Here is a 57,671-nt window from a genome sequence, read left to right as displayed (position 1 = left end):
TTTGAAGTGTGAAATAAACGCCTTTTACGTTGATATCCATAATCGAATCATAATGTCCTTCAGATGCAGATTCTAATGGAGCAAAAGAAGCAATTCCGGCATTCAAAAAGACAATATCAATTTTACCAAATTTTGCTGAAACTTCTGATACCAAATTATCAATTGATTTCAAATCCGATTGATCGGCAACAATTCCTGTTACGTTTAATTCTTCTTCGGCTCTCGTTAATGTCTCTTGGTCTCTTCCGGTAACAATTACGCTGGCTCCACGTTCAGCTAATTCTGCTGCTGTTGCATACCCAATTCCGCTATTTCCGCCCGTTACAATGGCTACTTTTCTTTCTAAATTTCTCATTTTCTTATTTTTATAGTATTGATTAATTGATTATTACAGGGCAAAGATATAATAACGGAACAATCGTTCCGTTATTGATTTAGTTAATACTTTGTTAAAAAAACAACCTCGACAATTGCGCTGCTCCCTTAGTAAAAAAATCTATGGGGTCATAAACGAAAGAAATAATAAAAGGAGTAAACATCTTTAATTTATACTTAAATTTACAGCCTAAAAACAAATTAAAATGGATAGTCTTTTAAACAGCGAAAGTCCTTTCAAAACCATAATCTCCTTTCACAGGCTAATTGAATCTTTTGAAGAAATTGCTTTATCGAATGTTGATTATCGCTCTAACTACGCCAAAGCTATTTTGAAAGAAATAGAAACGATACCCGAGTTCAGAACCGGAATTGAAGATTTCAGCATCATTAAAAAAAATGAAGCTTTAATCAAAAATATATCAGCTGATTTATTCCCAACTGCTTTAACCAATAACGAGATAAAAGCGATTACAATCCCTTTTCAAAATATCTCCTTCAACTATACAGAGCGTTTCAAGAAAATTTTACGAAATGCAGGCGATGAATTTTATATGGAAATTCGTGATTTTGACAGTCATCAATTCTATATCAATAATTGTTGTTTAATTTTAAGCAGTTATTACAAACAAAAGATCGATTTTAACAAACCCTTCTTTTATGATATACCGGATGAAGACGGTGTAGAAAAACATTATCGTATTTTGTACAATGCCGATTTTATGGAAATCACGCCAACAGAAAACGCATTACCGCTTACACAAGACGATATTGATCTGTTAATCGACAATTACAATGACATAACACTTTGGAAATCTAAGTTCCCACCCGGAAGTTGGACTTTGAAGGGGTTTGGAATTGTTTCTTTGTTTGATGCTACTACAGAAAGCGCGATCTCCAATTTAAAAAGCAATTTATTAAAACCCGATACACAGTCCGTTGCTACCAACGAAGTGATTGCTGCCATTTTTAGGTCTATTTTCAAAATTCCTGATCTTGAAGTGGGTTTTATCATTTACAATCCCGAAGACGAAAAATTTATCAAGCCGGTTAAATACGACCATCAAATGCAAAGTTTTTTACTTTCGTCTGATCAGGAAGTAGATTGCAAAAATGCTTTTTTTGGATGTTCTTTTGAAAATCTATTAGATAATAAAGAACCTTTTGTTATCTCTAATGTTACAAAATTTATCGAAGCATCGGAAAATAAAAAACTGGGCGAGCATTTGTTAAAACAAGGCATTCACAGTTGCGTTTTTGCACCGGTTGTAAAAGACGGGCATTTATTGGGAGTTGTAGAATTAGTATCTAAAAAACCAAGAGAACTCAACAGCATAAACGCTACCAAACTCGAATTGGTGTTACCGTATTTAACCGATACAATTGACCGCTACAATACCGATATGCAACATCAGGTTGAAGCGATAATTCAACGGGAGTATACGACGATTCATCCAAGTGTATATTGGAAGTTTAAAAAAGAATCACAAAACTATTTTCAAAATACCAATCCAACCAAAGATTATATTTTTAAGGAAATTGTCTTTAAAAATGTTTTTCCTTTATACGGACAAATCGATATTAAAGGTTCATCGGAACACCGAAACGAAACCGTAAAACGAGATTTAAAAAATCAGCTGACTACGATTTTAGAAATTTTCGAAAACCAAAAGCCAAACACGAATCTGATGCTTTTGGAACAGCGTAAATTTGAACTGGAATCGCTTCGTGACGAATTGGACCAGCCTTTAAAAGCAGATACAGAACAACACATTCAGCGTTATATTGAGGAAGAAATTCATCCGATTCTGAAAAACACAAAAAATACGGCTAAAAGCGAAAAACTGGAAGAATTGTATTTTGCGACTCTGGATCAAAAAACCGGAATGTTTTATCAGGAAAGAAAGAAATTTGATAATGCGATGTCGATTATCAATAAAAAACTGGCTTCGGTTCTGGACAGAAAACAAGTAGAAGCACAACAAATATATCCGCACTATTACGAACGTTTTAAAACGGATGGTGTGGAGCACAATTTGTATATTGGAGCCTCGATTGCACCAACAAAACCGTTTGATATCATGTATCTGCACAACCTACGCTTATGGCAACTGCAGACTTTATGTGAAATGGAATTGGAGCATCATCAGCTGAAAGAGTCTCTACCTTATGAATTGGATGTAACTTCTTTGATCCTGGTATTCAGCGCAGCGATTTCTATCCGCTTCAGAATGGATGAAAAGCGTTTTGATGTTGACGGGACTTATAATGCGAGATATGAAGTCGTTAAAAAACGTATTGATAAAGCCAACATCAAAGGAACAAAGGATCGTATTACAGAGAAAGAAAAAATTACGATTGTGTATTCTCAAAACAGCGAAGAAACAGAATATCTAAAGTATATTAAGTACTTACAGCATAAAAAAATACTTGAACCTGCCATCGAACAATTTGAAGTTGAAGATTTACAAGGGGTTTCAGGCTTGAGAGCCATTCGTGTAAAAGTGATTAACAACATTACGAATACAAACGCAAAAAAAATCACTTATCAAGATTTATTAGATGAGCTCAACTAATTTTTAGTTGAGCTTTTTTTTAAAGATTTTTAAACGCTACTACAAACGCAATAACCGTTATAATAATTCCGAACATAAAAAAGTTATACGCAATTCGGAGTAAATTATACTTACGCTGTAAAACCAATCCCAAATAATACAAATCTTTGATCATGGTTGAATACAAATAATCACGGTCTTTCATCATTTCATTCATAGCCCAATCATAATCTTCAAGAGGCATTTTGTAGAAATTTCCAAAAAACATCAGATTTACTTTTTTTGCTTCTACATCATCTCGTGTAAAAAATCCTGAAGTTACTTTTGGTCGTGTTGACAGAATCGCAAAAATGATCGTAATCACACTTGACATCAGCATGACAAAAGTCGGGATTACTAAATGTACATTTTTTGGGCTGTCTAATTTTGGAATAATCGTAGAGAGTGCGATCGAAATAATAATCGCATTTACAGACAATAAAATATTGGCCTTACTATCTGCAATACCGCTTAAACGGGTATGATTTCCAAGGGTAACGCGAAACAATGTATCGATTCCGCGATCCGGTTTTTCGATCTTTTCTTTCTTTTTTTCTTCGTCCTCAAGCTCTTTTACCTTTTTCAGTTCCTGCTTATTGATTCTTTTTTGAACCATGACGATATTTTTCTCTTTTAATGGCTGCCACTTTTTAATAGCATAATCGGTATAAAATCGATGTTTGTTCATTAAAAAATTCAAATTTTCCCTCGCCCAATCCAGGTCAGAAAAAGAAAGATTCATGCTGTTTTTTAATTCAAAACGCAATAATTCGCAAGTCGACTCATATTCTAAACTGGTAATATGAACATAATCGGCATCTTTAATGATCTTTTCTAATTCGGTTTGTGGCACATACTCTTTTACGGTAGCCAAAATCAATTTAGAAACTTCATTTATAAATTCATCAGACTGCCCTTTCTCCTTTAGAAACGTTGTGGCAATCTTTACGCTTTCACTTTCGTGGTTTACGACACCGTTTACATAACCGGTATCATGAAACCATGCCGCTACTAAAAGTAAATCTTTCTCTGCCCCATCCACATTTTCCTTTGCACAAAGCTTATTAACAGCACTTATTACATTAAAAGTATGGTTAATATTATGGTAAGAATATAAATTAGAAAGTTTATCTTTGAGTAATTTACTAACGAAATCTTCGGACTGTTCTATTAGATTCATAAAGAATATTTTAATACTACGAAATTATGAAAATGTTTTCGGATAATCCTTTCATTACTATAATTAAAAATTATTCCACTACTTTAACTTTGCTGCTTATACTAGGCTCATGTGCAACACATAAACCTCAATACGGGAAAAATGTGAGTGCCAATAAAGACGAAAACGCAACCGATACCATAAAAATTGCGCACACTTTTTATTTAGTGGGCGATGCCGGCAATGCAGATCAGGTACAAGCACAACAAACGTTGGAATTATTGCATGAAAAATTAAAAAAATCAAGCAAAAAAGCCACTTTACTTTTCTTAGGGGATAATATCTATCCAAAAGGTTTTCCCAGTAACGACAATGCTGCTGAGAAGGCTTTAGCGGAAACAAAACTTACCAACCAATTAAAACTAACAGAAGGATTTAAAGGAAAAACCATTGTAATTCCCGGAAATCATGATTGGTATAATGGCATTAAAGGGCTAGAACGTCAGGCTGCTTTTGTAACCGATTATCTTAAGGATAAAAAAGCATTCCTACCCCGAAAAAGCTGTGCAATCGAAGATGTTAAAATCGACAGTATCACCACGCTGATAGCTATTGATAGTGAATGGTTTCTGGAAGATTGGGACAACCACCCCACTATTAATGACAATTGCGAAATCAAAACCAGAGAAGCCTTTTTTGATGAACTGGAAAGCCTTCTAAATAAAAATCAAGAAAAGACTGTAATCATTGCCCTTCATCATCCTTTGATGAGTAATGGATCGCATGGTGGACAATTTTCATTAGAAAAACAATTATTCCCTTTAGAGCAAAAAATTCCGCTTCCGATTATAGGTTCTTTTATCAATTTGTTACGTCAAACCTCCGGGGTAAGTCCACAGGATATTCAAAACAAAGAATATACAATTTATATCAAACGGATTAAAACTCTTTTACAAAAGCAAAAAAATGTGATCGTAGTTTCAGGACACGATCATAATCTGCAGTATGTCAATAAAGAAAACATCAAACAGATCATAAGCGGTGCCGGCTCCAAATCTGAAGCTGCCAGAGCGATTAACGCGAATGATTTTTCGTATGGTGGAAATGGGTACGCCACGCTGACTTTGTTTAAAAGCGGCGATGCTAAAGTGACGTATTTTGGAAATGAAAACAATAAAGAAAAAAAGCTTTTTGAACATGAAATTATAAAAGCAAAAGAATTTAACTGGGCTGCTGAGACTCCGAATAATTTCCCGACCACCTTTACTACTTCAATTTATACTAAGGAAATGACCCGAAAAAGTTTCGTTCATTCGTTTCTATTCGGAAAACATTACAGAAAATATTACAGCCTGCCAATTGAAGCTAAAACGGCCACATTGGATACGCTTATGGGTGGTTTGAAACCGATTCGCGAAGGTGGCGGTCACCAATCTATTTCGTTAAGAATGTCTGATGCTAAAGGTCGCGAATATGTAATGCGTGCCATGAAAAAAAGCGCTACACAGTTTTTACAAGCTGTAGCTTTTAAGGATCAGTATATTGTAAATGATTTTCAGGATACGTATGCCGAAGATTTCTTGTTGGATTTTTATACCACTTCTCATCCTTACACGCCCTTTGCGGTTGGTGAAATGGCAGATAAGTTGAGTTTACCACATACTAATCCGGTTTTATATTATATTCCAAAACAAAGCACTTTAAAAGAATACAACTCCAATTTCGGAGATGCTTTGTATATGGTGGAAGAACGACCTGCTGACAACCATTTAGACGTTAAAAGTTACGGAAATCCAAGCGATATTATCAGCACGACCGATATGATGCTGAATCTTCACAAGGATGAAAAATACAGTGTTGATGAAAACGAATATATAAAAGCCCGTTTGTTTGATATGCTTATTGGCGATTGGGACAGACATAGCGATCAATGGCGTTGGGGCGAATATAAAAAAGACGGCAAGGTAATTTACAAACCGATTCCGCGCGATCGCGATCAGGCCTTTTCAAAATACGACGGAGCTTTGCTTTCGTTGTTAATGAACATTCCGGCACTTCGTCATATGCGCACTTTTAAGGATAAAATCGACAACGTTAAATGGTTCAACAGAGAACCTTACCCACTTGATCTGGCTTTTCTAAAAACTTCGGACGAAAAAGACTGGCTGGCGCAGGCAAAATTTATTCAGGAAAACTTAACCGACAGCGATATCGATCATGCTTTTAAACAACTGCCAAAAGAAGTTCAGGATCAAACCATTGAAGAGATTAAGGCAAAACTAAAGATCCGAAAAAAGGAACTTGATCAATATGCTTCTACCTATTTTAAAGTTTTGAGCCATACGGTCATGATTGCCGGAACAGACAAAAAAGACAAATTTATCATCAATCACAATGCCGCAAAAAGCATCGAGATTCAGGTGTACAGAGTTAAAAAAGAAGGAGATGATTTAATTTACACCAAAAACATCACCGACGACAAAACCAAAAATTTATGGGTGTATGGTTTAGATGACAACGATACTTTTCAAGTAATTGGAAAACACAAATCAAATATAAAGATTCGTTTAATTGGAGGTCAGAACAATGATATTTACAACATTGAAAACGGAAAACGAGTGATTGTATATGATTTTAAATCAAAACAAAACACTTATAATTTAGATTCTAAAACACAAACACAATTGACTGACGATTATGATGTCAATTTATACAATTACGAAAAACCCAAATACAATGTAGTTTCGGGGCTTCCGAACATTGGTTATAATCCCGATGATGGTGTGAAATTGGGTTTCAATTTAAATTATACGGTTAACAATTTCAAACAGAATCCGTACACGCAAAAACATGTTCTAAACGGTTTTTATTATTTTGCAACGGGAGGTTTGGAATTTACTTATGATGCACATTTCCCCGGTTTATTAGGTAAATGGGTTATTGATGTGGAGTCAAAATACACCACACCTAATTTTGCCATCAACTATTTTGGTTACGGAAATGAAACCCAAAATAAGGATCAGGAATTTGACATGGATTACAACAGAGTCCGCATTCAGCAATTTAAAGTCGCTGGAGCCATCAGACACGTTGGTCGTTACGGAAGTGAGTTTACTTTCAAACCCTTCCTGGAACAAATGAAAGTGGAAGAAACCAGAGACCGATTCATAAACGTACCTAACAGTATCAATCCTGATATTTTTGACAGTAAACTTTTTGGAGGTGTAAAAGTGAAATACAGTTTTAAAAATTCCGACTTTAAAGCAAAACCAACTTTAGGAATGGCTTTTTCTATTGAAGCGAGTTGGACCGCCAATTTAGACGATGCAAAACAAAACTTCCCATCGTTAGAAAGTATTTTAGGTTTTACACATAAAATTGACAAAAACGGCAAACTGATTTTAGCCACTTACCTTAAAGGAAAAGCGATTTTAAATGACAATTACGAGTTTTACCAAGGAGCCACTCTGGGAGGTGATAAAGATCTGCGCGGTTATAGAAACGAGCGTTTCTTAGGAAATTCTTACTTCTCTCAAAGCAGTGATTTAAGACTTTCTATTGGTAAAATTCAACGCACCATTGTACCATTAACCTACGGAATTTTGGCCGGTTTTGATTACGGAAGAATTTGGCTTGACGGAGAAAACTCCAGAAAATGGCACCAGGATTACGGCGGTGGACTTTGGATCAATGCAGTAAATACGGTCACAGCAAGAATCTCTTATTTTAAATCCCCTGACGAGGTGGGTCGAGTGATTTTTGGGGCAGCCTATAGTTTTTAGCTTTCTGAGGTGCTAAGGCCCTAAGCTGCTAAGTAACTAAGTTTTTTCTTTGTGAAATGTGAAATACGAAATGGGTGCATCTCAATGATATCGACCCTTTTTAGAATAATGCCGTAAAAAATCAAAAATAAATACATTTTGTTTCACAACTCACATTTCACATTATCTAATTTTTGGACCGGCATATAGCTTTTAGCTAGGTTCAAAAGAACAGAGGGACAAAGTTCTTCATAATTAAAAAAGTGAGCTATGATCTGGCAATTACCATTTCACAGCTCACTTTTAGCTTTTAAAACAGGCATGTCACCATCCCCATTTCACATTATCTCATTTTCTAATTATCACATTTTCTAATTATCTAATTATCCCCCCCAAACTACTTCAACTTAAACTCATAAACCTTACCTCCTACTTTGTTTGTTTTTTCATCGGCGATTAGTAAGGTTGTATTGTCTTTGAAAACGATGGCTTCTTTTTGTGAAAAATCATTCAGTTCTATTTCAGTCTGAGAACCTTTGTGGAATAAATCCCCTTTGAATCCTTTGAATAAAACAAGTTTATCATGACTTAACAGCACCACTTTTTTTCCGTCAGGGCTTATTGTTGCACTTGTTAAAACACAATGATTGTAATTGGCACAGGTTTTAAATTCACCAATTTTAGTGGCTTTTTGAGTTCCTGCTGCATTTGGGATTTTATAGATAAAAACGGTACCGTCAAAGCCTTTGCTTCTGTTTTTGGTGAAAAGATAAAAGTTGTTCTGATATTCGAAGAAACTTTCAACATCAAAAAACAGTTCCTTTTTCTTTGGAGGAAACTCGGTTTGTTCCGGATACGAAAAAGAAATTTTATATTCTGAAACGGCATTTTCTTTATTCAATTCGTTTTTAGCCACTTTATAAATACACAAGTCTTTGCGTTTATTATCGTTATTTCCAAAATCTCCTATGTAAATATTTCCGGCCTGATCTTTTGTAATATCTTCCCAATCTACATTTGTGGCGTTGGTAACGGTAATGGTTTTATTTATTTTGCCCTCCGCATTTAATGCGTAGATTTTGTTGGCATTCCCGCTATCTTCCAAAGTATAAATCAAATTAGATTTAGGAAAATAAGTAATCCCGGAAACTTCCTTAAGCTTTTTCGGAAGCGAAAAAAGCGTTTTTAAATCATTGCCTGATTGTTGCTGACAAGCTAATAAAACAATTGAAACAGCAAGTAGAAAAAATTTTCTCATAAAATAATATTTTAAAGTTTTTGCCACAGATTAAAAGATTACAATGATTAAAAAAATCCTTTAAATCTGTGCAATCTGTGGCAAAATAATTTTAAACTAAATTCGTATTTTTAAAATTACGCGTAATAAACTCAAAAGCGGCAAACATAATATGCCCCATCGATCTGGCATTTTTAAATTTCATATCATTAGTATAACGATACAATTCCATTTTTAGTTGATTCAGATGTTCTTCTGTCGAAATCGTGTCGTGACACATAATATTCAACAACTTTTTCATTCGGTTCTCGGCAGAATGAATACGTTTTGCCAAAATAGCCCTTTCCTCATCTTTATACTGAAGGATCGAACGTTCTTCTAACTTTTCTTTAATCAATTTAATCATCGGATAGTTTTCCTTAAAAAACTGAGGACGATAGACCTTAAAATTTCCTTCGTAACACTGCTGATCAAAATCTATCGGACGGATTTTATAAACCACCTGATCAAAATCATGAATCGGTACAATCACATAATTATACGCCCTCATGTCTCCCAAAAGCCGAATCATGCAACGCTCATTAAACTTTACAAATTCTTTTGCGATCTGAGATTTTTCCATCTCGCTACAATTGTGCAACAACGTATCCATAAAAACATCACCGGGAATCCCAATAATATGCTCTTCGATTAGAGTATCTTTATAAACTAAAAAGTTAATTTTATCCGGCGAAAGAATATCTTCCAGTTCCAATCCGTAAATCCGCGAAGCATCTGCTTTTTTAATATAAAAATGAACGTAATTGTCATTGAGAATATTTCGGACTTTTATCCGGAATGGTTTCGAATTTCCGAAGGTACAGTAGTCAATCGCATCAATATTCAAAAACTGTATGATCTCGCTATTACCATCAGAATGTAAAAGAGAATAAATTTTCTTTAAATTTAAATCGATTTCATTTCGTTCAAATTCGTTGTAGTACACCCGAATCCATAAAGTGTCTGTTTCATTTTTATCATAGACATTTACCGAACCGGAAAACCGCAATAAATCATCATAGAACACAGATACTTTCGAGATTCGTTCGTATCGTTCCAAGTAACTTAAAAGAGAGGGTAATAAAGGGTAAGATGGTTTTTTTAAGACCATTAAAGGCTCGCTCATTTTGAATATCTTTAATACAAATTTACAGTAAATTATAATTTTAAACACATAAATAAAATTTGACGTAACAATAAACAACTTGAATCGTCATACTAAAAACTAAAACCGAAATAAATTTGGAAACCATTCTTACTATCGAAAATCTTCACAAAAGATACGGCCGCATTCAAGCCTTAAAAAATGTATCTTTTGAAATACAAAAAGGCCGTGTTTATGGCATACTAGGTCCCAATGGAAGTGGAAAATCAACCACTTTGGGTATTGTCCTGAATGTTGTAAACCGAACATCAGGGAGCTACAGTTGGTTTAACGGACAAATCCAGACCCACGATGCCTTAAAAAAGGTAGGTGCCATTATAGAAAGACCGAACTTTTACCCCTACATGACGGCAGAAGAAAACCTGAAATTGGTTTGCAAAATAAAAAGCATTGATTATTCTAAAATTAATGAAAAGCTGGATTTAGTAGGTCTAACGGAAAGAAAAAACAGCAAATTCAGCACTTTTTCTTTAGGGATGAAACAACGTCTGGCTATTGCTTCGGCGCTGTTAAACGATCCTGAAATTTTAATTTTAGACGAACCAACAAATGGTTTAGACCCACAGGGAATTCACCAGATTCGTGATATTATCCGAAAAATTGCTTCACAGGGAACTACTATTTTACTGGCCTCCCATCTGCTGGACGAAGTCGAAAAAGTATGTTCGCATGTAATTGTACTGCGAAAAGGAGAAATCCTATACTCCGGTTCTGTTGACGGAATGTCTGCTAACGAAGGCTTTTTTGAAGTTCAGGCCAATGATAATGAAGCCTTGAAAAACGTGCTGCAAGAACATCCGACCGTAGACCATGTGGTCGAAGAAGAAGGAAAGGTTTTGGTATACCTAAAATCCGATTTGTCTGCCTCTGAACTGAATTTGTATTTATTCTCTAAAGACATTGCACTAAGTCATTTAGTAAAACGCAAAAACAGCTTAGAAGCCCAGTTTTTAGAATTAACCAAAAATACCACTCCAAAAAACAACTAAACCATGAACAGACTTATCTCTATAGAATTGCAAAAAATCTGGAAAAACAAAGCCAGTCGTGTCTTAACGTTAACCTATTTCATTTTACTTTCATTCATTGCCTTAATTGCTTCGATCAAATTTGATATTGGTGTTTTTAAATTCCATCTGGCTGAAATGGGAATTTTCAATTTCCCTTTTATCTGGCATTTTAACACTTATATTGCCGCATGGCTCAAGTTTTTCCTTGCCATTGTTATTGTTTCTATGATGGCTAATGAATATAGTTACGGGACTTTAAAACAAAATCTGATTGACGGTTTAAGCAAAAAAGAATTTATATTGTCTAAATTTTTAACCGTTGTTGTTTTTGCTTTGTGCTCTACCATTTTTGTCTTTGTGATGAGCTTAATCTTAGGATTGTGCTTTTCTTCTTATACCGAATTTGGAATTATTTTTACAGATTTGGATTATCTCTTAGCTTTTTTTGTAAAACTAACGGGCTTCTTTTCGTTCTGTTTGTTTTTAGGAATTTTGGTAAAACGATCTGCATTTGCTTTGGGTTTTCTTTTGGTTTGGAGTATAATCGAAGGAGTCGTTAAAGGAATTTTGGCTTTTAAAATTTTCCCGGATAGTAACATCGGTCATTACATAATGCAATTTTTTCCATTAGAAGCAATGTCAAATTTAATCATTGAACCCTTTTCACGACTGTCGGTAATAAAAACTATCGGAACTCAAATGGGAGTTGAAAGTACTAAAGATTATGGTGTACATTATCTTCCTATATTGATTGTTTTAATCTGGACATTTATCTTCGTCTATTCTTCATACAAATTATTAAAAAATAGAGATTTATAGTATATTTGTTATACTATGAACTATTTAAAAAACATTTTATTAGTCTTATTTATCAGTTGCGCATTTGCAAAAGTAAATGCGCAATACATAAATATTAACGATCAGAGAGACCCCACGTTTCTAATTGAAAATGTTTTAGTTACCAGCTCTTGTGCTGCTGCTACCAACGCGACAGGTTTGGGGGACACGTTTAGACCGGGGAAACAAAGTTTTGCCTATTTTAACCGAAACGGAAGCAGTTTTCCTTTTGCAGAAGGAATCGTATTAGCGACATCAACCGCTCAAAGTGCCATTGGCCCCTATGTAAGTGATGTTGTAAGCAGTGATAGTGACAACTGGAAAGGGGATGATAATCTCGATCAGGTACTAGGAATTCAGTCTGTAAATGCAACAGTGCTGGAATTTGATTTTGTTGCTACCGCAAATTCATTGAGTTTTAATTATATTTTTGCTTCAAATGAATACCAATACGATTATCCGTGTCGCTATTCTGATGGCTTTGCTTTTTTAATTAGAGAAGCCGGAACAAGTGATCCTTACACCAATCTAGCGGTATTACCCAAAACTACCACTCCCGTTTCTTCTGTAAACATTCGTCCGGCAATTGGTCCCGGAGTGCGACCAGGAGGGATTGCCTATACAGGTTGCCCAGCTTCAAATCTAAACTTTTTTAATGGTTTAAACACCAATACCAGTCCGGTAAATTACGCAGGACAAACAGTAGTTATGACCGCTCAGTCTACTGTAGTCTCAGGAAAAACATACCATGTAAAATTAGTCATAGCCGATGATCAAAATGAAAATCTGGAGTCAGCCATTTTCCTGGAAGCCGGAAGTTTTCTTTCGAAAATTGACTTAGGCGAAGACCGTACGATTGCTGCCAATAATCCTGCCTGTTTTGGAGAAAAGGTAGTACTAGACTCCAAACTGGACATCGCAGACTATAATTTTAAATGGTATAAAAAAGAAGACCCTACCACTATTTTAGGCACAAATGCAACTTTTGAAGTGACTGATGCCGGAACTTATAAAATTGAAGCTTCACTTAAAACAACAGGCTGTACAGCCTATGGAGAAATCAAAATTGACTATGCTCCCGAAATACTTTCAACAAATACTCTCCTTTTACAATGTGATGATGATACCGACGGCTTTTCAATCTTCAATTTGACCAAAGTAGATAATATTATAAAAAACAATGTTTCGACCATTACAAACAATGGGTATTACGAATCTCTGGCTAATGCACAAGCTAAAACAAACGCCATTGCAAATCCGGGAAACTATATCAATAAAAGCCCCAATCAAATTATCTACGCCAGAATTGAAAACCAATACAAATGTTATAAAATTGTCGAAGTCACTTTACAAATTGCAACCACAACAATCGCTGATCAAAATCCAATAAAAACCTGCGACGATGATGGTAATCCTGATGGGTTCTATCAATTTGATCTTAAAGCACAAGTGAACCCACAACTTACCACAGGTTTACCAAGCGGATTAACTCCTTATTATTATCTCACTGCAATTGATGCGATAACGGAAGTAAATGCGTTACCAAATCTCTTTAAAAACACTACAGCGTATTCCCAAACCATTTATGCAAGAGTGGTCAATGGAGCCGATTGTTATGACATTACCCCAATTACTTTGGTTGTAAATGTTTTTGATCCGCCAAATTTTGAAGATGAGACCGCTTATTTATGCAAAGGAAATCAGATTGATCTGGTAGCAGATCCCGGCTTTAGCAGCTACGTTTGGTCTACAGGAGACACAAGCAATCGTATTACCGTTACTAATCCCGGAGATTATTCGGTAAAAGTGACTGATATAAACGGCTGCGAAAAGACTAAAAAATACAAAGTAACCTTATCTGAACCGGCTGTTATTACCGATGCTATTATTAAAGATTTCTCTGCGAATGATAATTCTGTTCTACTAAAATATACCGGAGTTGGAAATTATGAATTTTCACTAGACGGAATTTCTTTTCAAGATGACCCTTTATTCACAAGAGTTAGCCCGGGAATCTATAACGCCATTGCGAGAGACAAAAACGGTTGTGGTAGTTCCAATTTGTTTTTGGTCTATGTATTAGACTACCCAAGATTTTTCACTCCAAATGGGGACAGTCATAATGATTTATGGCTGATCGAAAACTTAGATCAACTTCCGAACTACACCATTTCGATTTTTGATCGTTACGGAAAATTATTAAAACAAATGAATCAAAACAGCTCAGGCTGGAATGGAGTATTCAACGGCCAGCAATTACCCGCAGCTGATTATTGGTTTGATTTAAACTTTATTAATGGCAAAAATGTTAAAGGGCACTTTAGTCTTAAAAGATAACTTTTAATAAATTCCAAATTTTTAAAATTCCAAATTCCAATATTTATTGTAAAAAAAGAATTCCAAACTCTAGAGATCATCATAGTCTTAAAAGATAACTTTTAATAAATTCCAATCTTTTTAAATTCCAAATTCCAATACTTATTAAGAAAGAATCCTAAACTCCGGCATTGGAATTTGGGATTTTTTATATTGGATTTTAAACCCCTACCTATGGTTCTGTCATTTCGACGTAAGGAGAAATCACATCCAATATTCGATAAAGATTGGAGCTTTTCTTTACGGAATTTCTTGTGTGATTTCTCCTTCGTCGAAAGGACAAACTAAGTGCGTTTTTTGAAATAATTCTTTTAAACAAACTCAATTTTTACATCTAATATTAAAAATTTAAAATTCCAATACTTATATAAAAAAAAGAATCCCAAACTCCTGAATTGGAATTTGGGATTTTTAATATTGGATTTTAAACCTCTGCCTATGGTTCTGTCATTTCGACGTAAGGAGAAATCACATCCAATATTCGACAAAGATTGGCGCTTTTCTTTACGGAATTTCTTGTGTGATTTCTCCTTCGTCGAAAGGACAAACTGAATTTTAACATCCAATTTTCTAAATTCCAAATTCCAATATTTGTTGTAAAAAAAATCCCAAACTCCATAGATTGGAATTTGGGATTTTTATATTGAAATTTAAATAAATTAGAATTTAAATCTTTTTCTATCAGTTTCTGTCAAGTAGATTTTTCTCAAACGAATAGATTTTGGAGTAACCTCTACATATTCATCTTTTTGAATGTACTCTAATGCTTCTTCTAAAGAGAAAATGATTGGAGGAATAATTCTCGCTTTTTCATCATTTCCAGAAGAACGAACGTTAGACTGTTTTTTCTCTTTCGTTACGTTTACACACATATCATCACCACGAGAGTTTTCTCCAATTACCTGACCTTCATAGATTTCAGCATTTGGCTCAACGAAGAATTTACCACGATCTTGTAATTTATCGATAGAATAAGGAATAGCTTTTCCTTTTTCCATAGAAATTAACGAACCTTTGTTACGTCCTGAGATTTCACCTTTGTAAGGCTCATATCCAATGAAACGGTGTGCCATAATAGCCTCACCAGCTGTTGCAGTAAGTAATTGGTTACGCAATCCAATAATTCCACGAGATGGAATATTAAATTTAACAATCATACGTTCCCCTTTAGTTTCCATACTCAACATTTCACCTTTACGCATGGTAACAAACTCTACCGCTCTACCTGAAAGTGATTCCGGTAAATCGATTGTCAATTCCTCGATAGGCTCACATTTTTTACCATCAATTTCTTTGATGATAACTTGTGGTTGTCCGATTTGTAACTCATATCCTTCTCTTCTCATTGTTTCAATAAGAACAGATAAGTGAAGTACTCCACGACCAAAAACCATGAATTTATCAGCAGAATCAGTTTCACCTAACTTCATAGCTAAGTTTTTCTCTAATTCTTTTGTCAATCTTTCTCTAATATGACGAGAAGTTACAAATTTACCTTCTTTACCAAAGAAAGGAGAGTCATTAATAGTAAACAACATACTCATTGTTGGCTCATCGATAGCAATAGAAGCTAAACCTTCAGGATTTTCAAAATCAGAAATAGTATCTCCAATTTCGAAACCTTCAACACCAACAATAGCACAAATATCTCCAGCAATTACTTCAGTTACTTTTTTACGTCCAAGACCTTCAAAAGTATGTAATTCTTTAATTCTTGATTTTGATACAGTACCATCTCTTTTTACCAAAGAAATTGGCATTCCTTCTTTCAAGACACCTCTTTCTAAACGACCGATAGCGATACGTCCTGTAAAAGCTGAGAAATCTAAAGATGTAATCAACATTTGAGGATTACCTTCTGATACTTTAGGAGCTGGTACATTTTCAACAACCATATCCAATAATGCTTCAACATTATCAGTTACGTTTTCCCAATGGTCAGACATCCAGTTATTTTTAGCAGAACCATAAACGGTTGGGAAATCCAACTGCCATTCTTCAGCACCTAATTCAAACATTAAGTCAAAAACTTTTTCGTGAACTTCTTCAGGAGTACAGTTTTCTTTATCAACTTTGTTGATAACTACACAAGGCTTAAGACCTAAGTCAATCGCTTTTTGTAATACGAAACGCGTTTGTGGCATTGGACCTTCAAAAGCATCCACTAGCAAACATACACCATCGGCCATGTTCAAAACACGTTCTACTTCACCTCCAAAATCCGCGTGGCCAGGAGTGTCAATAATATTGATCTTTGTTCCTTTATATTGAACTGATACGTTCTTAGAAGTAATAGTAATACCTCTCTCGCGCTCTAAATCGTTATTATCAAGAATTAAATCACCTGTGTTTTCGTTGTCACGAAATAATTGACAGTGATACATAATTTTATCAACCAAAGTGGTTTTACCGTGATCGACGTGGGCAATAATTGCAATGTTTCTAATAGATTCCATCTGTGATTTTTAATGGGTGCAAAGGTACACTTTATTTTGATATAAAAAACGTTTCTGCGATAGTTTGCGTACAGACAAGCAATTAGTTGTTTAAATCAATGTAAATTTACGCCTCAAAATGAACTTTAATTATTGTTTAATTATGGTTAATTTAACTATATTTGAGTGATGAAAAGTAAAACTCTCCAAATTACTCTAATTTATATTATCATTTCGTTATTTATGGCTATAATCTGTCATAAACTACTCGCCAGCTTCATTTCCTCCAAAGAAAACTTTTATTTATTTTTCATTAAAGACATTTTATTCATACTTATAACTGGTCTTATTTTCAAATACATACTGGCAAAAAACGAAAGTAAAAATGTTGCCGTTTTTGAAAAATTAAAGAAAACAAACGAAGACATTAAAGAATCGAACGAAAAATATGACATTGTAGCAAAAGCAACGAGCGATACCATTTGGGACTGGAAAATTCAGAAAGACAGCATCGGATGGAACAAAGGAATAGAAAGCGTTTTTGGATACAACCATAAAGAGGTAGGCAAAACATCAAAATGGTGGTTTGATAAAATCCATCCGGAAGACAGTATCAGAATGTCTATTAAACTTTATTCTTTTATTGAACAGAAAACAGAAAAATGGCAGGATCAATATCGTTTCAGATGCGCAGACGGAACTTATAAATATGTTTTAGACCGAGGGTTTTTATTGAAAGATGAAAACGGCAGAGCCATCAGAATGATTGGAGCTATTCAGGACATTACAAAACAGAAAGAAGAAGAACAACGATTGAAACTTTTAGAAACGGTAATCACACAATCTAAAGATTCGATTTTAATCACAGAAGCCAATTCAGCAAGCGGCAGAATTCCTAAAATAGTTTACATCAACCCTGCCTTCTCACAAATGTCGGGTTACCAGCCCAATGAAATAATAGGAAAATCAACAAACATTTTCAACAAAGGACCAAATTCAGATTCCGATGAGTTGAAAAAACTATTAAAAGCAATTAAAAACGAAGAGGAATGCCTGATCGAAACGATAGGCTACACCAAACAAAAAGAAGAATATTGGGTTCGGTTTTCCATGATTCCGATTTTCAATAACGAAGGGGTTATTTCCCACTGGATCTCCATTCAAAGAGACATTACAGATGAGAAAAAACTAGAAACAGAGAAAGAACATCTTATTCGCGAACTAACACAAAACAACAAAGATTTAAAACAATTCTCTTATATAACATCCCATAACCTAAGAGCACCGCTCTCTAATCTAATCGGGCTTTTAAACCTGATAGAGGATATTCCGATAGAAAATCCTGAACTCGAAGAAATCCTAGCCGGTTTCAACAAATCGACACATTTATTAAACGAAACGATAAACGATTTAGTAAAAGTAATCATCATCAAAGACAACCCTTCGATGCAAAAAGAAGAAGTTTCTTTGAAAGAAGTTTTTGAAAACGTTTTCAGCCAACTGTCTTTTCAGATCGAACTACATAAACCAATTATCAAACTCAAATTCGACAGAGTACCCTTATTAAACACAAATAAAGCTTATATTGAAAGTATTTTACTCAACCTGCTAACCAATTCCATCAAATACAAATCCGAAAACAGAAAGTTAAAAATATCCATCGTCGCCGAACAAATCGACCACAAAGCCATATTAACCTTTAAAGACAATGGAATCGGAATTGATCTGGAAAGAAATAAAGACAAAGTATTCGGGCTATACCAGAGATTTCACAATTATCCTGACAGTAAAGGTCTAGGTTTATATCTCGTAAAATCACAAGTAGAAACCATGGGAGGAACAATAAGCATCGAAAGCGAAGTCAACAAAGGAACTACATTTACAATAACATTTAAAAATTAACATTATGCTTGAGCAAATTTTATGCATTGACGATGATCCAATCACGTTAATGTTATGCAAAAAAGTAATTTCAAAATCTTCATTCTCAAATGAAATTATCACAGCACAAAATGGCGAAGAAGCATTACACCACTTTAACACCTTAAAATACAATAACTGCAAAAACAAAGTCAACAAAAAACCGGAATTGATCTTTTTAGACCTTAACATGCCCGTTATGAGCGGATGGGAGTTCCTGGACCACTTTACCTCTCCGGATTATGCCGAATTCAATACAGCCAATGTCATCGTATTATCTTCCACAATTGACCCTGAAGATTTAGCCAAAGCAAAAAAATACCCTATTATCATCGATTTTCTTTCCAAACCTGTCACACAACCGATGCTGGAATACCTAAAGAAAAAAATTGCGCCTTGAGGGGCTTATTTTTTTTAAAATTCCAAATTTTTTAAATTCCAAATTCCAATGGGAAGGTAAATATGGGTGAACTTAGAAAGGGTCGTTTTTTTTCTTATCTACTCTGCTCTTTCTTCAAAAACGATACAATACAGAACACTTATTAACGATCTTATGCTTTTCAATCGTACCTTTTTAAGCTCCTATTTCTCAACTTTTCTCTTTGACGATCTCGCAAAGACGCCAAGCCGCTAAGTTTTTTTTCTTTTTTTTAGCTCACCCTTTCTGTTTTCTACTTTCTCACCTTGGATTTCTAAAAATGTTATGGAGTCTCAAAGTTTTTTCTACTTTTTCATTAGAACTTTGCGATTTTGCGACTTTGCGACATTTTTTAATCATTTGCCACGAGTTGCACCAATTTGTACGAATTATTTCTTTGTCACAGATTTTTAAGATTAAAATGGATTTCTTTTCTTTATTTAATTCAACAATCTTTGTGTTTAAGTAGTACAAACCAAATCTAAAATGAACTTACATCACTTATATGGTTTAGACACACTTTTACTTAATCTCAATTTTCACACCTGACCCATTAAAACTTTGCGATTTTGCGACTTTGCGCGATTTTTACTTTTTCTTAAATTTCACCAAACAAAAAAAAGCCCTCCAGAAGAGGGCTTTTATATTTTTAAAAAATTGTATTTAATTACAATTTAGCAACATGTTTCGTTAATTTAGACTTCAAGTTTGAAGCTTTATTATCATGAATGATGTTTTTCTTAGCTAATTTATCAATCATAGAGATTACAGTTGATAATTTTGAAGCTGCATCAGATTTTTCAGTAGACAATCTTAATGCTTTAATTGCATTACGAGTAGTCTTGTGTTGGTATCTGTTAAGAACTCTTCTTTTTTCGTTACTTCTGATTCTTTTTAATGCTGACTTATGATTTGCCATTTTTTCTTTAATTTTAGATGTAATAATTATTATAAATACTAGTTAAAAAAGAAAAACCTCCCACAATTGTAAAACAATCACTTTGGTTTTAACTAATAAAATAAAAATCGAGACACCAACTCTTATTTTATAAAACTAATTTACAACTAATTTTGTAGTCTGTAAGGGAATCGAACCCCTGTTACCAGGACGAAAGCCTGGAGTCCTAACCCCTAGACGAACAGACCAGCTTCCTTCTAAGTTTTCTCCAATTGTAATCAATTGAAATTTGTAGCCCGTAGCGGAATCGAACCGCTCTTACATGGATGAAAACCATGCGTCCTAACCGATAGACGAACGGGCCATAATAACATCAAGTTAAATAACTTATTTCGCAAAAAAAAGTAGTAGCCCGTAGCGGAATCGAACCGCTCTTACATGGATGAAAACCATGCGTCCTAACCGATAGACGAACGGGCCTGCTTCTCTAATGCGGATGCAAAGATACAACTATTTTTAAGTTGCACAATAGCTGAAGCAAAAAAATGTTATTTTTTTTTAATAAGCCTTAGCAAACAGTACTCTTCGGGCCGATTTCTCTCCTGTTAAAACACAGATTCCCAGCTCCTCAACAGCGTCCAAAGGAATACAACGAATTGTCGCTTTTGTAAGGTCTTTTATTTTCTCTTCAGTAGCCGCAGTTCCGTCCCAATGTGCTGACACAAAACCACCTTTACCATCCAAAACTTCTTTAAACTCCTCAAAGCTATTTACTTCCGTAATATGTGTATTGCGATATTCTAAAGCTTTACTGAATAAATCGTTTTGAATCTGCTCCAAAAGATCATTTATATAATTCACGATTCCTTCAGCAGCAACCACTTCTTTAGTCAAAGTATCTCTTCTTGCAACTTCAAAAGTACCATTTTCCAAATCTTTTGGACCTACAGCAATTCTAACCGGAACTCCTTTCAATTCCCATTCCGCAAACTTGAATCCTGGTTTTTGAGTTGTTCTGTCGTCATATTTAACCGAAATCTTTAATTTTCTAAGCTTAGCCGTTAATTCATTTACAGCAGCAGTAATTTGCTCTAATTGTTCATCTGTCTTATGAATAGGAACAATAACCACTTGTATTGGCGCTAAATTAGGAGGCAAAACCAATCCTTGGTCATCAGAGTGCGTCATCACCAACGCTCCCATCAAACGAGTAGAAACTCCCCAAGAAGTCCCCCATACATGCTCTTGTTTCCCTTCGGCGTTAGCAAACTTCACATCAAATGCTTTTGCGAAATTCTGACCTAAAAAGTGTGATGTACCAGCTTGTAAAGCTTTTCCATCTTGCATTAATGCTTCAATACAATAGGTTTCATCTGCACCGGCAAAACGTTCTGTTTCGGTTTTTATACCTTTAACAACCGGAATTGCCATGAAGTTCTCTGCAAAATCAGCATAAACATTCATCATTTTTTCAGACTCTTCTAAAGCTTCTGCTTTTGTAGCGTGAGCTGTATGCCCTTCTTGCCATAAAAACTCAGCTGTTCTTAAAAACAAACGGGTACGCATTTCCCAACGCACCACATTAGCCCATTGATTAATCAACAAAGGCAAATCTCTGTACGATTGTACCCATCCTTTATAAGTAGACCAAATAATAGCTTCACTTGTTGGACGAACGATAAGCTCCTCCTCTAGTTTCGCATTTGGGTCAACCATTAGTTTCCCGGGTTTATCCGGGTCATTTTTTAATCTATAATGTGTTACGATTGCACATTCTTTTGCAAATCCTTCTGCATTTTTTTCTTCAGCCTCAAACATGCTTTTAGGCACGAATAGAGGGAAATAAGCATTCTGATGCCCTGTCTCTTTAAACATCCTGTCTAACTCAGCCTGCATTTTTTCCCAAATGGCGTATCCGTAAGGTTTAATAACCATACATCCTCTAACTCCTGAGTTTTCAGCTAGATCTGCTTTTACAACCAGCTCGTTATACCATTTCGAATAATCTTCTGATCTTGTAGTGAGGTTCTTACTCATATTGAATAGTTTGGCACAAATTTTGTTTTATTATTTTTTAACTAAATAGTTTGACAAAACTAACTATTTTTGTAATGTGCAACAATAAAAAACACCACAGATATGAAAACTTCTCTTTCACTCCGCCAAAACTCAAGTTATTTTTACCTAATCGGATTATTGAGTTTTCTAGTAACATCGTGTGGTTCTTACCAAAATACGTCTTATCAAGATAATGACGGTGTTTATGGTACTACACGAAGCACCTACGCACAAACAACCACCACAAATACGAATAATCAATATAAAGATTACTTTAAATCACTGCAAGACGACAATCAGTCTACCGAAATTTTTACAGACGTAGACAATTATGGTAATTATGCTGAAAATGACAGCACACAAACCGCAGCTACATCATACCCAGCCTGGGGAAGCAGCACCACAGAAGTAGCGATCAACTATTACCCTGACACGACCTGGTCATGGGGTCTTTCTATGGGATGGGGTTACCCTTACTATGGATTAGGATGGGGCTATGGTGGCGGTTATTGGGGTTATCCCGGATACGGATGGGGCTACCCTGGATATTGGGGACCTGGTTACGGATGGGGAGGCTATCCCGGATACTGGGGCGGCGGATACGGATATAACAATTATGCTTATAACTACGGAAGAAGAGGTTCTGCAGCTTACTACGGCGGAAGAAATTATGGCGTAAACAGAGACTACACCAACAGAGGTTATACTGACAGAAGCTACAGTAATAGAAACTATACGAATAGAAGTTATACCGACAGAAGCTACAGTAACAGAAACTTCACCAACAGAGACAATAGCAGTCGAAATTTTACAAACAGAAGCTATAACACAGATAGAAGCTACTCTAACACAAACAGACAAAATAACTATACCGACTATAGAAGAAGTTCTACTGTAAACGGAAGAACAACAACGAATCCTACTTTTACAAACAGAACGTACTCACAAGGTCAGAGTAATAGCTACGATAATTCAAACAGAAGATCGTATAATAACAACAACACAACAACCCGAAACTACAATTACAATAACGGCAACAACAGCGCTCCAACGAGAAGTTATTCTCCAAGTCCATCACGCTCAACGAATAGCGGCGGTGGAAGCATGAGATCTTCTGGCGGCGGTGGCGGTGGCGGAAGATCGTACGGCGGTGGCGGTGGCGGCAGAAGATAATTCCTCTTCTGTTTTTAACACCCCTTCAAAATCATCTAAAATTAAACCAAATGAAAAAAATATTCTTCCTATTTATAGCAGGACTATCTGTTAGCGTCTCACATTCTCAAGAAGTTTCAGATGCAATGCGTTACGCACAAGACAACATTACCGGAACTGCCCGATTCAGAGCAATGAGCGGCGCTTTCGGAGCAGTTGGAGGCGATCTGTCTTCTTTGACAGTCAACCCTGCAGGATCAGCAATATTCTTAAACAATCAAGCGGGAGTAACTTTCAGCAATCAAAGCAAAAAGAACAACTCCAATTATTTTGGAACCCAAACAAGTGATAACGAGAACTCTTTCATCTTGAATCAAGCTGGAGCTGTTTTTGTTTTTCACGATAGAAGCTCTAACAACAATTGGAAAAAAATAGCAATTGGAACCACTTATGAAAATACAAACAATTTTGACAACAACATTTTCTCTGCCGGGACAAATCCAAGAAATTCAATTGATAAGTATTTTTTAGAATATGCCAACAATGGCAACAACGGAATGCCTGTACCTCAAAAATTCGTCCGAACTACTGATCCAGGATACCAATATGACTTTTTAGGCAGCAATTTCCCTAGCAACCAATATCCAAACATGTCAGGATATAGTGCCCAACAAGCACTTTTAGGATACCAAGGATACATCTTAGACGTAAATGACGCAAACAATCCAAATAGCACTTACAAGTCCAACGTACCAACCGGAGGCAAATATTACCAAGAAAATGGAATCTACGAAAGTGGATACAACAGCAAAGCTAGCTTCAACATTGCAACATCATACAAAGACCGAATTTATTTGGGAGCGAATTTAAATGTGCATGTTACCGACTACAGAAGATCTACAAGTTTTTCTGAAAGCAATGACAATCCACTAGTCGCCAATCCAACTATATCCAGTTTACGTTTTAACAATCAACTCTATACCTATGGCAACGGGTTTTCTTTCCAACTTGGAGCTATTGCAAAAGTAACCCAATCCTTTCGTCTTGGCTTAGCCTACGAATCCAACACCTGGTATAAACTTTACGACGAAGTATCACAAAGTCTATATACGACAAGTGAATCAATTTCGGGACAACCCATAAAAGCCGATGTAAATCCAAATGTTGTAAACGTTTACAGACCATACACCTTACAAACTCCGGGAAAAGTAACTTTTAGTGGTGCTTATGTATTTGGAAAATCAGGTTTAATCAGTATTGATTACGCGATTAAAGATTACGGAAACACAAAATACAAACCAACAAGTGATCAAGGTTTTAGAGGTCTAAACGACGAAATGAGCAATACTTTAACCAGTGCTGGAGAATTAAGAATCGGCGCAGAGTACAAAATCAAACAATTAAGCCTCCGTGGTGGATACCGCTACGAAGGCAGTCCTTATAAAAACAAAACAACTATTGGCGACTTAAACAGCTACTCTGGTGGTTTAGGTTATAATTTTGGCACAACAAAAGTAGATTTAGCTTACTCCTATTTAGAAAGAAAATCAAATCAGGGATTTTTTGCCACCGGATTTACTGACGGCGCCAACATTACATCAAAACTAAATAATGTTTCTTTGACTTTATTATTTGAATTGTAATTAAGAATAAAAATAGATTTCTAAAAATCCGTTAAGCAAACGCTTAGTGGATTTTTTTATTTAAAAACAAGTATTTACTTACAAACAAACATTTGTTATAAGTTTTTTTTTATAAATTTGCTTTTATTAACTCGAAAACGAAAATCATGAAGCTATTTAAAAATTACATTTTCTTACTTATCTTATTCAACTTGACATTATATTCACAAGTTACAGTTACTAGTAATAACTTAAAAGTCGACAACAATTTAGTCACCAACAACACAATTGTATTTAATAACAACCCTAGCGTAATTATGTCTCTGGACATAAAAATGGAAACAGCAGATGGATCAACAAATACAACTTTTGGAAATTTATTTTTATACTATAAGAAAAATGCAGATGATACTCCAACTCAAATAGCATTTCAATCTATAACATTTATTAACAACTACCCAAAAACAAATTATATAAACAACACCTTTTTCACCTCTATCTCCTTATTCAAAAATAACTTCTTAAGCACTGGAGGTACACTTTATGCAGAGTATACGACAAACAATAAAAATACATATAAATCTCAAGTTATAAACATAGTAGGAGGAGGCCACACTACTATGACACCTCCCCCTAACAAACCAGACAAACAAATTTTAAGCAACGTAATAGGAAACGATCAAATACTAGTTTCCGGACAAATACCCCAACCTTTCTCATATGAAACACCATACTATAGAAACTTAGATAATTTACCTGGTCGACATGGTACCGCCAGTTCTGGTTCTGGAAGTAGGAACATATATCTAACTATTTTTAAATGGCAAATAAAAACCCAAAGTAGTGACTGGACTGATATTCCAGGAGAAACCTCCCCTGGTTATTCTCCAAATAAAGCTATTTATGAAAATTCTTCTTATCGTAGAGTAGCTTTTTACGAAGGGGGTCAATATGTAATTAGCAATATTATTTACATAATTATTAATAATCAATCATTCAAAAACACCATTTGCTGTAGCCAAATCTTAACATCATCTAGTACCGGAACTGAGGAAATAACAGGAAATGTTCCGACCTTAAGTAACTTCACTTATCTCTGGCAAGCCTGTGACCAGCCTAATTACATTAACAAAGTATGGGCAGATATGCCTCTTGCAACTGATCAAAATTTCCCTCGTTCTACTTATATTCGAACTTATAATGGAAGAAACACTGAAACTACAGCATATCGACGATTAATAAAACAAAATGGTATTGTGATAAGCATAAGCGATCCAGTTAACATAACATGGCCAATACCTAATACCGGTCCTGGCCCAGGAAGAAATAACGGAACTAGACCCACTAGAACATTAAAATTCACTACAAATAAAAATATTAAAACTAATTCCCTTATATTAACTAATGACTTATCTGACGACACTACTACAAAAGAAAATTTAGATATACAAAATATCGAAAACAAAGGAGGACAGAACTCTTTAAAAATAAATAGCAACATTAGTTTATATCCAAATCCAATTATTAATAATTTTTATTTACAGAATATAAACAAATTCAAAAAAACAGAAACAATAAGTCTTTTTGATATTTTTGGCAATAAAATAACCATCAATAAAATTATTCTTTCTGACAATTTAATACAAATTAATATCTCTTCTCTTCCTCCTGGAATTTATTTTGTACACATCATGAATGACGGCATTCTGGATATAAAAAAAATAATTAAAACTTAGATTTTTTGTTATCGATTTTTGACACCAGCAAACACATAAATAAAAATCCGTTAAGTGCTTAACGGATTTTTTTTAGTTCTGATGGAAACCTACCGTAGGTATAAATATTACATTTCAATTTGAACACGGATTTCACGAATTTGCACAAATTTTAATGGGATAGCCTTTGTTTGTGCAATCAATTTCACAAACAAATTAGTGGCAATTCGTGAAATTTGTGTCATTTTATACTTGTGTCCACTCGGTAGGATGAAAACAATATCTTTTTCCTTATCCACTTTTTGGAACCGAACAAGAAAGGACAACCCGATAACTATCGAGAAGCTTCATAAAAATCACCTAAAACAAACCGAAACAAGCGGTGTTTGAATAAAAAAGTGTAATTTTGCACTCCAATTTATAAAAGTATGAGAACCAAGTCTTTAAAAAAGAACAAAATTAACGTAATCACTCTTGGGTGTTCGAAGAATGTATATGACAGTGAAGTCTTAATGGGGCAACTTCGTGCAAGCGGAAAAGAAGTTGAGCATGAGGCTCCTGCAGAGAGAGAAGGAAACATCATCGTAATTAACACTTGTGGTTTTATTGATAATGCAAAAGCAGAGTCAGTAAATATGATTTTGGAATATGCTGATAAAAAAGACAAAGGACTCGTAGATAAAGTTTTCGTAACCGGATGTTTATCTGAGCGCTACAGACCTGATTTAGAAAAAGAGATCCCAAATGTAGATCAATATTTTGGTACAACAGAATTACCACAATTATTAAAAGCTTTAGGAGCCGATTACAAACACGAATTGTTAGGAGAACGTTTAACTACAACGCCTAAAAATTACGCTTATTTAAAAATTGCCGAAGGTTGCGACAGACCTTGTAGTTTCTGCGCTATTCCGCTTATGCGTGGTAAACACGTTTCTCAATCCATTGAAAAATTGGTTAAAGAAGCTGAAGGTTTAGCAAAAAATGGCGTTAAAGAATTGATTTTAATTGCTCAGGATCTAACGTATTATGGTCTTGATTTATATAAAAAGAGAAATCTTGGTGAACTTCTGGAAGCCTTAGTAAAAGTCGAAGGAATTGAATGGATTCGTTTACATTATGCTTTCCCTACCGGTTTCCCGATGGATGTTTTGGAAATCATGAAGCGCGAGCCTAAAATCTGTAATTATATTGATATTCCACTACAACACATTTCAGATTCTATTCTGAAATCAATGCGTCGTGGAACTACACAGGCAAAAACAACTCAATTATTAAAAGAATTCCGTGCTTCTGTTCCGGGAATGGCGATCAGAACAACCTTAATTGTTGGATATCCTGGTGAAACTCAGGAAGACTTTGAAATTTTGAAAGATTTCGTTCAGGAAATGAAATTTGACCGAATGGGATGTTTTGCATATTCTCACGAAGAAAACACACACGCCTATTTGCTTGAAGATGATGTACCGGATGACGTAAAACAAGCCAGAGCAAATGAAATCATGGAATTACAATCTCAAATTTCATGGGATTTGAACCAGGAAAAAGTTGGAAAAGTTTTCAAATGCATCATTGACAGAAAAGAAGGAGCTCATTTTGTTGGAAGAACTGAGTTTGATAGCCCTGATGTTGATAATGAAGTTTTAATTGATGCCTCAAAACATTATGTAAAAACGGGAGATTTTGTTAATATCAAGATAATTGAAGCAACAGAATTTGATTTATACGGAGAACCTGCTTAAATTTACATTATATATTTGCTAATTTTTGACAAAAATACTTTTATGAAATCTATTCAATCTTTATTTCTTTTAGTTTTTACGTTACTATGTGTTACTTCTGTTTCTGCTCAATACGGAAACGGATACAACAATGGTTACGGTGGTGGTGGTAATGGTTATGGAAGAGGTGGCGGAATGGGAATGGACAGAAGCATGATGCAGGCAGGCCCGCAAGGCTCTCCCAGCAAACCCAAAGAAATTCCTGCCGAAGAAACTGCAGCTAAAATTACAGAGCAGATGAAACCGGTTGTAAATCTTGATGAACTTCAGGTTATTGCAATTACAAATGTTTTTGCTGACAGCTTGAGAGAGCAAGGGATATTGCTGAAAAACGAAAGCAGTAGTCAAGATCAGAAAATTGAACAAATGAAGGCATTAAAAGAGAGCACTACAAAAAAAATAACTGCTTTTCTTAATCCTGATCAGATTGAAAAATACAACTCCTTTATGACTGATTTTAAAGAGGTTAAAAAATCAAAGTCAAAAAAGAAAAAAGAGGCTAAAGAACAGAAAGAAGCAAAAGAAGGTATTGAAACAGAAAAAGTTCAAGAATAACTAACTTAACTTAATTCCAAAATGTAATTGATTATGATGAAAAAACATTTATGTTATCTGCTTTTAGCACTTATTATCTGTTCCTGCTCGACAAATCCATATAAAAACACAGAAAAAGTATACGATCAGCAGTTAAAAACTTTAGAAAATCAAATTACAAGCAAAGAAGCCAAACCAATACCTCCGGTTAGCCCGGTAGTGATTGACACCACATATGCGCAACAACTGGGCATTGTAAAAGATACCTTATCAAAAACAGGATCTACAGTTTTGCTGAATGGCATCAATACAGAATGGATTGGCACGGTTAATTTTAACTTAAGAAAACCAAGTTTTATAGTTATCCATCATACCGCACAAGATTCTCTTCAACAAACGATCAATACTTTTACGAAGACAAGAACACAGGTAAGTGCTCATTATATAATTTCGGAAAACGGAAAAGTTGTTCAAATGTTGAATGACTATTTAAGAGCTTGGCATGCCGGATCTTCTACCTGGGGAAAAAACACTGATTTAAACTCCAGTTCAATTGGTATTGAACTTGACAATAATGGCTTTAAACCTTTTACAGAAGCTCAAATTGGTAGTTTGGTAGCTCTTTTGACTAAGTTGAAAAAAGATTACAATATTCCAACTCAAAATATACTGGGACATGCTGATATAGCACCGGGAAGAAAACAAGACCCAAGCGCCTTATTTCCGTGGAAAACATTAGCAGAAAAAGGATTCGGAATCTGGCCGGATCAAATACTGGAAGAAGCGCCTTTTGATTTTAAGATTGAACAGGCTTTACGTATTATTGGATACAATACCAAAAATCTTTCGGCAGCAATAATGGCTTTTAAATTACATTATATACAGACGGATACAACTTCTGTTTTAGATAGAAAAACGATAGATACTATTTACTCTATTTACAAAAAACAGATTCAATAATTCATCTTTGTACTTTTCGAATAATTCTCAATAATCAAAATAAACTATTCCTAAGCCATCTAATCAGTTGCCTGAATTACAATAATCTATAAATCAATCATTTAAACTGGTCGCAGATTTCAAGAAAGCGCATTTAGGATTTTGGGGCAAAGAGTTGCTAACTTCACAGGCCTATGAGTAAAAAAAAAGCCACAGATTAAAGGATCAAAATGATTTCTTTTCCGCACGAATTACACTAATTTTCGCAAATTGTTTCTTTGTTGTTGCGGGGTAAATCATCCTAATCCTTTAATCTTTGGCAATGATTCTCTACCTATAATTTTAAAACTTAATTCGTGGAAAATACTAAAAAACAAGAAACACTAACGACTTATTCATCACTAACTTTAAAAAAGAGTTAGATAGAATTAAAATGGTTTCTTTTCCGCTACAAATTACATGAATTATTTCTTTGCCTTTGAGGTTAAATCATCCTAATCCTTTAATCTTTAGCAATTCTTCTCCGTCAATAATTTTAAACTTAATTGGTGTAATTCGTGGCAAAATGATAAAAAACACAAACGACTTCTTTCATTAACTTAAAATAGAATTAAAAAGTTTAATTTATTCTTTAATTATTTTTATATTTTTTGATTTACCCGCAACTGTAACATTTAGAAAATAAACACCAGGCTTAAAATTTGACATATCAATACTTCCTTGAGTTGAATGAATAAATTTCTCAACAACGACCTGACCCTGCAAATCGACAACAGCTATACTAGTAATTTTTCTATCATAAGAAATAAACAATTCACCTCTAACAGGATTTGGATAATACCTAAGATTAACTAAATTAAAATCATCTGCTCCCAATTCGGAATTACCCTCTGTATAGGTGAATTTACTGGTTTTCAAATCAGATAAATCAAACGCCCTAACCTGACCTACCAAATATAATTCTTTAGTCGTAGTATTATAATGAGGCGACCCAATTGCCAAAGTACTACCATCACTAGAAATAAAAACACTTTGACCGGTTCGATCACTAGGTGTTTTTTCGTTGACAACTCCTTTTCGCCCCCAAGAAGTTCCTGAATTGTATTTATACACCTGAACTTGATTTAAATCCGGAGCACCAACAGCCAAAGTGTTACCATTATTAGAAAGCGAAATACTAGAACCGAATGAAGATGTCCCCTCCGTAATAACCGGCCCCATCTGTCCCCAGAATCCTGCACCGCTGTACTTATACACTTGAACCTGACCAGAACCTGCACCAAAATAGGGTGATCCGACAGCCAAAATAGTACCATTTGCAGAAAGTGAAACACTATAACCGCTTTGAGCATCAGCTCCTTTCCCATCAATATCACCTCCAAGCTGTGTCCAGACCCTTCCTTTGTTTTTAAATACCCGCACCTGACCCGAATTCCTCCCCTTTACACTACTACAAGACGACCCGATTGCCAGAGTATTACCATCTGCAGAAAGCGAAACACTTTGACCACACAAATCAAACCTTCCCTTTCCATAGATTGGATTTCCAAGAGACACCCAAGCACCTCCCTTATTTTCATATACCTGAACCATCCCCGAAGCAAACTGAACATTATCATCATGGGGCGCACCAACAGCCAAAATAGTACCATCTGCGGAAAGGGAAATACTCGTACCACTCCAACTATTATCACTTCCGTAAATAACATTTCCTATCTGCTTCCAGACTCCTGCATTATTTTTATATACCCGCACCGCACCTGCATTTATCTCTTTTATATCATTACCTGGCGCTCCAATAGCTAAAACACTACCATCTCCGGATAGAGAAACACTAGTACCATTATTTTCATCATCATCAATTCCATAAAAAGAATCCCCTAACTGTGTCCAAACTCCTTCCTTATTTTCATAGACCCGAACCACCCCTGTATAGTCTCCAGCTGCATCTACTCTATCCGGTGCTCCGATAGCCAAAATTCTCCCATTAGCAGAAAGCGAAACACTGGAACCACTTTCACTGGCAATTTCCTTCCCATTAATATCACCTCCAATTTGCACTTGTCCAAATCCAAGTATGGGAAACAATAAAACAAATAATTTGATTTTCATAATAAAAATTTTAAGGTTAATAAAGCTATTTCTATAAATAATTAAAATTGTTCGTTAATTGATTTGTTTAATTGTAGTCCAAATACAAACTGAGTAAGTTTTATAAAAAAACTTCTGAAATTACTGCATGTATGGTTCTTCGAAAAAGTTTCTAAATAGCACTAATACTTGTTTCTGTCCTCTTGGAATATGATTTTCATTAAATCCTCAAAAAACACTTATCTTCTTAAAAAAACAGTATCTCCTAAATAGTAATCTAAATAAAACTATTGTTCTAAATAAAAGCTTCATAAGGTAACTTATCAATCAATTTTCCAAGAACTTTTGCAACGGCTGCTATTCCAGGAGTGAAATTAAAAGCTAATTACTATATCATCTTTTTTTGGTTGCGAACTGCACCTCAACACCCTAAAATTATTTTTTCATAAAACCTGAATAACCACACCATTTTCTATGCTAAACTATATGTGCGATTTTCCTATAATTGCATACAGCAACCGGGAAAAATAGATGACATACTGCATTTCACAGCAGAAGTCTTTAAAACTGAACTTACAATCTCAAATAAACAGTATTAAAATATACTCATCTTTATGTAGCCAACTGTTAATTCTGTTTTATCAAGCCTATTGGCACTAAATCCATACTACTTCCTGAACTTTATCGCCAAAAAATGCTTACCATAAAAATTGGCTAAAAAACAATTCAGTCAAGATGACTTCACTACACACATACCTGTATTACATGATTTTGTATATGATTAATTCTTTTTTTTAATATCATCTATTAAACAAAAAATTATATAATTTCATCTTTACAAAACATTGGTAAGATTTATTGGTTCGTAAAACAAGCTTACCATACTTCTCTTGTATTTTTTATGCTTTTGGAACTACCATCTTGAATTAAGTTATCAAAATACATCATTTTCCTACATTAAATTATAATCTTCTTTATTAATGCCTTGAATCGAATTATACTTGTTTATTATTAAAAAAACTATCCTCTAATTTATTTAAAGCTAATAAGTACATTTAAACAGTAAGTCTGTAAAGCGCTTGGAAAATCAACAACTAAAAATTTAAAAAAATCAAATTACAAGCAAAGAAGATAAACCGATACCTCCGGTTAGTCCGGTAGTACCAAGCGACTTGCCTCATAGAGAAGCAAAAGCTCTATATTTTATAATCATGTCTTATAAAACAAGTCCAACTAATCAACACCCAAAATAAATTCAATAAAAAAGCTGCCAAAACATTTGCACGTTTTGACAGCTCCAAAAAAAAAAAAAATATCAATCTTTATCTCTTAGAAAGAGTATGTTGTAGCAAGTAGAGCAAAAAACATTCCACCAGTTGGAAGAGCGTCAGTGTCTTTAAAAATATCTTCAGAGGCGGCATCATATCTCAACTCAGGGATAATAGTTAACTTCCCAACCTTATAATTTAGTGAAACCGTATTCGCAAATACATTTGATCCCGTAAGTGTCCCTAAACTTGGAGCAGCATCTTTGGCATTAAAAAATTCCATTCGGTAAGCCAAACTTAAAGTTTCCTTGAAAGCATAATTGGCATACCCTACTAATGAGAACCACTCTCCGTCTAATGTACTATTAAAATCATTTGTTGTTTTAGCATAAGTAGCATTAAAGCCAAGTCCAAAACTGTCGCTTATTGTTTTTGAAGCTACAAAATCAAATTGCGTTTTATTTTCGTCTGATGCCGGATTAGTACTTCCGGACGTAAAATTCAAATAAGCACTTCCCGTATCGCCTACATATCCCAATTGTCCTATATACGTTTTCTGTTTTGTCCCTGCATCCATTGCTGATTTAAAATCGGTCGGATTTGTTATTCCGAACATAGCCGAAAATTTCCCTGTTGTATATTGCGCTTTTACACCTGTATTGAAAAACGGCCCATAAGAGAAAGCATAAGACATACTGTAGTTTTTATTGTCTACCGCATCTACCAATTCATAACCGATATGAGTACCAAAACTACCTGCGACTACTTTAAATTTATCTGTTATCTCATACGTAAAATACAATTGCTTGATTAAAAATTTAGCCGTAATATCTTTATCTGTTGTTTCATTGTATGAAAATTCACCTGCTCTTTTTCCGAAACCTAAATCTACAAAAACGGATCCTTTTTTGAATGAGTGAGAAGCTTCAATAGAGGCCATCCCTAACTCGAATGAATCTTGAGAGTTGGTGAAACTTGTTAAGCCATTCAATTGTTTCGAAAAATCATATTTATAATAGGCGTCTGCAGATCCGGCAAAAGTAGTTGCAGGAGATACTTGTTTTTCACTATCATCTTGGGCAAATACAAAGGAACTGGTTAACATGGCGGCTAAAATGTGAAATGTTTTTTTCATGTTTTTAATTGGTTTTTAGTTGTTAATTGATTTTGGTTAGTTATTCTTTTCTATATCTATTTGCTAGTATAAGTCATCTCTAAAACCTCAAATTTATCCCTCAAACCTCTTCATTTTCCTTAGCGAATTTATTAACTTTTGTATGAGTACGAGAATCAAAATCTATTTTTTTGATGTTTTAAAGCAAGAATTACGGATTACAAAAATTTACTTCTCTAAAATCACTATTTGATATTTACAGCGATTTGTTTTTAAAAATTCAACAACACAAAAAACACAAGAAACCATCAAAAAATAGTAGTTATTAAAAAATAACTTATAAAAAATATTAAAAATTGACATTAAAATAAAACCAAAAACAACTAACCCCTTAAAAAAATAGGGTCAATTAAATTTTATTAAAAACTAAAGAAAAACAAAACTCAATTACGACACTTAGAAGCGAAAACGAACAAGAAGCTAAAATTCTTACAATTATAAACAACAAAAAAGCCCGTTCAATTTATGAACGGGCTCAAGAATAATGTATAAAAAAGAATCAAATTCTACTTGCTATAGTCTTTCAAAATTGCTTAGTTAATTCCGCATTTTTTTCATTACTAAGCGTATCGTTTTTACAGCGACCTTAATCCGGTAAAACAATTCATATAAACTTCTACTTATGGTCTTCTATTGCAAATTCTTGCTTAAGAGGATCAAACATAGAAAAGCTATTGAATTATTTCAGGATCAATTCGATTGCATTTAATTCGTCTGAAGAGAAATCTTGTTTTTGCAGGCACTCGATATTGTTATTCAATTGTCTGACAGAACTTGCACCGATTAAAACGGAAGTAATTCTTTTGTCTTTTTGCAGCCAGGCTAGTGCCATTTGTGCTAAAGACTGCCCTCTATTTTGAGCAATTCCATTTAACTGAACTAATTTCTGAATGCGCTCCTGAGTCACCTCATCTTCTTTTAAATGTCCGTTTGGATTATGTGCTCTGGAATTTTCCGGGATTCCGTTTAAATACTTATCGGTTAAAAGCCCTTGCGCTAACGGTGAAAATGCAATACATCCTACTCCCTTTTCTTCCAAAACATCCAACAAACCATTCTCTACCCAACGTTCTAACATTGAATATTTGGCTTGGTGAATCAAACAAGGTGTTCCCAATTGTTGCAGGACATCAACGGCAACTTTGGTTTGTTCTGCGGAATAATTACTGATTCCGACATACAATGCTTTTCCGCATCTTACAGCATGATCTAATGCCATCATGGTTTCTTCAATTGGTGTTTCAGGATCGGGACGGTGCGAATAAAAAATATCTACATAATCAATATTCATGCGTTTTAAACTCTGATCTAAGCTAGACAACAGATATTTACGGGATCCCCAATCTCCATAAGGTCCATCCCACATGGTGTAACCGGCTTTGGTAGCGATCACGATTTTATCACGTAGATTTCCTTGAAAATTATGCCATAGTATTTTACCAAAATTTTCTTCGGCAGAACCCGGAACCGGTCCGTAATTATTTGCTAAATCAAAATGCGTTATCCCTTTATCAAAAGCTTCTTTGGCGATACTTTCCGCATTTTCAAAGTTATCAACTGACCCAAAGTTATGCCATAACCCTAGAGAGATTTCAGGTAACAGTAGTCCGCTTTTCCCACATCTGTTGTATTTCATTGTTTTGGTTTAATGGTTAAAGTATATAGGTTTTAAAGGTAGAAACAATCTCAATTATTTTAAACGCAAATAGTCCTTTATTTTTGTAAATTTGTTTAAAGCATAAAATTATGAATACTAACTGGCAAAACTTGATTTCTATAGATCCGGATATCCGATTTGGTAAACCTATTATCACAGGAACCAGAATTTGCGTTTCCGATATCCTTTCTTGGTTATCCACAGGAATGTCTTATGAGGATATTATAGAAGACTTCCCTGAATTAAAAAAAGAACATATTCTTGCGTCTCTGGCATTTGCGGCCAATAGAGAGAATATAACAAAAATAATTGCTGCCTAATGAAATTACTTTTGGATGCAAATATTTCATGGAGAATAATCAAACTTATTGAAAATGATTTTTCTAATTGTTTACATTCTAAAGACATTCAAATAAATCAACCCGCAAAAGATATTGAAATTTGGAATTTTGCTAAACAAAATGACTTTACGATTCTCACTCTTGACGATGATTTCGAAAAATTATCACTTTTAAAAGGAGCTCCTCCAAAAGTTATAATTTTAAAAACTTTTAACAAAAACACAAAGGAAATTACGGAACTACTAATTTCAAAAAAAGAAATTATTAAATCATTTATTTTAAATAACGAATTGATGATTTTGGAAGTTTATTAATTATTTCCGTTTAAATAAAAAAACAAACCCGACAGGTTTCAAAAACCTGTCGGGTTTAGATAAACGGTTAGTTTAATCCTTTACTCCTCCGTTAATAATTTTAGAAGGCTTTCGTCTCTTTGATAGACATCTTTATAGAAATTCAATCGTCCTTTTCGATCTACCCATGCGGTAAAATAACCGATATAAACCGGAACTTTCTTTTTTAAGGTGTACCAGCTTTCTTTTCCGGCATGCATGGCTTTGTCAATTCGTTGTGGTGTCCATTTTGGGTCGTTTTTCAGCAGTTCAATCGCTAGCTCTCTTGGTTTTGCTACGCGAACGCATCCGTGGCTGAAAGCTCTGTTTTCTCTTTCGAACAAACTTTTTGCCGGCGTGTCATGTAAATAAATGTTGTTTGAATTTGGAAATAAAAACTTCACCAAACCGAGCGAATTATTTACACCCGGCACTTGACGTACAGCGCCATTATTCCATTCTAAGTGTTTTTCAGCCAAGTAATTCTTGTTTTTAGCCATTCCGGGTTTAATCTCTTTATTGATAATACTTTGCGGAACATTCCAATAAGGACTAAAAACAATATTATTCATCATACCGCTAAAAATAACGGTTTTCGTCATTGCTTTTCCAACTACTACCTCTGAAACAAAAGTAATTTCATGATCCCGAATCAGATATAATTTAAACTCCGGAATATTAACTTCAATGTATTCTTTACCTTTTTCCAATCCCGGATCAATCCATCTGCAGCGCTCCATGTTTACAATAATAGTCTTGATGCGATCTGAAACCGGAAGATTCAATTCGTCAATATGTTCTTTTACAATTGTATTTTTTGGTGTATTACCATGATGCATTTGGTAATCTTTCATTGCTGAAATTAAAATAGAATCACATACCGCACTTTTATTATTTTCTTTTAATTCTCCCGTTATAGCAAGTCTTTCTCTAATTTGAGCAATTGCAGTTGCTGAATCTCCCACTTTAAAACTTTTAAAATCATCGTCGACTTCAATCGTTTTCCATCCTCCTTTTTTCTCAATTGATCTGTATTGTTTCAGTGCTTCACGCAGTTTATAATACTGACTGAACATTTTACTTTTATTATCATCATTAATGGTAGCATGTTTGAAAATAGAATCCGAAAAGACCTGATAATTCAGTTTTTTTCGCGGTAGAAGCCATTCCAAAGAAGTTGTTGTCTTTTCATCGACTCCACCGTATACTTTTTCAGCATAATAGAAATACAGATTGGTGATCATTAAGTCCGTATCAACCTGTGATAATTTATTGTCCCCCACACGTTCGAAAATTGGATTTATCTTTTCGTTGTACGGAAAATTGGTTTTCAATCCTTCGTCTCCCAAATTTTTGTATTTATTAAACAAGGTGCTGCCAAACTCTACTACTCCTTTATTATCTAACCACAATTGAGTGGCGTTTTTTTTCTTGTATAACGAGGAAACGTCTCCCTGAAATTTAACTAATTTAGGATACGTTTGATAAAAAATGGCGATGTCTGTACTGTCAATAGAAATCTTAAGTTCGGGCACTTCTGCTTTTAAAGTCTTTTTGTGTTTTTCTTCTTTATCATTTGATTTAGAATTACAGGAAACAGCAATAAAAAGAATGATAACTGCGGCAAGCGGATACAAAATTTTCATAATGATATTTTTAATAAAAATAAAAAAGTTTTCATGAAAACCGCTCTTTTATAAAAAATAAATACGGACCTAATCACAACATTATTAACCTTTAAAAACGCAAAAAACTCCGGATACATTACATATCCGGAGTTTTCCTCTTTATAACTAATCTATTTAAAACTCTTAGATAACAGTCCCTTTTAAAGTAAGGACTTTAGGCGTAGTTTCGGCACTGGTAGTTACCGTAACCGTTTTTGTAAAACCACCTTTGTTTGCTGCATTATAAGTTGCAGTTACTTTTGCCGATTTACCAGGTAAAATTGGCTCTTTAGTATAATCTGTTGCAGTACAACCACAAGATCCCTGAACATTAGTAATAACTACTGCAGTTTTTCCTGTATTTTTAAATTCATAAACAATTGCTTTTGGAGTTCCTTGTGGAATTTGACCAACATCAATTGTTTCTGCTTTCCAAACAATTACTGAAGCTGTAGCTTCCTCCGTTTTTGGAGTAGAAGTTAAAGATTCAACCGGTGCGATTGCAGAAAAAGACATTAATCCTAAAGCTAAAACTAACATCGAAATTTTAATTATTTTCATAGTATTTTTATTTAATGGTTACTGGTTCAATTTTACACTTCAAAAGTACTTTAGAAGAAAACAATTCGCTGTTAAGCGGTTTCAAATCTTTGTTAACAACTTGTTAATGGGTATTTTTGATTTAATTTTTGATTAATATTACACTTGTAAATTGCATTTCCCTTGAAAATAAACAAACTAAATAGTATCATCCTTCTTGGATTAGTTGCCATCATCAGTATATTGGTAGCACAATTACTATGGACAAAAGAAGCTTTTAGTCTGGAACAAAAAAAACTGAGCCAAAAAACGCATATTGCTTTATTGGAAGTTGCTAAAAAACTTTATGAAGGTACCAGTCACGACTTGCCTTCTCAAAATCCGGTTCAGAAAATTGCGAATGATTATTATATTGTAAATGTTGAAAATGATTTTGAACCTGATATTTTAGAGTTTTACTTAAAATCAGAATTCAAAAAAATGAATATCACAACTGATTTTGAATTTGCCATGTACAATTGTCAAAGTGATGAAATGGTTTACGGAAATTACATCTCTTTAACTCAAAAGGGAAATACGAAACAAACCGTTCATTTTCCGAAACATAAAAATCTGGTTTATTATTTTGCCGTTCGTTTCCCAAATGAGACCACTTACCTATTCAGTTCAATGCGTTTTTGGTTTGTCCTTTCAACGGTCATGATTCTTATATTATTGATTTATGTTTATTCGATTTTTACGCTTTTACAGCAAAAGAAATACTCTGAATTGCAGCGTGATTTCATCAATAATATGACACATGAATTTAAAACACCTTTATCTTCTATTTTAATTGCTTCCAAGTACCTTATCGAACAAAATCCGATTAAAGAGGACAAAAAACTGTACACTTATACAGATATCATTATCAAACAAAGTCACAAACTGAACAATCATATCGAGAAGATCTTGAACGTAGCCAAGTCTGATCATACACCTTTGGAACTAAAAACGGAATCTGTTTTGATCGTTCCCATTATAGAAGAAATCATTACGAATATTCAGTTAAAATGTCCGGAAGCCGTTATTAAAATTGAGACAGCTTCTGCCGATTATCAGTTAGAAACAGACATTTTTCATTTTTCTAACTTAATATACAATCTGTTGGACAATGCTGTAAAGTATTGCAATGAAAAACCTGAAATCCTAATCCGGATTTCGAAGGAAAACCAAACTTTAAAATTAGAATTCATTGACAATGGAATTGGAATTGCGTCTAAAAATATCTCTTCTATCTTTGATAAATTTTACCGCATACAAAATGAAAAGAGTAACGAGGTAAACGGTTTTGGTCTTGGTTTGTATTATGTGAAAGAAATTTGTACCTTACAATATTGGAAAATAAACGCCACGAATAATTCAGAGAAAGGCATCACCATAACGTTGACAATTCCATATAAAAAATGAAAAACTTTAGAATTCTGTACTCCGAAGATGATGAAACATTAGCGTTTCTGACCAAAGATAATTTAGAGCAAAACAACTATGAGGTTACGCATTGTTCTAACGGAAAATCAAGTTTAGAAACTTTCAAAGAGGAAGATTTTGATATTTGCATTTTTGATATCATGATGCCAAAAATGGATGGTTTTGATCTGGCAACTGAAATCAGAAAAATTGATACTGATGTTCCGATTATTTTTCTTTCTGCGAAAACATTGAAAGAAGACCGCATAAAAGGACTGCGTCTGGGTGCTGATGATTATCTCGTTAAACCCTTTAGTATTGAAGAATTACTTCTGAAAATTGAAATTTTCCTCAAACGATCGCAAAAAAACAATGCGGTCAAAAAATCTGTTTATGAAATTGGTAAATACCAGTTTGATACCGAAAATTTCATTCTTTTTAATGAAACGGAAAAAATTAGTCTGACACAACGTGAGGCAGAACTTCTGAAACTTTTTGTCGACAATAAAAACTTAGTTTTAAAAAGACAACAAATCCTCACGTCGCTTTGGGGAGATGATGATTATTTTATGGGGCGTAGTTTGGATGTTTTTATTTCGCGGCTGCGTAAAATTTTGGTTAACGAAAAAGGAATATCAATTGAAAACCTACACGGAATAGGTTTTCGTTTTACCATGTAATTCACCAAATTAAATTTATATAATTTTGTATTTTTAATATCAAATCTATTCGATATGAAATTACACAATTTGCGCAACGCTACTTTAGTTATTGAAACAGAAAAGCATGTTATCTTAATTGATCCAATGTTGGGCAAAAGGAAAACCATTGCTCCTTTTACGCTTTTCCGTTACAAGCCAAAAAGAAATCCGCTTAAGGCATTGCCCAAAAACAGCCGTGAAATCCTTAGTAAAGTAACCCATTGTTTAATTACACATTTGCATCCGGATCATCTTGATAAAGCCGGAGAAATCTTTTTAAGAAGAAACTCAATTCCGGTAATTTGCAATGCCAAAGATGAAAGTGTCCTGACAAAAAGAGGCTTAACTATTGTTCAAACTTTAGACTACTGGCAACCTCAAGATTTCCTGGACGGAAAAATTACCGGTATACCAGCCCTACACGGCTATGGATTTATTGCCAAACTAATGGGGAATGTAATGGGTTTCTATATCGAACTCGAAAACGAAAAATCGGTTTATATTAGCTCCGACACTATTTTTACAAAAGACGTAGAAAAAGTACTGACAAAACTAAAACCTGATATTGCAACTGTTGCCTGTGGAACTGCAAGATTAGATTTCGGACAACCCTTATTAATGAGAATGAGCGACATTTTGAAATTTACAGCTTTAGCACCGGGAAATGTTTTTGCGAATCATTTAGAAGCTTTAAATCATTGCCCTACTACAAGAGAGGAGTTAAAGTTAGCTTTGGAAAACAGTGATCTTTTATCCAAAACGGCTGTTCCTAATGATGGTGAATGCGTGGAGTATTAATTACAAAACCAGCAAACCAAATTCACGCAACGTATTGATTGGCTTTGAATACCAAAACAATTCGAAATCCTCTAATTCCGTTTCAAAATCATTTTTCACCTCTTGAAAAGTATAATTTTTACCACTTGAAACAGTTATTTTTTTCAGGATTTCGACAAGCCATTCTCCCTCATTTTTATTGGTTTGAATGGTAAAACTTTCTTTTTTGTCATGAAAAACAAACGCTACCATTTCCCAGGTTTGTCCTTTTTTAGATTTTGTAAAATGTTCCACAGTCGGCTTACCGCCTAACCAGACTACTTTTGCATTGGGTTTGGTATTAAAATCGTTTCCTTCTTCAAGAGCATTAAAAATAAAATCGGGATCTATTTTTGTTTTCGGAATTTTAAAGTCAAACCAATCCTGCAATTCGTAATCAAAACAGATTCCGTGCATGAAATTGAAGAGTGATTTTTTTAATCCAAAACTAAACTTATCGTGATTGATTCCTGTAGAATCGGTATAGTCGATATCATTATTCGCAAAAGTTCCAATGACTTCTGTTGCTTTGGTTACGCCAAATTTCTCCGGATACAATCCAACGGGACTGTGTGCTGTCATGGCAAACTGATGCCAAAATCCGGATTGCAGAATTCCTGCTTCAAATAATTGTCGCACCATTTCCAGACTGTCAACCGTTTCCTGAATGGTTTGTGTCGGATATCCGTACATCAGGTACGCATGCACCATGATCCCTGCTTCCGTAAAATTTCGGGTTACTTTTGCTACTTGTTCTACAGTTACTCCTTTGTCAATTAATTTTAATAATCGGTCGGAAGCTACTTCTAAACCACCCGAAACGGCTATACAACCCGAGGCTTTCAGCAATAAACATAAATCGGCAGAGAAGCTTTTCTCAAAACGAATGTTCGTCCACCAGGTAACCGCTAGTTTTCTTCGCAAAATTTCCAGCGCTAAAGCACGCATCAGAGCCGGCGGTGCGGCTTCATCCACAAAATGAAAACCATTCTGACCGGTTTGCTGCATCAGATCTTCCATTCGATCACAAAGCAGATTGGCTGCAACGGGTTCATATACTTTTATGTAGTCCAGCGAAATATCACAAAACGTGCATTTTCCCCAATAACAACCGTGCGCCATAGTCAGTTTATTCCAACGACCGTCGCTCCACATTCGGTGCATTGGATTTACAATTTCGATCACCGAAATATATTTATCCAAAGGCAGATCCGAATAGTCCGGCGTTCCTACGTAGGCTTGTTTGTAATCGTGTTTCAACGAATTATTCTTGTAAACAACTTTTCCCTCTTCCAACAAAAAAGTTCTCTTATAAGAATTGGAATTTGGATTTTCTAAATTGAATATTAACTCTTCTATTGGCACTTCACCATCATCCAAAGTAATAAAATCGAAAAACTCAAAAACACGTGCATCAGAAAGCGAACGCAATTCGGTGTTTGGAAAACCGCCACCCATTGAAATTTTAATTTCAGGATGGTTTTCTTTTACCCATTGCGCACATCGGAAAGCACTATATAAATTCCCCGGAAAGGGAACAGAAATCAAAAATAAAGTTGGTTGTACCGCTTCAATCTTAGTTTTCAATAGTGAAATTAAAATCGAATCAATGTAGGTTGGTTGTTGTTGCAAGGCTTCATACAATTCATCAAAGGAATTGGCACTGCGGCCTAAACGTTCGGCATATCGGCTAAAACCAAAATTCTCATCGACACATTCTACGATATAGTCCGAAATGTCTTCGAGGTATAACGTAGCCAAATGTTTGGCTTTGTCCTGCGTTCCCATGGTTCCGAAAGCCCAATCGAGTTCTTCCAATTGCGCAAAACGAGAAGCTTCCGGCAGAAAATCCTCCTGACAAATCTGTAAAGCCAACGTTGGATTTTTTCCTTGCAAAAACTGAATTACAGCATCAATCGTTTTGATGTATTCGTCCTGCAAAGCAAAAATACGTTTAGAATTATCTGAAATCTCAGTACTTGAAACCTCAAACCTGAAACTTGAAACTTCAAACAAATCAACAAGACCTTTCTTCGAAAACAACTCCAGAATCACATCAATTCCTAAATCTGCCTGAACTGATGCTACATTTTTTGTGTTCAGAAACCCTTTTATATAGGCGGTTGCCGGATACGGAGTATTCAGTTGAGTAAATGGAGGCGTGATTACAAAAAGCTTAGTTTTCAAAAGGAAATATTTTCTGCAAAAATACGGGATATTTCTAATCTTTTCAGGAAAAGATTTCGACGGTTTTACGATTGGCAGGAGCTGGGATTTTTGATTTTATTTTGTAGATAATTAATTACATTTGCCTAGCACTAATACCTACCCATGAAGCGAATTTTACTTTTTCTGTTGTTACTAATTTTTATTCCTGTATTTTCTCAGAACAAAAACCAATCTATCGGTTTTAAAGAAAACAAAGGTCAGATTTTAGATCAGAAAGGTAAGCCGAACCAGGCTGTAAAATTTTTATTAAACACGGGAGGATTAAATGTTCAATTGAGAAAAAACGGCTTTTCTTATGATGTCTATGAAGTAAAAAAGACACCGATTGTCAGTCGGAAAACATCCAAAACGTTACCATACAGAAATCCTAAGGAAGATGTACCGGAAGAACCGGAATATGGTTTAGAGTATAAATTTCACAGAATTGACATTGACTTTGTAAATTCAAATGCTAACGTCGAATTCATCACGGATCAGGAAGCAAAAGATTTTGATAATTATTATAATATCCCAAACAAACCTGAAAGCGTTGTTGCCGTGCATCAATACAAACAAATCACCTATAAAAACATTTACCCCAATATTGATATCGTTTTTACCATTCCAAATGACCCAAAAAAAACAGTGGAATACAATTTTGTTGTTCACCCAAAAGGAGACATTTCGGCTATTAAATTAAAATTTAGCGGCGCAGCAACAGAACTGGTTGATAACAAAATCCAGATGAAGGTTCGTTTTGGAAAAATGGAGGAAACACTTCCTTCAAGCTGGACTGAGGAAGGCGCAGCTAAAAAAGAAATAGCTGTTGGGTATAGAAAAATAAAAAAAGATGTTTACGGTTTTGAAACTTCTGATCCTGTTTCTGATAAAACGGTGATTATTGATCCTGTGCCAACAAGACTTTGGGGAACTTTTTATGGGGACCAAACCGGGGTACATTTTACTCTTAGACCATCGAGTATTAGTACCGATTCTTTTGGAAATGCCTATGTAGCAGGAAGTACAAGCGCCTTAAATTCATCATATGCTACAGCAGGAGCACATCAAACGACACAATCTTCTTCCTTTTCAAATGGATTCATAGAAAAATTTAATCCTAATGGAATACGTTTATGGGGTACTTATTACGGCGGACAAAATTACTGTGATATAAATGATATAAAAATAGATTTTCAGAATAATGTTATTGTGACAGGTACCACACAAGATCAGACAAATATAAGTACCACTGGTTCTTACAAACCTAATTTATCAGGATATCAGGACGCTTTTTTGGTGAAATTTAATAGTTCAGGTGTTAGATTATGGGGAACTTATTTTGGTGGAGAATATGACGATCTGGGTCATGCTTTAGATATTGATATTAACAATAATATTTATATGATTGGAACTACTACTAGTACAACTGGCATTGCTATAAATAGTAATTTCCAAACACATATAAATCAAGATCCAAATTTCTCTAATACTATTGACGGATATTTAACTAAATTTGAATCTGGAGGTAATGTAATCTGGAGTACTTATGTAGGAGGTGAAAATCGTGATCAGCTTAATGCCATTAAGGTAAAAAACAATTACTTAATTATTGGAGGTACGACATATAGCTTTAACAATATTTCTACTCCTGGTGTTTTTCAAGAATTACATGATCCAATTACTCATCCAGATGGAGTTATATTCAAATTTTCATTAAATGGCCAAAGAATATGGTCTACCTATTACGGAGGGGAACAGATTGATGACATATATGCGGTTGAAGCTGATGATGAAGATAATATCTATATCGGTGGACAAACGGCGAGTGATAATAATATGACCACTCCGAATAGTTTTGACAGTGACAATACCTCTTCCTACCGAGGTCTTTTTGCAAAATTAAATACTAATGGGAAAAGAATTTGGGGTACTTATGTTGGTCAAGCCCATGTTTATTCCATTGTTTTTAGAAATAACTCCCTATATCTTGGTGCAACAAATACTGGATTTGATCTTTCTAAATTAACTACTGCTTGCTCCTATCGATCAAACAAAGATTTTGAAAACTATCTTGCCAAGTTTTCTAAAGAAGCCGATTTTATATGGGGAACATATCTGGGTGCAGATGGTCACGATAATCAAACAAAAATAGCTCTAGACATAAATAATGACATATTTGTCAGTGGGACCTCAAGTAAAAATGATGGCATTGCAGATGCTAATTCTTATCAATCTAACATTCTCGGATTTTATAATTATTTTTTAATGAAATTTCAAGAAACCACTCTACTAGGTATTCCTAAAATAGAAAGTAACTCTCCAATCTGCATAGGAAGCTCATTAGAACTTAAAGCCTCTGGTGGAACTAATTACTCCTGGGCAGGACCAAATGGTTTTACATCAACAGATCAAAACCCAATTATAACTGGTGCAGCTGCCTTAAATAGTGGCGAATACAGCTGTACAATTACAGGAACAGGTGGTTGTGACGATACTAAAAAAACCACTGTTGTTGTGGGTGACTTTGTAGCTCCAATTCCAGATTTGGCAACTCTGCCAACGATTACCGGAGACTGCCATACAACAATAACTGTAACTCCAACTGCTACCGATGCCTGTGCAGGAGCAATTACAGGAACAACTATAAGTCCATTAGCCTATACATTACCCGGAACATATACCATTGTGTGGGACTACAATGACGGAAATGGAAATCATGCAACCCAAAATCAAACAGTCCTTATAAACAGTCAGCCATTACCAACTGTAACTTCCCCTCAGAACTTCTGTATTCAGGATAAGCCGACTTTAAATGCCATCAGCATTTCAACTGGTCAAAACATAAAATGGTATGATGCACTCACAGCCGGAACCCTTTTACCCAATACCACATTACTCCAAGAGGGCACAACTTATTACGCCTCACAAACAATAAGCGGATGCGAGAGTGAGAGAACTGCTGTAACAGTAAAAATTTACGATACCCCTGCTCCAACCGGAGATACCAATCAACCTTTTTGTACGGGTCAAAATCCAACTTTACAGGATATTGTCGTTACCGGAGAAAGTTTAAAATGGTATGATGCGCTTACCAATGGAAACAGTCTCTCAAACACTACTACCCTGCAAAACGGAATTACTTATTATGTTTCGCAAACGTTGAATTCCTGCGAAAGTAAAAGATTAGCCGTTACGGTTTCTGTCCAAAATACACCCGGAATTCCTACGGGCGATTTAAGTCCTGAGTTTTGCAAAAGCGAAAATGCTACTTTGAGCAATATCGTTTTGAATGAGACAAATTTAAAATGGTACAATACAATGATCTCCGCAGCACCATTACCAAATACTACAGTGTTGCAAAACAATACTACTTATTACGTTTCACAGGCGATTGGGTGTGAAAGTGACAGAATAGCAGTATTCGTAACGATCCATGATACCGCTCTGCCAACAGCCAATACCGCGCAAACTTTTTGTATTGATGACAACGCTACTATAAATGATATTGCAATTCTCACAGGACAAAACCTAAAATGGTATGATGCGGAAACAGCAGGAAATGTTTTAACCAGCACAACCACTCTTGAAAACCGTACTTATTATGTAAGTCAAACAAACACGAACTGCGAAAGTCAAAGATTGGGCATCATTATAAAAATTCAGGATACACAAGCTCCAACTGCCCATGCAAATCAAACTTTCTGTATACAGGAAAATGCTACCATCGGCAAAATAGAAATTAACGGTCAAAACATAAAATGGTACAATGCGATAACAGCCGGAGTAATTTTATCTGAATCAACTCCGCTTAAAAATGAAGTTACCTATTATGCTTCTCAGACCATTAATGATTGCGAAAGTGAACGAACTCCAATAACTATAAAAATCGATGAAGCCACAGCTACTCCATGTACTAAATATATAAATGAACTTCCTTACCCAAAGTTCTTTACCCCTAATAATGATACTTTTCATGATACCTGGACCATCGATTTTGATTACTTAGCGCCCAACACCGGAATCCGAATATTTGATCGCTATGGAAAATTTATCAAAGAATTAACCGTCAATACTTCCTGGGATGGAACTTATACGGGACAGGACATGCCAGCATCTGATTATTGGTTTAGTGTCACTCGTTTAAATGGTACAACATTTACAGGTCATTTTACCTTGAAACGTTAAGAATAAAAAAGGTTGTCCAAATTTATATTTAGACAACCTTTTTATCGTTTTGATCTTTTGCCAAGAATTGCATCAATTTAAATGGATTATTTCTTTGCCACAGATTTTTATAATTAAAATGGATTTCTTTTTTCCTCCATCAATTCAATACTATTCGTGTTTAATTTTTAGTGCTCCCAACTTTTGGAATTGATTCTTTAAAACTTATGTTCTTTTTTACTAATGACTAATAGAGAGAATAAAGAAATACAGGCTGCACCTGTCAAATAAAAACCTACATAGGTCAAACTGTAATGAGATGCCAGCCAAATTGCAATCATGGGGGCAAAAGCTGCACCAAAAATTCCTGCCAGATTAAAGGTTAAGGAAGCACCTGAATAACGAACATTGGTAGGAAATAATTCCGATAAAAATGTTCCTAAAGGGCCATAAGTAAATCCCATCAGAGTCATTCCGATACAGGTAAAAATCGATACCAAAGCCATACTTCCCGATTTCAAAAAGAAAGAAAAGAAAAAACCAAAAACAGCTATAGCCGCCGTAGCAATAATTAGCATTTTTCGACGCCCGATTTTATCTGCAACCACAGCCGAAACCAGAATAAAAAGAGCAAAAAACAACACCGAAAACAACTGTATTAATAAAGCATCTCTTTTTTCGAAACCTAAATTAGAAGTTGCCCAACTCAGTGTAAAGACTGTCATCAGATAAAAAACCAAGAAAGTCGTAACGGCTGCCAGAGTTCCAAAAATCAATTGATTTTTATATGATTTTATCAAAGTTAAAAAGGGAACTTTCACTTCTTCCTGTTCTTTTTTTGAATTTTCGAAAGAAGGTGTTTCCGTGATTTTAGTTCGAATATAAAAACCTACTACCACCAAAAGAGAACTGGCAATAAAAGGAATTCGCCAACCATAATCCATAAAATCCTCGTTGCTCATTGAATCGGTTAACAATAAAAAAGTACCTCCGGACAGCAATAATCCAATTGGAGCTCCCAACTGTGGGAACATTCCATACCAGGCACGTTTGTTTGGCGGTGCATTTTCTATTGCAAGCAGAACAGCGCCTCCCCACTCACCTCCTAATCCGATTCCTTGTCCAAATCGGCACAACATTAATAACAAAGGAGCTGCTACACCAATACTGGCATAACTTGGTAAAAAACCAATGGTTACAGTCGAAATACCCATCGTCAGCAAAGCAGCAACTAAAGTAAATTTGCGTCCAATCTTATCGCCGAAATGTCCAAAAAATGCCGAACCTAAAGGACGCGATAAAAAAGCAATCGAAAAAGTAGCTAATGATTCTAAGGTTGCCATGGTCTTATCTGATCCGGGAAAAAATAGTTCCGGGAAAACCAATACTGCTGCATTAGCATAAATATAAAAGTCAAAAAATTCGATCGTGGTACCAATTAAACTACCAAAGAGAACGTGTTTTAAAGAGTTCTTCTTCTGATTTGGGTTATTTTTCATTCAATTTTGATATAGGTTTATTTTTAAGAAAATAGAACACAAAAATGAACCTAATTCCTGAAATCAACAAACATTTATCTGTTAAAATAAAAGATCATTGTGAAAATACAAAAACAGCATTAAATTGAGCTGACGCCGGGGATCGGGTCTTAAGGTTGTGGGATTTCATGCGCCTCCTTCGACTTCGCTCAGGATGACATTCGAATTTGATCAGGGCGATATTTGAATTTGGTCGTGTGACACGCTCCAAAATAAAAAACAAGTTGTTTAGATTCCTCGTTTTCGTGACCTTCTTCATCATTTTGCCACGAATTTTGCCAATTGGCACGAATTATTTTTTTGCCACCGATTAAAAGGATTTACACAGATTTTATAAATCATTTTAATCCTTTAATCTCTGGCTTTCTTTGCTCATAGGCCTGCAAAGTAAGCGACTCTTTGTCAAAGTCGTAAGCCCACTTTCTTGAAATCTGTGGCAGAATAAAAAAACAGGCCCGGATATTTAAAATTAATCTGGCCTTTTTTTAATCCATATCAACTCCCCGAAATGAAAAAGGATGTCCTTACAACATCCTTTTTTTCTGTATTATTTTTTCTTTTTGCTTACTTGTTTCTTTTTTTTAGAAACCTTGTTCAACTTTTTAGTCAATCGTTTTTCAGTTTCTTCAATAGTACAATCATAAGTTGTATTTAGAGTTTCAAGTTGTGTCTCTTTTAATACTTTTTGTGCTTTTTTGAATTTTTTCTGGCTTTCTAAAAGCAGCACTTTCTTTAAGAGAATCTCCACTTTGTTGATTCCTTTAATCGTAAGTGCAAAATCAATTAACTTCATTGCCTCCTCGTAATCTTCATTCAAAACCAACGTATAAATATAATACGAATACACTTCTATTGCATGAATATTAATCGAAATAGCTTGTTGAAAATACTGTTTAGCCTCCTCATATTTAAATAATTGATCGCTCAAAACCTGACCATATAAACATAAAGCCATTGTGTTTTTATCATCATACGACAAAGCGTATTCTAATGATTCTATGGTTTCTTCCAACGAATAAGGATAACTGTCTAACGCCTGAAAAAGATATTTATCTACTGTTTTCATCTATTATTTTATATCGGAACTCAAAGTGTACTGTTATTATTCCCGATCGGAATAATCTTCTCTTTTTAACCTTTGTCGTTCCTGTTTGTAATTTTTTGTTTCTTTTTGTTTTTTAAAATCCGAACCCTGAAAAATCCGAATCGGATTTCCTCTCTGAATTTGCAGCTGGTTCATCCATTGCGCCTGAAATTCGGCTTTAAACTGTTTTACCGTTTCTTCTTTAAATTTTTGCAATAACCTTTCCGTTGCCAGTTTTTTATTCTGATGTTGTGAACGGGAGTCCATCGAAACCACACTGATTCCGGTTGGGACATGAGTTGCTCTTACGGCCGAACTTACTTTGTTTACATGCTGTCCTCCGGCACCTGAACTTCTCATAGCTTGGTATTGAATGTCATTCTCGGAAATCTCGGTTGCCGTTGATTTCTCCATTTCAAAGATGCCGATAAACCAGTTTTTACGCTTGTGCAATTTCCTAAACTGACTTTGTCCAATCCATTGAATTGTACCCACCCACGAATTCACAAAATCATTCAGGTTGCTACTTTCCAGTAAAACTGTTGCTGTTTCTACGGTTCCATTTTCAATTCCGATTTCTCTGTGAAGCATTGTTGTTTTTATGTTCTTCTCTTTTGCTTCTTCTATAAAAGTTTTTAAAACCTGAGCTACAACCCAGCTGCATTCAGCCGGGCCACGCCCTGATGTTATTTGAATTATTTTTTCCATAATTTTTATCTTTTTTTTAGCGGTCCATTCTCACGATTTTTGGTGTGAATGTTCCGAGAACATCAACCAATTCGTTTTGGTTTGCCATTACTTTATTAATGTCTTTATAGGCCATTGGAGCTTCATCAATGTTTCCACCAATCAGACTCACGTCATTTGCTTTCAAGACTTTATTGATCTCACTTTGCGTGAATGATTCTTTGCATTTTCTACGAGAAAAAAGTCGTCCCGCACCATGTGAAGCAGAATTTAAACTCTCCGCATTTCCTTTGCCTTGAACAATAAATCCCGGAGCCGTCATCGAACCCGGAATAATTCCCAGTTCACCAACATTGGCCGGAGTCGCTCCCTTACGGTGTATGATGGCTTCTTTGCCATTTACGATTTCTTTCCACGCAAAATTGTGGTGGTTTTCGATTGTCACAACAACACGTTTTCCTATCGCTTTTGCAATTCGGCGGTGAATATCATCATGACAGGCTTTAGCATAATCACCGGCCAAATTCATAGCCAACCAATATTCCTGACCGTCATGTGTATTCAAATCCAACCAAGCCAAATGCTGTACATTTTTTGGCAACGGACATTGCTTAGTAGCCAGATACGTATAATGTTTGGCGATATTAGCACCCAATCCTCTTGAACCACTGTGCGATAACACTGCAAAATATTCCCCAACACCTATTTTCCATTCGTTAAGCGGATTCGTAATCTTTGCAATTCCAAACTCAACAAAATGATTTCCGCCACCAGATGTTCCCAATTGTTTGTAGGCTTTAGTCAAAAGGTTTTTCAAAAGTGGAATATCCTGAAACTCGCTTCGGCTAAACAATTCATGATCGGCTCTTATCGTATGTGTTTCATACATTCCAAATTTGGTATTTTCTTTTAAAATGGCCTGTAACTGATGTTCTTTTCCTTTGAAAAAACTAGCCGGAATATCAAAAATGGACAAACTCATTCGGCAGCCTATATCTACACCAACCCCATACGGAATAACCGCATTGTCTGTTGCAAGTACACCGCCAATTGGCAATCCGTAACCTGAATGCGCATCGGGCATTAGAGCTCCGGCTACTGAAATCGGTAATTTTAAAGCATCATACAACTGATACTTGGCCTGTTCGTCGATTTCATTCTCTCCGAATATCGAAAACGGAGCCCTTGTATTATTGAGCTGATGCATTCTTACTTGCACCGGGTTTACTAATCCTTCAGCCACTTTCCCCCAGGTTCCGTGTCCTGCAAACTTTTCAGGAAACAACAAAACTTCTTTGGCTTCGGTTAGTATACTTTCTTTTTTTTCTCTTTTTCTGTATCGATTGATTTGCCCTAAAGCAATATTGATACTGTTATTTTTTGGAAAGCCTATTTTAATCAGGTCTTTTCCGGATAATTTATTTCCCATTATATATGTTTTTCTTCTAAATACATTTCATATATCGTATTCAGATTTGTTGTTTTTAAGTCATTATTGTGCTTTACTTTTTCCAAGCTCCAATAATAGTAGTCTCCTTTGCTCCTCGTTTTATAGATCTTCCATCCTAAATTCCGATTCTGTAGGTAATTTTCGATGAGCTTTAATTCACTTTCAAGTCCTGCGTCAACAGCTTTTTTATGTGTAATTATGTTTACCTCAATTTTAAATACAAACCTCCAGGGTTCATTAAATTTGTAATACCTCACAAAACGATTGTATAGTTCAGACCATTTTTCGATTAGTGTAAAACAGGATTTTTCTTTATCAGTTAATTCGAATTTGTTCGTATTCCAATCGCTGATGCTTATGTTAGCCACAAATTGTTCTCTTGGATAAACGGCTTTCTTTCCAAAACGCTTTTTCCTCGTGGTGAATTCCTTTTGACTAGAAAACTGAAAAGTGTTAATTTTCGCTAGTATCTTTTCATAAAATACACCGTCGGCTGAGCGCAAAACATCAACACGAACTACAAAAAACCGAACCCAGCCTTTTTGATAAGGCTCTTTCAATTCGATTAAAGGCAAATTTCTAATGGCCAAATAAAGGGCACTTTTTCGTTTTGATAATTGAACAAGTTCTTTTTCAAAATCCTCTTTAACCAATCTTTTTTTTCGTCTTTTAGTTTTTAAACGAGTGCATTGAATGCAATCGTCCAAAAGATAATTGTCCATTAAAAAAATAGATTATAGATTTCCTGTCCGGTATAAAAAATACAAGACAATAGCATTTTATCTGAAACAGATAAATTAAATTCTTGTAATCGGGAATTTTTTGAAGAGTCTAGAATAAAAAAAAGCCCGAAAGTTATTTTCCTTCGGGCTTGCTCTTATATCTTAAATTGATTTGCTAGGATTGAGAAAAGCCACGAAGACACATGCCAACAGAATCTAATCCTGATGCGATGTTTTGAGAGGTAAAGTTTAATACAAACATTGTCTTCGTTATTAATAGTTAATGATTTATTTTCTGAGGCAAATTTTGTGAAATATTTTCTTAATAAACAAATTATTTTAACAAAAATTTTTGAAAATAATTAAAAATCACTGATTTACAGATACTTAAAAACATTAAAAAAATCGACTTTAATCACAATTACATGCACAAGAGAACCAATTTTAACAAATTTTCCTGCTTTAAAAAATGTTTTCTATACAAATTTGGTATGGCTAGTTTTAACAAAATCAGATTCAAAAAAAGAATACAATTTTCCATTATTAACCAATATCAAACTCTGAAAAACAACAATCTTTATAAAAAATAAAGAAACGCTTTGTCTAATTTTTCTCTGCTGTTTATGCTAAAAACAATACTTCTTCACGCTATTAACATTTTGTTTACTAAAACGGCTAATTTCAGATCGCAACAAAAAAACAAAACACACTGATTAACAAGGCATTAATTCAAAAATAAAAAATCAAATCCTAAGCAATAGTTAAAACCGTTTTTAACTGTATATTTTCATTAAATTTACAGCTATCAAAAATAAACCTAAAACTATGCCAACCGACTGTATCAGCTACCAAAACTCAGGATATTTCTCTACATTGATACATGATTATTTAGAACAAAAACCGGATCTGAAGCCGCTTTACAATAATTTCCCAACGCTGGAAAACTTTGAAAAACAAATCGTTGAAAAACAACAGAATTTCAACAATCAAAATAGGATTGCTTTGGTTGCTGTTTTAGAAGAACAATATTCGGCTATTCCGACTTCTGATCTGACCAAACAAAACATTGCTCTTTTAGCAGATCAAAATACGTTTACCGTTACAACCGGGCATCAATTAAATCTTTTTAGCGGGCCTTTGTACTTTTTATACAAAATTATTTCGACCATAAATCTCACCAAAGAATTACAATCGAAGTACCCAACCTATAACTTCGTCCCAATCTACTGGATGGCGACCGAAGATCATGATTTTGAAGAGATCAATTATTTTAATTTTAAAGGAAAAAAATTCAGATGGAATAAGGAAAGTACGGGTCCGGTAGGAAGACTTTCAACAGAAGGTCTCGCTGAATTTTTCGAAATCTATGCTTTAGAATTAGGATCCAGTACAAACGCAACTACGCTAAAAAAACTCTTTGAAGACGCTTATCTAAAACACAATACGCTTGCTGATGCTACACGTTTTTTAGCCAATGCGCTGTTTGCTGATCAAGGTCTGGTGATTATAGATGCAGATAGTGCCGATTTGAAACGTGCCTTCATTCCTTATATTCAAGAAGAATTAACGAAACAAACTTCTTTTAAAGCGGTTCAGGAAACTATAGAAAAACTGAAAGCGTATACCGTTCAGGTAAATCCGCGTGAAATCAATTTATTCTATATTGAAGATCATTTGCGCGAACGCATTGTTTTTGAAAACGATAAATACATCGTCAACAATACTAAAATCTCCTTTACGAAGGAAGAAATTCTAAAATTAACAGAAAGTAATCCGGAGAAATTCAGTCCTAATGTAATTATGCGTCCCTTGTATCAGGAAATTATTTTACCCAACTTATGCTACATAGGCGGAGGTGGAGAAATTGCGTATTGGTTAGAATTAAAATCTTTCTTTGAGGCCGTAGACGTAACATTTCCAATAATTTTAGTTCGAAATTCTGTTTTATTAGCTACCGAAAAACAATCCAAAAAAGCCGATCAACTGGGTTTAAGCTGGAAAGATTTATTTACTAAACCAGCCGATCTAGTTAACGCTGTCACCTATAAAATTTCTGAATTCCCGATAGACTTAACCCCTCAAAAAGAAATTTTGGAGAAGCAATTTCAATATCTATTTGAACTAGCTCAAAAAACAGATCAGTCTTTTACAGGAGCCGTAAAAGCTCAGGAAGTAAAACAAAAAAAGGGCTTGGAAAATTTAGAGAAACGACTGCTTAAAGCCCAAAAAAGAAAATTAAGCGACCAATTAGAGCGGATCGAAGATTTACAATATCAATTATTCCCTAATAAGAGTTTGCAGGAACGTCAGGCCAATTTTTCTGAGTTTTATTTAGAAAAAGGAGCCGAATTGATTCCTTTATTAACTCAAAAATTAAGACCTTTAGAAACTGATTTTTCAATCATAACGATCTAATTTCATACTATACGGCACTAATTTCGGGATAAAATAACCACCTGATTCCGAAATTAGTGTTTCTAAACCAAATAGCGACTTTTAAAATTTATTAACTAATCCAATTTACCCAAAACCAATGGTAAAAGAACGCTTAATTTCGCTAGATGTCTTTCGTGGACTGACTATTTTATTAATGACAATTGTCAACAACCCCGGAGATTGGGGTAATGTTTTCCCTCCCCTTTTGCATGCTGAATGGAATGGCTGTACCCTAACGGACTTAGTTTTCCCTTTTTTTATTTTTATAATGGGAGTTGCAGTTCCGCTTGCGATGCCGGACAAAAGATACGACGACACTACTTTTAATAAAATTCTCGTACGTTCGCTACGAATGTTATGTTTAGGGATTTTCTTCAATTATTTTGGAAAAATACAACTCTTTGATCTTACCGGTATCCCTCTTCTTATTGGCAGATTGATCATTACAATTGGCGTTGGATATGCTTTAATGGGTAATTTTAGTTCTAAACTAAAAAACATCTTTGCCTTTTCTATCCTGCTTATTTATCTTTTTCTAGCTTATAGTGGAATCGAGGCTTATCACGACGCACGTCTTCCCGGAGTACTGCAACGAATTGCGGTGGTGTATTTTGTTATTTCTCTATTATATTTAAAAACAACCCAAAAAACCCAAATCATAACAGGAGTTGTTCTCTTATTTGGCTATTGGGCCGTTATGACCTTGATTCCCGTTCCCGGAATTGGAGAAGCCAATCTGGAAAAAGGAACCAATTTAGCTTCTTGGCTGGATGGTATTCTTCTTAAAGGTCATATGTATCGTGGCACTGTAACCTGGGATCCGGAAGGATTGTTAAGTACCATTCCATCAATTGTAAATGGTATTATTGGTTTATTAATTGGTCAATTACTACAACTGAAGGTTGCAAAAAAAGATATTGCACAAAAAATGGCATTGGCAGGGATAGCACTAATTATAGCAGGTCAAATTTGGAATCTTGTTTTCCCGATAAACAAATCACTTTGGACAAGCAGTTATGTTTTGTACACAACAGGGCTGGCTACCACTACTTTGTCCATTTTATATTATGTAATAGATATTGCTTCCTATCAAAAAGGATTCAAATTATTTTTAATCTGGGGTGTAAATCCGATGATTGTGTTTTTTACTTCTCAGATTATTCCACAGGCTTTGGTGATGGTGGAGTTTGAAAATCCGCATAAAACCGGAGAAAAGATCAATCTTCTGAAATATTTGTATGAGTACGGAATCGCGCCTTTTTTCAGTAATCCGATGCTGGCTTCTTTTGCCGGAGCTTTGGTTTATGTGGGAATCTGGACTTTT

Annotated in this window: 39 protein-coding genes and 3 tRNA genes (2 of these 42 cut by a window edge); 21 read left to right on the top strand and 21 right to left on the bottom strand. The window is 34.8% G+C overall.

Annotated elements, in window-relative coordinates:
- Window positions 1-355, bottom strand: the beginning of a protein-coding gene (locus ACHRV5_RS16255) for an SDR family oxidoreductase (RefSeq protein WP_395427441.1). Its footprint begins 398 nt before the window's first position; the window shows 355 of its 753 coding nt (coding positions 1-355); it begins with the start codon at window positions 353-355; its stop codon lies beyond the left edge, outside the window.
- A gap of 226 nt (window positions 356-581) precedes the next feature.
- Between ACHRV5_RS16255 and ACHRV5_RS16250 the strand changes: the two genes are divergently transcribed.
- Window positions 582-2,951: a GAF domain-containing protein gene (locus tag ACHRV5_RS16250; protein ID WP_395427440.1), complete on the top strand. Its 2,370-nt coding sequence runs from the start codon at window positions 582-584 to the stop codon at window positions 2,949-2,951.
- 19 nt (window positions 2,952-2,970) lie between these two features.
- Here ACHRV5_RS16250 and ACHRV5_RS16245 read toward each other — a convergent pair whose 3' ends face one another.
- Window positions 2,971-4,149: a Pycsar system effector family protein gene (locus ACHRV5_RS16245; protein WP_395427439.1), complete on the bottom strand. Its 1,179-nt coding sequence runs from the start codon at window positions 4,147-4,149 to the stop codon at window positions 2,971-2,973.
- A 26-nt stretch (window positions 4,150-4,175) separates the two neighbouring features.
- Between ACHRV5_RS16245 and ACHRV5_RS16240 the strand changes: the two genes are divergently transcribed.
- A complete protein-coding gene (locus ACHRV5_RS16240) occupies window positions 4,176-7,910 on the top strand; it encodes a metallophosphoesterase (RefSeq protein ID WP_395427438.1) in 3,735 nt (1,244 codons plus the stop codon).
- A gap of 376 nt (window positions 7,911-8,286) precedes the next feature.
- On the opposite strand, the gene ACHRV5_RS16235 is transcribed toward ACHRV5_RS16240, so the two are convergent.
- Window positions 8,287-9,147, bottom strand: coding sequence for a hypothetical protein (locus ACHRV5_RS16235; RefSeq protein WP_395427437.1), 861 nt, complete (start codon window positions 9,145-9,147; stop codon window positions 8,287-8,289).
- Window positions 9,148-9,238: 91 nt separating this feature from the next.
- The gene (locus ACHRV5_RS16230) at window positions 9,239-10,291 is read right to left on the bottom strand and encodes a hypothetical protein (RefSeq protein ID WP_395427436.1); all 1,053 of its coding nucleotides are present in this window, start codon (window positions 10,289-10,291) and stop codon (window positions 9,239-9,241) included.
- A gap of 116 nt (window positions 10,292-10,407) precedes the next feature.
- Here ACHRV5_RS16230 and ACHRV5_RS16225 point away from each other — a divergent pair, with 116 nt between their 5' ends.
- From ACHRV5_RS16225 to ACHRV5_RS16215, 3 genes are read left to right on the top strand one after another with little or no spacing between them, the layout of a single operon-like run.
- Window positions 10,408-11,319: an ABC transporter ATP-binding protein gene (locus ACHRV5_RS16225; protein WP_047778601.1), complete on the top strand. Its 912-nt coding sequence runs from the start codon at window positions 10,408-10,410 to the stop codon at window positions 11,317-11,319.
- Between the two features lie 3 nt (window positions 11,320-11,322).
- Window positions 11,323-12,159, top strand: a complete 837-nt coding sequence (locus ACHRV5_RS16220; protein WP_047778600.1) for an ABC transporter permease — start codon at window positions 11,323-11,325, stop codon at window positions 12,157-12,159.
- Window positions 12,160-12,174: 15 nt separating this feature from the next.
- Window positions 12,175-14,514 carry a choice-of-anchor L domain-containing protein gene (locus ACHRV5_RS16215; protein ID WP_395427435.1) on the top strand — a complete coding sequence of 780 codons (2,340 nt, stop codon included), beginning with the start codon at window positions 12,175-12,177 and terminating at the stop codon, window positions 14,512-14,514.
- 698 nt (window positions 14,515-15,212) lie between these two features.
- Here the strand turns inward: ACHRV5_RS16215 and typA are convergent.
- Window positions 15,213-17,009 carry a translational GTPase TypA gene (gene typA, locus ACHRV5_RS16210; RefSeq protein ID WP_047778597.1) on the bottom strand — a complete coding sequence of 599 codons (1,797 nt, stop codon included), beginning with the start codon at window positions 17,007-17,009 and terminating at the stop codon, window positions 15,213-15,215.
- A 168-nt stretch (window positions 17,010-17,177) separates the two neighbouring features.
- Between typA and ACHRV5_RS16205 the strand changes: the two genes are divergently transcribed.
- Window positions 17,178-18,890: a PAS domain-containing protein gene (locus tag ACHRV5_RS16205; protein WP_395427434.1), complete on the top strand. Its 1,713-nt coding sequence runs from the start codon at window positions 17,178-17,180 to the stop codon at window positions 18,888-18,890.
- Between the two features lie 4 nt (window positions 18,891-18,894).
- The gene (locus tag ACHRV5_RS16200) at window positions 18,895-19,308 is read left to right on the top strand and encodes a response regulator (protein ID WP_047778595.1); all 414 of its coding nucleotides are present in this window, start codon (window positions 18,895-18,897) and stop codon (window positions 19,306-19,308) included.
- A 685-nt stretch (window positions 19,309-19,993) separates the two neighbouring features.
- Here ACHRV5_RS16200 and rpsT read toward each other — a convergent pair.
- From rpsT to proS, 5 genes are all read right to left on the bottom strand, one after another.
- Window positions 19,994-20,245 carry a 30S ribosomal protein S20 gene (gene rpsT, locus ACHRV5_RS16195; protein WP_047778428.1) on the bottom strand — a complete coding sequence of 84 codons (252 nt, stop codon included), beginning with the start codon at window positions 20,243-20,245 and terminating at the stop codon, window positions 19,994-19,996.
- A 155-nt stretch (window positions 20,246-20,400) separates the two neighbouring features.
- Window positions 20,401-20,472: transfer RNA gene (locus ACHRV5_RS16190), tRNA-Glu, on the bottom strand.
- Window positions 20,473-20,516: 44 nt separating this feature from the next.
- Window positions 20,517-20,588, bottom strand: a tRNA-Glu gene (locus ACHRV5_RS16185).
- Between the two features lie 44 nt (window positions 20,589-20,632).
- Window positions 20,633-20,704: transfer RNA gene (locus ACHRV5_RS16180), tRNA-Glu, on the bottom strand.
- Between the two features lie 78 nt (window positions 20,705-20,782).
- Window positions 20,783-22,261, bottom strand: coding sequence for a proline--tRNA ligase (gene proS, locus ACHRV5_RS16175; RefSeq protein WP_395427433.1), 1,479 nt, complete (start codon window positions 22,259-22,261; stop codon window positions 20,783-20,785).
- Window positions 22,262-22,363: 102 nt separating this feature from the next.
- Here proS and ACHRV5_RS16170 point away from each other — a divergent pair, with 102 nt between their 5' ends.
- The 6 genes from ACHRV5_RS16170 to ACHRV5_RS16145 all read left to right on the top strand — a co-directional run bounded on the left by ACHRV5_RS16170 (window position 22,364) and on the right by ACHRV5_RS16145 (window position 30,046).
- Window positions 22,364-23,455 (top strand): hypothetical protein, encoded by a 1,092-nt coding sequence (locus ACHRV5_RS16170; RefSeq protein WP_395427432.1) that lies wholly within the window; start codon window positions 22,364-22,366, stop codon window positions 23,453-23,455.
- Between the two features lie 50 nt (window positions 23,456-23,505).
- Entirely contained in the window at window positions 23,506-25,077 is a 1,572-nt protein-coding gene (locus tag ACHRV5_RS16165; protein WP_395427431.1) for an OmpP1/FadL family transporter, read from the top strand.
- Window positions 25,078-25,391: 314 nt separating this feature from the next.
- Window positions 25,392-26,792: a T9SS type A sorting domain-containing protein gene (locus ACHRV5_RS16160; protein ID WP_395427430.1), complete on the top strand. Its 1,401-nt coding sequence runs from the start codon at window positions 25,392-25,394 to the stop codon at window positions 26,790-26,792.
- Between the two features lie 407 nt (window positions 26,793-27,199).
- Window positions 27,200-28,513, top strand: coding sequence for a 30S ribosomal protein S12 methylthiotransferase RimO (rimO, locus tag ACHRV5_RS16155; protein WP_047778432.1), 1,314 nt, complete (start codon window positions 27,200-27,202; stop codon window positions 28,511-28,513).
- A 42-nt stretch (window positions 28,514-28,555) separates the two neighbouring features.
- Entirely contained in the window at window positions 28,556-29,107 is a 552-nt protein-coding gene (locus ACHRV5_RS16150) for a hypothetical protein (RefSeq protein WP_047778433.1), read from the top strand.
- Between the two features lie 33 nt (window positions 29,108-29,140).
- Window positions 29,141-30,046 carry an N-acetylmuramoyl-L-alanine amidase gene (locus tag ACHRV5_RS16145; RefSeq protein ID WP_395427429.1) on the top strand — a complete coding sequence of 302 codons (906 nt, stop codon included), beginning with the start codon at window positions 29,141-29,143 and terminating at the stop codon, window positions 30,044-30,046.
- 603 nt (window positions 30,047-30,649) lie between these two features.
- On the opposite strand, the gene ACHRV5_RS16140 is transcribed toward ACHRV5_RS16145, so the two are convergent.
- The 3 genes from ACHRV5_RS16140 to ACHRV5_RS16130 all read right to left on the bottom strand — a co-directional run bounded on the left by ACHRV5_RS16140 (window position 30,650) and on the right by ACHRV5_RS16130 (window position 36,194).
- Window positions 30,650-32,137, bottom strand: a complete 1,488-nt coding sequence (locus ACHRV5_RS16140; protein ID WP_395427428.1) for a T9SS type A sorting domain-containing protein — start codon at window positions 32,135-32,137, stop codon at window positions 30,650-30,652.
- Window positions 32,138-33,445: 1,308 nt separating this feature from the next.
- On the bottom strand, window positions 33,446-34,519 hold the full coding sequence (locus tag ACHRV5_RS16135) for an outer membrane beta-barrel protein (RefSeq protein WP_047778436.1): 1,074 nt from the start codon (window positions 34,517-34,519) through the stop codon (window positions 33,446-33,448).
- A 718-nt stretch (window positions 34,520-35,237) separates the two neighbouring features.
- On the bottom strand, window positions 35,238-36,194 hold the full coding sequence (locus tag ACHRV5_RS16130; protein WP_395427427.1) for an aldo/keto reductase: 957 nt from the start codon (window positions 36,192-36,194) through the stop codon (window positions 35,238-35,240).
- A gap of 110 nt (window positions 36,195-36,304) precedes the next feature.
- Between ACHRV5_RS16130 and ACHRV5_RS16125 the strand changes: the two genes are divergently transcribed.
- Window positions 36,305-36,535 (top strand): DUF433 domain-containing protein, encoded by a 231-nt coding sequence (locus ACHRV5_RS16125; protein ID WP_395427426.1) that lies wholly within the window; start codon window positions 36,305-36,307, stop codon window positions 36,533-36,535.
- A complete protein-coding gene (locus ACHRV5_RS16120; RefSeq protein WP_395427425.1) occupies window positions 36,535-36,870 on the top strand; it encodes a DUF5615 family PIN-like protein in 336 nt (111 codons plus the stop codon). Before ACHRV5_RS16125 ends, ACHRV5_RS16120 begins: the two co-directional genes overlap by 1 nt.
- A gap of 80 nt (window positions 36,871-36,950) precedes the next feature.
- Here the strand turns inward: ACHRV5_RS16120 and ACHRV5_RS16115 are convergent, their stop codons facing one another.
- Both ACHRV5_RS16115 and ACHRV5_RS16110 read right to left on the bottom strand, forming a co-directional pair.
- Window positions 36,951-38,534, bottom strand: coding sequence for a murein L,D-transpeptidase (locus ACHRV5_RS16115; RefSeq protein ID WP_395427424.1), 1,584 nt, complete (start codon window positions 38,532-38,534; stop codon window positions 36,951-36,953).
- Window positions 38,535-38,699: 165 nt separating this feature from the next.
- Window positions 38,700-39,116: a DUF1573 domain-containing protein gene (locus ACHRV5_RS16110; RefSeq protein WP_395427423.1), complete on the bottom strand. Its 417-nt coding sequence runs from the start codon at window positions 39,114-39,116 to the stop codon at window positions 38,700-38,702.
- A gap of 162 nt (window positions 39,117-39,278) precedes the next feature.
- Between ACHRV5_RS16110 and ACHRV5_RS16105 the strand changes: the two genes are divergently transcribed.
- The 3 genes from ACHRV5_RS16105 to ACHRV5_RS16095 are packed head-to-tail and all read left to right on the top strand — an operon-like array spanning window position 39,279 to window position 42,040.
- Window positions 39,279-40,541, top strand: coding sequence for a sensor histidine kinase (locus ACHRV5_RS16105; RefSeq protein WP_395427422.1), 1,263 nt, complete (start codon window positions 39,279-39,281; stop codon window positions 40,539-40,541).
- A complete protein-coding gene (locus ACHRV5_RS16100; RefSeq protein ID WP_395427421.1) occupies window positions 40,538-41,221 on the top strand; it encodes a response regulator transcription factor in 684 nt (227 codons plus the stop codon). The genes ACHRV5_RS16105 and ACHRV5_RS16100 overlap by 4 nt, the downstream gene beginning before the upstream one ends.
- Window positions 41,222-41,275: 54 nt before the next feature.
- Window positions 41,276-42,040: an MBL fold metallo-hydrolase gene (locus ACHRV5_RS16095; RefSeq protein WP_395427420.1), complete on the top strand. Its 765-nt coding sequence runs from the start codon at window positions 41,276-41,278 to the stop codon at window positions 42,038-42,040.
- On the opposite strand, the gene ACHRV5_RS16090 is transcribed toward ACHRV5_RS16095, so the two are convergent.
- Window positions 42,041-44,245, bottom strand: a complete 2,205-nt coding sequence (locus ACHRV5_RS16090; RefSeq protein WP_395427419.1) for a B12-binding domain-containing radical SAM protein — start codon at window positions 44,243-44,245, stop codon at window positions 42,041-42,043.
- A gap of 144 nt (window positions 44,246-44,389) precedes the next feature.
- Here ACHRV5_RS16090 and ACHRV5_RS16085 point away from each other — a divergent pair, with 144 nt between their 5' ends.
- The gene (locus ACHRV5_RS16085; protein ID WP_395427418.1) at window positions 44,390-48,451 is read left to right on the top strand and encodes a T9SS type B sorting domain-containing protein; all 4,062 of its coding nucleotides are present in this window, start codon (window positions 44,390-44,392) and stop codon (window positions 48,449-48,451) included.
- A gap of 197 nt (window positions 48,452-48,648) precedes the next feature.
- Here ACHRV5_RS16085 and ACHRV5_RS16080 read toward each other — a convergent pair whose 3' ends face one another.
- From ACHRV5_RS16080 to ACHRV5_RS16060, 5 genes are all read right to left on the bottom strand, one after another.
- Window positions 48,649-49,929, bottom strand: coding sequence for an MFS transporter (locus tag ACHRV5_RS16080; RefSeq protein ID WP_395427417.1), 1,281 nt, complete (start codon window positions 49,927-49,929; stop codon window positions 48,649-48,651).
- 586 nt (window positions 49,930-50,515) lie between these two features.
- Window positions 50,516-51,034: a hypothetical protein gene (locus ACHRV5_RS16075; protein WP_395427416.1), complete on the bottom strand. Its 519-nt coding sequence runs from the start codon at window positions 51,032-51,034 to the stop codon at window positions 50,516-50,518.
- A 36-nt stretch (window positions 51,035-51,070) separates the two neighbouring features.
- Window positions 51,071-51,760, bottom strand: coding sequence for a peptide chain release factor H (gene prfH / locus ACHRV5_RS16070; RefSeq protein WP_395427415.1), 690 nt, complete (start codon window positions 51,758-51,760; stop codon window positions 51,071-51,073).
- 16 nt (window positions 51,761-51,776) lie between these two features.
- Window positions 51,777-53,168, bottom strand: coding sequence for an RtcB family protein (locus ACHRV5_RS16065; RefSeq protein WP_395427414.1), 1,392 nt, complete (start codon window positions 53,166-53,168; stop codon window positions 51,777-51,779).
- Complete coding sequence (locus ACHRV5_RS16060) at window positions 53,168-53,911, bottom strand: hypothetical protein (RefSeq protein WP_395427413.1); 744 nt, start codon at window positions 53,909-53,911, stop codon at window positions 53,168-53,170. Before ACHRV5_RS16060 ends, ACHRV5_RS16065 begins: the two co-directional genes overlap by 1 nt.
- An 825-nt stretch (window positions 53,912-54,736) precedes the next feature.
- On the opposite strand from ACHRV5_RS16060, the gene bshC reads away from it, so the two are divergent.
- The gene (gene bshC / locus ACHRV5_RS16055; protein WP_395427412.1) at window positions 54,737-56,326 is read left to right on the top strand and encodes a bacillithiol biosynthesis cysteine-adding enzyme BshC; all 1,590 of its coding nucleotides are present in this window, start codon (window positions 54,737-54,739) and stop codon (window positions 56,324-56,326) included.
- Between the two features lie 118 nt (window positions 56,327-56,444).
- Window positions 56,445-57,671, top strand: partial view of an acyltransferase family protein gene (locus tag ACHRV5_RS16050; RefSeq protein ID WP_395427411.1) — the 5' portion only. Its footprint extends 45 nt past the window's final position; the window shows 1,227 of its 1,272 coding nt (coding positions 1-1,227); it begins with the start codon at window positions 56,445-56,447; its stop codon lies beyond the right edge, outside the window.

The organism is Flavobacterium sp. FlaQc-52 (genome assembly GCF_044007495.1).
GTDB lineage: Bacteria > Bacteroidota > Bacteroidia > Flavobacteriales > Flavobacteriaceae > Flavobacterium > Flavobacterium cupriresistens.
This window is presented reverse-complemented; position numbering and strand designations above follow the sequence as displayed.

Bases quoted from the DNA above. Each gene is read 5' to 3' on its own strand.
- ACHRV5_RS16250 (WP_395427440.1), top strand. From the start codon at position 582: ATGGATAGTCTTTTAAACAGCGAAAGTCCTTTCAAAACCATAATCTCC.
- ACHRV5_RS16245 (WP_395427439.1), bottom strand. From the start codon at position 4,149: ATGAATCTAATAGAACAGTCCGAAGATTTCGTTAGTAAATTACTCAAA.
- ACHRV5_RS16240 (WP_395427438.1), top strand. From the start codon at position 4,176: ATGAAAATGTTTTCGGATAATCCTTTCATTACTATAATTAAAAATTAT.
- ACHRV5_RS16235 (WP_395427437.1), bottom strand. From the start codon at position 9,147: ATGAGAAAATTTTTTCTACTTGCTGTTTCAATTGTTTTATTAGCTTGT.
- ACHRV5_RS16230 (WP_395427436.1), bottom strand. From the start codon at position 10,291: ATGAGCGAGCCTTTAATGGTCTTAAAAAAACCATCTTACCCTTTATTA.
- ACHRV5_RS16220 (WP_047778600.1), top strand. From the start codon at position 11,323: ATGAACAGACTTATCTCTATAGAATTGCAAAAAATCTGGAAAAACAAA.
- ACHRV5_RS16215 (WP_395427435.1), top strand. From the start codon at position 12,175: ATGAACTATTTAAAAAACATTTTATTAGTCTTATTTATCAGTTGCGCA.
- typA (WP_047778597.1), bottom strand. From the start codon at position 17,009: ATGGAATCTATTAGAAACATTGCAATTATTGCCCACGTCGATCACGGT.
- ACHRV5_RS16205 (WP_395427434.1), top strand. From the start codon at position 17,178: ATGAAAAGTAAAACTCTCCAAATTACTCTAATTTATATTATCATTTCG.
- ACHRV5_RS16200 (WP_047778595.1), top strand. From the start codon at position 18,895: ATGCTTGAGCAAATTTTATGCATTGACGATGATCCAATCACGTTAATG.
- rpsT (WP_047778428.1), bottom strand. From the start codon at position 20,245: ATGGCAAATCATAAGTCAGCATTAAAAAGAATCAGAAGTAACGAAAAA.
- proS (WP_395427433.1), bottom strand. From the start codon at position 22,261: ATGAGTAAGAACCTCACTACAAGATCAGAAGATTATTCGAAATGGTAT.
- ACHRV5_RS16170 (WP_395427432.1), top strand. From the start codon at position 22,364: ATGAAAACTTCTCTTTCACTCCGCCAAAACTCAAGTTATTTTTACCTA.
- ACHRV5_RS16165 (WP_395427431.1), top strand. From the start codon at position 23,506: ATGAAAAAAATATTCTTCCTATTTATAGCAGGACTATCTGTTAGCGTC.
- ACHRV5_RS16160 (WP_395427430.1), top strand. From the start codon at position 25,392: ATGGAAACAGCAGATGGATCAACAAATACAACTTTTGGAAATTTATTT.
- rimO (WP_047778432.1), top strand. From the start codon at position 27,200: ATGAGAACCAAGTCTTTAAAAAAGAACAAAATTAACGTAATCACTCTT.
- ACHRV5_RS16150 (WP_047778433.1), top strand. From the start codon at position 28,556: ATGAAATCTATTCAATCTTTATTTCTTTTAGTTTTTACGTTACTATGT.
- ACHRV5_RS16145 (WP_395427429.1), top strand. From the start codon at position 29,141: ATGATGAAAAAACATTTATGTTATCTGCTTTTAGCACTTATTATCTGT.
- ACHRV5_RS16140 (WP_395427428.1), bottom strand. From the start codon at position 32,137: ATGAAAATCAAATTATTTGTTTTATTGTTTCCCATACTTGGATTTGGA.
- ACHRV5_RS16135 (WP_047778436.1), bottom strand. From the start codon at position 34,519: ATGAAAAAAACATTTCACATTTTAGCCGCCATGTTAACCAGTTCCTTT.
- ACHRV5_RS16130 (WP_395427427.1), bottom strand. From the start codon at position 36,194: ATGAAATACAACAGATGTGGGAAAAGCGGACTACTGTTACCTGAAATC.
- ACHRV5_RS16125 (WP_395427426.1), top strand. From the start codon at position 36,305: ATGAATACTAACTGGCAAAACTTGATTTCTATAGATCCGGATATCCGA.
- ACHRV5_RS16120 (WP_395427425.1), top strand. From the start codon at position 36,535: ATGAAATTACTTTTGGATGCAAATATTTCATGGAGAATAATCAAACTT.
- ACHRV5_RS16115 (WP_395427424.1), bottom strand. From the start codon at position 38,534: ATGAAAATTTTGTATCCGCTTGCCGCAGTTATCATTCTTTTTATTGCT.
- ACHRV5_RS16110 (WP_395427423.1), bottom strand. From the start codon at position 39,116: ATGAAAATAATTAAAATTTCGATGTTAGTTTTAGCTTTAGGATTAATG.
- ACHRV5_RS16100 (WP_395427421.1), top strand. From the start codon at position 40,538: ATGAAAAACTTTAGAATTCTGTACTCCGAAGATGATGAAACATTAGCG.
- ACHRV5_RS16095 (WP_395427420.1), top strand. From the start codon at position 41,276: ATGAAATTACACAATTTGCGCAACGCTACTTTAGTTATTGAAACAGAA.
- ACHRV5_RS16085 (WP_395427418.1), top strand. From the start codon at position 44,390: ATGAAGCGAATTTTACTTTTTCTGTTGTTACTAATTTTTATTCCTGTA.
- ACHRV5_RS16080 (WP_395427417.1), bottom strand. From the start codon at position 49,929: ATGAAAAATAACCCAAATCAGAAGAAGAACTCTTTAAAACACGTTCTC.
- ACHRV5_RS16075 (WP_395427416.1), bottom strand. From the start codon at position 51,034: ATGAAAACAGTAGATAAATATCTTTTTCAGGCGTTAGACAGTTATCCT.
- prfH (WP_395427415.1), bottom strand. From the start codon at position 51,760: ATGGAAAAAATAATTCAAATAACATCAGGGCGTGGCCCGGCTGAATGC.
- ACHRV5_RS16065 (WP_395427414.1), bottom strand. From the start codon at position 53,168: ATGGGAAATAAATTATCCGGAAAAGACCTGATTAAAATAGGCTTTCCA.
- ACHRV5_RS16060 (WP_395427413.1), bottom strand. From the start codon at position 53,911: ATGGACAATTATCTTTTGGACGATTGCATTCAATGCACTCGTTTAAAA.
- bshC (WP_395427412.1), top strand. From the start codon at position 54,737: ATGCCAACCGACTGTATCAGCTACCAAAACTCAGGATATTTCTCTACA.